The organism is Streptomyces sp. NPDC017225, from assembly GCF_044331465.1.
Lineage (GTDB): Bacteria > Actinomycetota > Actinomycetes > Streptomycetales > Streptomycetaceae > Streptomyces.
In genome coordinates this window covers 170046-227716 of record NZ_JBIRNE010000007.1, presented here as the reverse complement: position 1 = coordinate 227716, position 57671 = coordinate 170046, and the positions used below count along the sequence as shown (strand labels likewise).

Sequence of the window (57671 nt, the reverse complement as noted above, 5' to 3'; positions counted from 1 at the left end):
CCAGCCGTACCGCCCGTCCTCGGTCCTCTCCCTGGCCCACACCCAGTACGAGACGCCGTCGCCGACGACCAGCCGCATGTCCGGTACGAAGGCGTCCCCCCGGCGCAGCACCCCGCGGCCGCTGGTGCGGCCGCCACCGGGCAGGGGCAGGGACACGGGAGAGAAGCCCCCGTTGACGCCGTGCTCCCCGTTCACGTCGCAGGGGTGGGAGGAGTAGGTGGAGCCCTCGACCGTCACGCGGGGCGAGGCAGTGGTGCCGTCGTGCCAGTATCCGTCCCAGTCGCCCCCGCCGGTCGGGCGCCAGTAGACGAACAACGCGCCGTCGACGTACTGGTAGCAGACCGTCCAGGGCCGGTCCTGGCCGTCCGGGAGGCGCGGCTCACACGCGAGCACCGTGCCTTCCGCCCCGATCACCCGGACCTCCGGCCCCGACAGCACGATGAGGTACGGCCAGCTGTCGGTGACCCTGATGCGCGGCTTCTCGTCGTGAGACGCGGCGGACCGCAGGGCCTGCTCCCAGGCGGGCCAGCCCAGTTCGTCGAGGACGCCGGTGCGCAGGGTGCGGGCCAGTGCGGGCGCGACGCCGGTGGCCAGGGCTTCCCGCACCTCGTCGGCGGCGACGGCCAGCACCTCTCCCGGCAGCCAGGACAGTGTGTGCAGAGCCCCGGAGAAGCCGGAGAGCTCGGCCAGTTCGCTGGTGAGGTACTTCCGGCTGATCTCCTCGACCCAGGTGGCGAGCATGGGTCGCCCGCCGGGGGACCTGGCCAGGTTGACGACGGCCTGCTCGCTGTTGCCGAAGACCGAGTCGGGGCAGCTGTACCGGAACGCCGGATGGAAGCGGGCGTCGGCCGCCAGCGCGAGGAGGTCCCGCCGGTGCTCGCGGACCGCCCAGGTGTGCAGGTTGAGCCACCGCTCGTCACCGGGGTCCGCCACCGGTATGTCCAGGGCCAGAAGCTGATCGAGCAGGTCCACGTCGCCGCCGGGGGGCTGCAGGGCGTCCCCGTGGGCCCGGAGTTCGGCACGCAGCACGTCGGCCATGCGGTCGACCAGCGGATACAGTTCCGGCGGCGCGGTGTGCTGCCTGTCGGTGTCGCACAGGGCCAGGAATCTGCGGGTCCATCCGACCGTGCCGTCGGGGGAACGCTCCTCGGCGGGCAGTGCGGCGTCGCACAACCCGGCGACGGCCCCGGACTTCTCCAGCAGGTCCAGCCACTGGGGCAGTTCGTCCCGCTCCCACTCCGTGGGCAGCTGCCCCAGCAGTGTGCCGCGGACGGCGGGCTCCCGCCGGGACAGTTCGAGCAGGGCGGCCCGGTGGGCCTTCCACCAGCCGGTGGGTGCCTTGGCCGTGCCGGGCAGCGGCAGTATCTCGCGGAGGTAGGCCATCTCCTCGGCGAGCGCGTCCCTGCCCGCGACCGACTTCGCCAGCCGGCGCAGGTCGGCCGCGCCCGGACTCGACGGCGGCACACCGTGCGCGGCGAGCCGGACGAAGAGCCCGCGCAGGTGCCGGAAGGCCGCCCTGGCCGGTACGCGGGACGCCAGGCCCTTGGCGTAGCTGGAGAGGATCTTCGTCGGTACGGCACCGGCCAGGGCGAACTCGAGGAACACCGCGTCCATGCGCGCCTCGTCGAAGGGCAGCCCGTGTGCCGTCTCGGCCTTGCGCGCGTTGACGAACATCTGGGACGCGTACGCCGTCTGGTCGGCGCCCAGGAACACCCGGCCGGCCTGCTCGTAGAAGGTCGGCAGGAAGTGCGGTACGGATCCGGCGAGCCGTTCGCCGATCGACTCGTAGGTGGCGCGTGCCTTCTTCGCCCGGGATCTCACCATCCGCGCGACCTTGTCCATCTCCTCGACGAGGGACATCGCCAGGTGGCCGTCCGAGGGGTGCCGGACCAGCACCCACTCGGGGAAGCCCATGGCCTTGTGCTGCCCGACACCGACCTGCACCGGCTCGCCCTCGGGTACGAGTCCGAGGAAGCCCGTGCCGGGGCCCTCGGTCCGGTCCTCGGCGATCAGGCGCACCACGGTCCGGCCCTCCAACGCCGGATGCCGGTAGGCCCGGGTGAACACGGGCACGGCCCGGTCGCCGCCCCCCGTGGTGCCCGGCGGCAGCACCGCACCGGCACGCAGCAGTTCCTCCGTCTGCGCCGCCGTCCTGTCCCGTGCCGTCCCGTCGCTCATGCTCATGTGCCTTTCGTGGGTGGGCGTACCGCTGCCGTTCACCGGGCGCCGTCCGTGGTCACGGTGCGGCCGGCGTGCAGGGCCGCGGCCATGCGCATGCCTTCGGACCAGGCCACGGGGCCGACCTCGGTCAACGGGAGGTTCCGGTCGGTTCCGTCCTCGTCGCTCCAGGTCAGGTTGCCGGTCCAGGCCTGTTCCTCGGCGTAGGGGTCGCTCATGCCGACCGTGGCGGTGAAGACGCGCCCGGCGTCCCGGATCCGGTCGACCACGCCGCTGCCGGAGATCCGGTAGCCGAGGGACGTGGCACGGGAGGAGAGGTGGAACCACGAGCGGTACTCGGCGTCGGCGAACTCGGTGACCGCGTGGGCCCCGAGGTCGATCCCCTCCGGTTTGCGCCAGGTGGCGCGGTGGATCTGCTCGACGCCCTGCACTACTTCCAACTCGGCCGCGAACACACGGAGTTCGTCAAGGTCGGGGAGGAGGACCGGGTGGGGCATGGTCACCGTCCGGGCCGCCAGGCGGACGGTCTCGCCGTCCAGGTTCACCACCCGCAGTCCGCCCGGTTCGTCGGCGTCGCGCAGAAAGCCGACGTCGTCGGGGCCGTCACCGACGATAACGATGTCGCGGAGCGCCACCTGCCATGCCTCGTCGGGCCAGACCCGCGCCAGCAGAGCGGCCGGCACCGGCAGTGAGGACACCATCCAGTTGGCCACCTGCGCCGCGCACTCGGCCGCGTGCCAGTCCAGCCACTCGGCGAAGCGCTGGAGCTCGACGACCTCGGGACGGTCCCGGATCTCCGCCGGCAGGGCCCTCTCCCGCTTGCCCTCCTGCCCGGCCGGGGACGCCCCCGACGCGGCCCGGGCCACCACCCGGCCCTCCACCAGCGCGACTTCGTAGGTGCCGCCCGCTGCCAGCCAACCCATAGGTTCTTCGCCTCTCCCACCACTCGGAACACGGCACGGCGCGGGAGACGGCCCTGGTCGGCGCGTTCCGCTGTGACGTTGGCGAAAGACTAGGGGCACCCACCGACAGTCGGGATCATCCTGATGGTGATCAGCGAGACGTTCGCCCCGGCATGTGGACCGGCATCCTGCTGCTCGGTCTGCTCGGCTTCGTGCCCTCGGTCCTCTTCCAGCTGGTCGAGCTGCGGGCGACCCGGCCTTCACCGTGGCGGCCGGCGAACTCGTCTGCCTGGCGGGTCCGTCCGGCTGCGGCACGACGACGCTGCCGAAGTGCGTGGGCGCAGGCTCGGCCCGGCGGCCGGCGAGGCGTTCCCGGCCGGGCGGAAGGTGACCGGTCCGCCGCCCGGCATGGCGTTCGTCTTCCACGAGTACGGACGCGGACTGTTCCCGTGGCCGCGGGTCGGCGAGAACGTCGGACTTCCCCTGAAGCAGAAGGACCTGAGCAAGGCGCGGCGCCGGGACCTGGTCACGGACGTCCTCGCCTCGGTCGGCCTCGCGGACGCCGCCGGGGCGTATCCGTGGCAGCTGTCCACAGGCACGCAGCAGCGGGGGGCCATCGCGCGTGCGCCGGCGTACGAGGCCGTCTGTCCGGGCTGACGCGTGCCGGTGCCGTCCGCCTCCCCCACCGTCGTCCGGGGACGGCTCACCGTCGGCCTGCCCGCCTAGCGGGACCAGGTGCGCACGCGGGTGGCTCCGCGCCGCGCCGAACCGCGGACCCGTGTGCACGAGCAGATCCAGGCGGCGAAAGGCGGGGCGGCCCAGCCGGTCAAGACGGACGGCGCCGCCACCTCACTGACCTGGCCGGCCCCGCGCGGCGGCTCACTCGGGGGCGGGCACCACTCTCAGGTGGGCGGCGGTACGGCGGGGCCGCGCGGGACGGTGCGGCTCGCGCAGCACCAGCGTCAGCCGGGTGTAGCCCAGCTCCTCCAGCGCCCGGGGACTTTCGACCACGACCCGGCACTCGGTGGTGCCCCAGCGCGGATCGGGGTGGTGCAGCGGCCGTACGGCACCGTCGTGTTCGACGGCCTCCGCGCCGACGGCCCGGATCCAGTGCGGCAGACCCTGGCGGTAGGCGGCCTCCATGATCGGGTCCTGGGCGATCTCGCGCCGGACGGCCTGCAGACCGGCGTCGTGGCCGTGCCGCTCCAGGGCGGCGGCGAAGTGCGCCAGCATGGGCAGGCACCAACTGGACTCGTGCTCCCCGAGCACCGCGGCCGCGTCCGGGTGGAAGAGGACGAACCTGAGGAAGTTGTCGCCCGGCATGGCCGTCGGGTGCGGTCCGGTCCCCCGGAAGAGTGCCCGGAAGGCACCGTTGGCCAGCACGACGTCCCAGCGGTGGTCGACGACGAGGGAGGGAAAGGGGACCGCGTCCAGGAGCGTGGTGTAGTCCTGGAGGTACGCCTGGGCCTCGGGGGTCGCGGGGGCGGGCCGCGGCGCCGGCCGCTGCCCTCCTGCCTGAAATGCCATCGGGAGGTCACCCCTCTTGCCTATGCGGCCTTCTCGCGGCGTCCCGATCCTGGTGCCCCGACAGAGGCGTGTCAACTATCGTGGCATTTCGTGCCTGTTGACGGCCGGAATTGGCCACAGTTGTGGCGAGACCTGGATGTGAGTTCGAACCGCAGGCTACTCTCCGGGAAGTTCACGGCAACCGCTTGTGAGAAGCCTGTGAGGCCTGTGAGAGACGTAGGAGAGCTGTCGGTGACGGATGGCTTCGAGGGTCCGGATGCCATGCCGACGACCGCGCTGCCGGCCGTCGTCGCCCGCGTCACCGCCCTCGCGAACCGGCTCGGCGTGCCGCACACCGAGGTCTTCGACGTCGGCCGTCTGTCCGCCGCCTCCGGCGTCCCCGAGCCCGTGCTGGGAGCCCTGCTGGGCGGCCGGCAGGCGGGTGAACCCGACGTGCAGGCCCGGTTCGTGCAGCGCCTGGACCTGCTGCGCCGTACCCGGCTGAAGCCGAACGGCCGCAAGTACACCCAGCAGGAGATCGCCGACGGAGCCGGCATGTCCCGGCAGCAGGCGGGCGCCCTCATCAACGGCGACCGCCGGCCCACCATGGAGCACTGCGACGCCATCCAGCGCTTCTTCCGGGTGCACGCCGGATTCCTCACCGCCGAGGATCCCGAGGCGCTCGCGGGCGCCCTGCAGCGCACCGAGCAGGAGCTGCTGCAGCAGCTCGCCGACCGGGAGCGGGAGGCGGCGGCCGCCGACGGCGACCCGCTGGAGCGGCTGTTGCAGGACCACGGCGTACGCGGAATCGCCTGGCGGGCCGCACAACTGCCCACCGACCAGCACCGCGACAAGGTCGCCGAGTGGCTGGACATGCTCCTGGAGAGCGTCAAGCGGCCCGAGTCGTGAGCCTGGGGAGAAACGTGGGCATCGGTAAGGAGATGCGCCGCCTGTGCGGCGAGTTGGTCACGGAGCTGACGCTTCCCGCCCCGGCGCGGCCCGCCGAGCTGCACACGGCGCTGTGCGAGGCGATGAGCAGGCGGCGGGGCCGTCCGGTGCTGTTCCGCATGGCCGCCTTTCCGCCCGGGACCGCCAGCGGACTGTGGCTCGACATGGCCGACCAGGACCTGGTCGTCGTCGAGGAACGCACCGCACCCGATCACCAGTTGGTCATCCTGGGGCACGAGCTGTGGCACATGAAGGCGGGGCACCGCGGCCACCACGTCGAGGGCGCGGCGGTCGCGGCCCGGCTCCTCGCCGGGGACGGCCCGGACCGGGACGACGAGGCACTGCGCGCGACGGTACGCGCGGTCGCCGCGCGTTCCCGCTTCGACCTCGCCGACGAGAAGGAGGCGGAGACCTTCGGGCTGCTGCTGGCCAGCAAGTGCCGGACGTGGCTGGCCGGTTCCTCGCTGCGCGGGCCGGTGCGGCGGGACCACCTGGCGGGACGGATCGGCGCGTCGCTGGGCTACCTGGGCTGATGACTCGATCGGGCTGTCGCGGGCCGCGTACGGGGCGCGGCTCGGCGGGATTGTCAGTGGGGGGCGGCAAGCTGGGAGTGTGCCGCCGCCGCGCGGGGGCGCGTGACCGCTGACGTCGTTGTGGGGAGAGCCGACCGATGACCACCGCCGTACTGACCGACCACGAGCGCACCGCCGTACAGGCCTACCTGCGGCTCCTGCACACCGTGCGGGCCGGTTTCGACACCGCGGCGGGGCCGGAGGGCGCCGCTCGTCCGCCCGTCGTCCCACCCTCCGTACTGGCCGAGGCGGAGGAGGCGCTCAGGGCCGCGGGCCTCGCGGGCAACGAGGAGGAGTTCTTCCGGCTGCTGCGGAGCTGGTGTCCCCGGCCGTGACGCGGGGCCCCGCACTCCGTCCTCCGGCGTGCGGACGACGCCGCCAGGCAGGGCGGGCGGCGGACGGCGCGGGGCCGCGGGACCACCGGCGGTGCCGGAAGGCTCAGGTGTGCGGGACGGCGACCGCCGTGGCGATCAGGCCGTGCCGGGAGGTCCAGCGGCCGTCGAAGTGGGCCAGGCGCCGGCCCCGCACGATCGGTCCCGGCACCAGCAGGGTGGCGCGCAGAGTGCCGCGGCGCGGGTCGCCGGGGTCCACGGAGAACTCGATGGCGGCCTCCGTGAAGTCCAGCCACAGCCCGGTGAGGGGGAACCACGCCTTGTAGACCGACTCCTTGGCGCTGAAGAGCAGCCGGTCCCAGTTAATGCCGGGACGCTCGTCGGCCAGCCGGCGCAGCCGCTCCGCCTCGACGGGCAGGGCCACACCGGGCAGGATCCCGTCCGGGAGCGGTGCGTCGGGTTCCGCGTCGATACCGAGGGAGGCGAGGTCGGTGACGCGCACCAGGGCGGCGGCGCAGTAGCCGTCGCAGTGGGTCATGCTGCCGGTGAGCCCGTCCGGCCAGCGCGGCGCACCGCGCTCTCCGGTCAGCACGGGCTGGGCGGGCACTCCGAACTTCTCCATGGCCCGGCGGGCGCAGGACCGGACGGCGGCGAACTCCCGGCGGCGCTTGGCGACCGCCCGCGCGACCAGCGCCTCCTCCTCGGGGTAGAGGGGCAGGTGCCCGGCGTCGTCCTGACCGTGGGCCTCCACGGTGACGACCGTGTCGGGCAGCAACTCCTCGATCACCGGTCCACCTCCTGTCTCGTCGGAGAAGGCAGGATACGGCGCGGCCGTCCCGGCGGCCCGGGCCGCTTGCGCCATTCGCGGGGGTAGCCCACCGACACCTCCTCGAAGCGGACACCCTCGTGCCAGGTGGTCCGCGGGATGTGGAGATGCCCGTAGACCATGGTGTCGACCCGGAACCTCCGGTGCCAGTCGGCGGTCAGGCGGGTCCCGCACCACATGGCGAACTCGGGGTACCACAGGACGTCGGTGGGGTGCCGGTCCAGCGGGTAGTGGTTGACCAGGACCGTCGGCAGCCCGGCGGGGAGAGCGGCGAGCCTGCCCTCGGTCTCGGCGACCCGCGCCCGGCACCACGCCTCACGGCTGGGGTACGGGTCGGGATGGAGCAGGAACTCGTCGCTGCACACGACGCCGGTACCGTCGGCGTACGCCAGTCCCTGGTCCTTGGTCGCGCATCCGGCGGGCAGGAACGAGTAGTCGTAGAGCAGGAACAGCGGTGCGACGACCGCCGGGCCGCCGGCGCCGTGCCACACGGGGTAGGGGTCCTCGGGTGTCGTCACGCCCAGCTCGCGGCACATCTCGACGAGGTGCTCGTAGCGGGCGGCCCCGCGGAGGGTGACGGGGTCCTTGGGGTGGGTCCACAGTTCGTGGTTGCCGGGGGCCCAGACGACCCGGCGGAAGCGGTCCGCGAGCGTGCCGAGGGCCCAGCGGATGTCGGCGACGGTCTCCGCCACGTCGCCGGCCACCAGGAGCCAGTCGTCGTCACCGGCGGGGCGCAGCTCCTCGACCAGGGCGCGGTTCTCCGGGTAGCCGATGTGCAGGTCGCTGATGGCCCACAGCTGCCCCGGGCCACCGACCGTCGATGTCATCCCCACCCCTTCCGGACGCGCGTTCGACGTCACGAGATCACATCCCGGGCTCCGGTCACAAGGACGACTCGCCCCCGGTCCAAGGCTTTCCGGGCCGGGGTCCCCCGAACCAGGGCTGCCCCGCCCCCGTGGCAGCGCTGGTGCGTCCGGGCGACACGCTTTGCGTTCGGAGGCAGGGGACCCCCTATGATCGGCCCAACACCACCGCCACGATTCCCTCCGCGCAGGGCGGCTTGGTGTCCCTCAAATCCCCCCGGCCGGGCACGGCCCCGCTTCGCCCTGCCCGCGAACCGTGAAAGGCGGCCCGCATGGTTTCTCCCGTACGCGTATGGCTCAATCGCACGTACGCGGAGAACGTCTTCTTCATGGATCAGCTGCGGAGGAATCCCGCCGACCGGGCCGTCGAGATCCACGCCACGCACGGCGACCCGGACTCCCCCGTACTGGCCGCCGCGGACACCGCCGACCTGGAGCCGGAGGGCCTGTCCCCGGGCGGTTACGTCGAGTACGCCCTGGACCAGTGCGCGCGACGCGGCATCGACGTGTTCGTTCCCCGGCTGCACCAGGCCGCGGTCGTGGCCCACCGCGCCGAGTTCGAGGCGGCGGGTACGGCGCTGCTCGCGCCGCCGCCGGAGGCGGTGGCCGTCTTCCAGGACAAGGTGATCGCCTACGAGGCGGTACGGGCCATCGGCGTCCCGGTGCCTCCGTGGTGGCGGGTCCGCACGGCCCAGGAACTCGTCTCGGCCGTCGAGGAGCTGGAAGCTCAGGGCCACCAGGCGTGCTTCAAACCGGCGTCCGGCGCGGGCGGCGTGGGCTTCCGGACGATCACCCGGGACCCCTTCTCCCTCACGCATCTGAGCGGCTTCCCGAGCCCGTCCGTGCCGCTGCGCATGGTCGTCGAGGCGCTGCGGGTGGCCCAGGAGCCGGTCGACTGGCTGGTGATGCCACTGCTGGAGCAGCCGGAGGTCTCGGTGGACTGCCTGACGGGGCCCGACAACCGGCTACGGCTGGCCGTGGGCCGCACCAAGAACGGCCGCCGCCGTGGGTTCACCCTCCATGAGCGCTGGCTGGCGCCCGCACGGCGGATCGCCGAGGCGTTCGGGCTGCACCACCTGTCCAACGTGCAGTTCCGGATGTACGGCGACCGGCCCGTCCTGATGGACGTCAACACCCGCCCGGCCGGGGGTCTGCACCAGCTGGCGCTGTGCGGGATCAACGTGCCGTGGGCGGCGGTCCGGCTGGCCCTCGGTGACGACCCGGGCGAGCTGACGCCGCCGTTCCTGGGGCAGGACTACACGGTGCTGTCCGGACCGCGCCCGCTGCGGCCCGTGTCCCTGCCACACCAGCGCGCGGACCTCCCCGCCACCCCGGCTCCGGCTCCGGCATCTGCTTCCGCATCCGCTCCTGTGAGGTATCCGGCGACCACCGCGCCGGCCGCCGGCCCGATCGCCGCCGTCGCACCGGACCCGGCCGCCGGGGCTCCCGCGTAGGACGACGCGCCGAGGGACGGCCGCCCGGCGGCTCCCCCGGCCTCCGCCTACCTCAGGTACCCCAGGCCCTGGTGGACCGCCGTGTATCCGTCCACCAGGCGGTGGGCCACGTTGACCGAGTCGACCAGGGGGTGCAGGGCGAAGGCCCGTACCGCTGCCGCGCGGGAGCCGGAACCGGCCGCCGTCAGGATCTCGCGCTCCACCGCCTTGACCGAGCAGACCAGGCCGGTGGCGTGCCCCGGCAACGGGTCCACGGCCACCGGGTGGGCGCCGTTCGCGTCGACCAGGCACGGCACCTCGATCACGGCGTCGGCGTCGAGGACCGACAGCGTGCCGCGGTTGCGGACGTTGAGGATCAGGGTGGTGCGCTCGTCCCGGGCGACGGCCCGCATCAGCGCCAGCGCCACCTTCTCGTAGCCGCCGGACAGGTCGTCGGCCTCGCGCTCGCCCGCGCCCGCGGTCTCCCGGTTCTGGGCCATGTAGGTGGCCTCGCGTTCGGCACGGGTGCGGTCCCAGGTCGCCAGGGCCGGGGCGTCGGGGCGGCGCATCTCCTCGTAGAAGCCGGCCTGCTGGTCGCGCAGGAACGCGCCGCGGGTCCGGTCCGCCGCCTGGTAGGCGCGGACCGTCTCCCGGTTGAAGTAGTAGTAGTGCAGGTACTCGTTGGGGATCGCGCCCAGGGAGCGCAGCCACTCGGGGCCGAAGAGCCGGCCCTCCTCGAAGGAGCCGAGCAGCCCCGGGTCGGCGAGCAGCCGCGGGAGTTCGTCGCGGCCGGCGACGCGCAGGCCGCGGACCCAGCCGAGGTGGTTGAGGCCGACGTAGTCGATCCAGGCCCGGTCCGGGTCCGCGCCCAGCACGCGGGCGACGCGCCAGCCCAGGCCGACCGGTGAGTCGCAGATGCCGATGACGCGGTCGCCGAGGTGCCGGGACATGGCCTCGGTGACCAGACCGGCCGGGTTGGTGAAGTTGATGACCCAGGCGTCCGGCGCCAGCCGGGCCACCCGGCGTGCGATGTCCACGGCGACCGGGACGGTGCGCAGCCCGTAGGCGATGCCGCCCGCGCCGACCGTCTCCTGCCCGAGGACGCCCTCGGCGAGCGCCACCCGCTCGTCGTCGGCCCGGCCCTCCAGGCCGCCGACGCGGATCGCGGAGAAGACGAAGTCGGCACCGCGCAGTGCCTCGTCCAGGTCGGTCGTGGCGGTCACCCCAGGGGCGTCGGGCACCCCGGCGGCCTGCTCGGCCAGTACCCGGGTCACCGCCGACAGCCGGGCCGCGTCGAGGTCGTGCAGGACGACGTCGGTCACCCGTCCCTCGGCCCGGTCCCCGAGGAGGGCCCCGTACACGAGCGGCACCCGGAATCCACCGCCGCCCAGAATCGTCAGCCTCACGCCCGCACCCTTCCGTCACCCGGCCCGACTTCCGCCTGGCGCCGATCATGGCACGCCCGGCCGGCCGGGCGCAGGACCGTGCCCGCGCCGCGATGACCGGCAACAGCCCACGCCCGGACCGCTGTGCCGGGTCCGGCGGGCACTTGTCCACGGCGGAGGGACGGGACGGGAGGTGACGCGGAAGAAGTCCCGCGGGGACAGCCCGAGCAGGTCGAGCAACCACCGCCGTACGGCGGGCCGTTCACTCCCGGACACCCCGCCCACGCCGTCGATGAGCGCTGAGCCGCGGCCGCTGCGCACCACCCGGTCGGCCCCGTGCTCGGGCTGGAGCCCGCCCGGTGACAGCCGCGTCCGGATCATACGGAGTCGGGGTGCCCCGGGGCAGGTGTCCGGTGTTCTCGGCGCAACTCCGTCCGGAACGCCGCCGGGGTCTGGTCCGTGTGCTGCTGGAAGAACTTGGAGAAGTTCGCCGCGTCCGGGAAGCCGACCGCCGCTCCGATCCGGCCGATCGGCATGTCGGTGTGGGCGAGGAGCCGTCTGGCCTCCAGGACGACCCGCTTGTCGATGAATCCCTTGGGCGTCTCACCGGTGGCGGCGCGTACCGCGCGGACCAGGGTGCGGCGGGAGTAGCCGAGCGCCTCGGCGTAGGCGCTGACGCTGTGGTTGGTGGCGAAGCCGCGTTCGACGGCGTCCCGGAAGAGGGTGAAGGCGGTGTCGCCCGGCGAGTCCGCCCGCCCCTGGCGCGCCGCCTCGGCGGAGCCGGCCGCGAGGTGGGCGAGGCGCAGCAAAAACGCCGACAGCGTGTGGCGCAGTACGGCGGTGTGCAGGCTGAGCGGCAGGGTGGTGGCGTCCTCGTACTCGCGCCGCAGTTGGTCGAGGGCGGCCGTGAGCCCCGCGAGCCGTGCCTCGTCGGGGCGGAGCAGGGGCGGCAGGTCGTAGCGGTAGAGGCCGGTGGCCTCCACGGTGGCGCGGGGCAGGAAGCCCGGCTGCATGGTCAGCACCGTTCCGCGGTACTCGCTCCGCGGTGAGAAGCGGTGGACCTGTCCGGGCCGGATCCACAGCAGATCGCCGGCCGTCGCCTCGTACTCGGCGAAGTCGATCATGTGGCGGACGGGGCCGCCGGTGAAGAGCATGACGACGTGGAAGTCGATGCGGTGCACGCGGTGCAGCGGGGCCTGCGCGTGCCAGGTGCGGCCGGCGCCCATGGGACCGACCTGCATGCCGACGCCGAGGAGGCTGAGATCGACCGGGAAGGGAAAGGTTCTGATCCCGTCACCGTCACCGTCGCCGTCAGCTTGGATGCTTTCGTCCGCCACGTCCGCCATGTCCTTCTCGTGCCGCCCCACCCGTGCGCCCCGGCGCCGGGGCAGTGTCCCAGTTTCACCACAGGCTGGCACACCACGACCTTCACTCTCAAAAGTCAGACTTTTAAGTTTGAACACGTCAGACCAGCTACTACGCTCCGATCGAGGACTTCTTGAAGATGAGCACGCACACAGTGGACAGCGCGGACCGCTTCGAATGGACCGAACTCGACCGGCGTGCCGTCGACACCGCCCGGGTTCTGGCGGCCGACGCCGTGCAGAAGGTCGGCAACGGCCACCCCGGCACGGCGATGGCCCTCGCCCCGGCGGCGTACACGATCTTTCAGAAGGTGATGCGACACGACCCCGCGGACCCGGAGTGGACCGGCCGCGACCGCTTCGTCCTCTCCCCCGGTCACACCTCGCTGACCCTCTACACCCAGCTGTACCTCGCCGGGTACGAGCTGGAGCTGGACGACCTGAAGGCCTTCCGCACGCACGGTTCGAAGACGCCCGGCCACCCCGAGTACGGGCACACCGCCGGCGTGGAGACCACCACCGGCCCGCTCGGCCAGGGCGTCGCCAACGCGGTCGGCATGGCGATGGCGGCCCGCTACGAGCGCGGCCTGTTCGATCCTGAGGCGCCGGCGGGCGAGTCCCCCTTCGACCACACCGTCTGGGCGATCGTCTCCGACGGCGACCTCCAGGAGGGCGTCTCCGCCGAGGCCTCGTCGATGGCCGGCCACCAGAGGCTCGGCAACCTCGTCCTCCTCTACGACGACAACCACATCTCCATCGAGGGCGACACCGCGACCGCGTTCTCCGAGGACGTGCTGAAGCGCTACGAGGCCTACGGCTGGCACGTGCGGCGCGTCGAGCCCGCCGAGAGCGGCGACGTCGACGTGCACGCGCTGTACGCGGCCCTGACGGCGGCGAAGGCCGAGACCGGGCGCCCCTCCATCATCGCCATGCGCACGATCATCGCCTGGCCCGCCCCCGACGCGCAAAACACCGAGGCCTCCCACGGCTCCGCCCTCGGCGAGGACGAGGTCGCCGCCACCAAGCGCGTCCTCGGCTTCGATCCGGAGCGGTCCTTCGAGGTCGGCGACGAGGTCCTGGCCCACACCCGCACGGCACTGGACCGGGGCGCCGAGGCGCACGCCGCCTGGGACAAGCGGATCGCCACGTGGCGCGACGCCCAGCCGGAACGCGCCGGCCTGTACGACCGCGTGGTCGCCGGCCGGCTGCCCGAGGGGTGGGAGGACACCCTGCCGGTGTTCGAGACCGGCAAGGCCGTCGCCACCCGCGCCGCCTCCGGCAAGGTGCTCCAGGCACTCGGTCCGGTACTGCCCGAGCTGTGGGGCGGCTCGGCCGACCTGGCCGGCTCCAACAACACCACCATCGACAAGACCAGCTCCTTCCTCCCCGAGGGCAACCCGCTGCCCCAGGCCGACCCGTACGGCCGCACCATCCACTTCGGCATCCGCGAGTTCTCGATGGCCGCGGAGATGAACGGCATCGCCCTGCACGGCAACACCCGCGTCTACGGCGGCACCTTCCTGGTGTTCTCCGACTACATGCGCAACGCCGTCCGTATGTCGGCCCTGATGCAGCTGCCGGTGACGTACGTGTGGACCCACGACTCCGTCGGCCTCGGTGAGGACGGCCCGACCCACCAGCCCGTCGAGCACCTCGCCGCGCTGCGCGCCATCCCCGGGCTGAACGTCGTCCGCCCGGCCGACGCCAACGAGACCGCCACCGCCTGGGCCGAGATCCTCAGGCGCCACTCCACCCACCCGGCCCCGCACGGCCTCGCCCTCACCCGTCAGGGCGTACCGACGTACGCGCCGAACCCGGACGCGGCGCGCGGCGGCTATGTCCTCGCCGAGGCCTCCACCGGGGCGCCGGAGGTCGTCCTGATCGCCACCGGCTCCGAGGTGCGGCTCGCCGTGGCCGCGCGGGAGGCGCTGGAAGCGGAGGGCACACCCACCCGGGTGGTGTCGATGCCGTCGGTGGAGTGGTTCGACGAGCAGCCGCGCGAGTACCGCGAGAGCGTGCTGCCGCCGTCCGTGCGGGCCCGGGTGGCCGTGGAGGCCGGTATCGGCCTGACCTGGCACCGGTTCACCGGGGACGCGGGCCGCATCGTCTCCCTGGAGCACTTCGGCGCCTCCGCCGACGCCGAGACCCTGTTCGCCGAGTTCGGCTTCACCGCCGAGCACGTCGCCGCCGCCGCCAGGGAGTCCCTGGCAGCCGTCCGCGGCTGATCCGACCGGATCGGCCCCGACGGAACCGACCGCAGAAAGAGAAGATGATCACTGTGACCGAAGCAGTCGCACCCGCGGCAGCACTCCGACGCCTGTCCGACGAGGGCGTCTCCATCTGGCTGGACGACCTGTCGCGGCGGCGGATCGAGTCCGGCGACCTCGCCGAGCTGATCCGGACGAAGAACATCGTCGGCGTCACCACCAACCCCTCGATCTTCCAGGCCGCCATCGGCTCGGGCGAGGGATACGAGGAGCAGCTCGCCGACCTCGCCACCCGGGGCGTCACCGTCGACGAGGCGGTCCGCATGATGACCACCGCCGACGTCCGCGCCGCCGCCGACGTGCTGCGTCCGGTGCACGAGGCCACCGGCGGCCGGGACGGGCGGGTCTCCATCGAGGTCGACCCGCGGCTCGCCCACGACACCCGGGCCACGATCGCCGAGGCCCGTCAGCTGGCCTGGCTGGTCGACCGCCCCAACGTGATGATCAAGATCCCGGCGACGAAGGCCGGTCTCCCGGCGATCACCGAGGTCGTCGGCGCGGGCATCAGCGTCAACGTCACGCTGATCTTCTCCCTGGAGCGCTACCGCGAGGTCATGGACGCCTATCTCGCCGGCCTGGAGAAGGCGCGGGCGGCCGGGCTCGGCCTGGCGGACATCCACTCCGTCGCCTCCTTCTTCGTCTCCCGCGTCGACAGTGAGATCGACAAGCGCCTGACGCTGCTGGGCACCGACGAGGCCCTCGCCCTGAAGGGGAAGGCCGCGCTGGCCAACGCGCGACTGGCCTACGAGGCGTACGAGAACGTCTTCGCCGGTGACCGCTTCACCGCCCTCGCCGGGGCGCGCGCCAACCCCCAGCGCCCCCTGTGGGCGTCCACCGGGGTGAAGGACCCGGCATTCCGGGACACCCTGTACGTGGAGGAGCTGGTCGCTCCCGGCACCGTGAACACGATGCCGGAGGCCACCCTGCGCGCCGCCGCCGACCACGGCGACGTGCGGGGCGACACGGTCACCGGTGGTTACGCCCAGGCCCGGGCCGACCTCGCGGCCGTGGAGCGGCTCGGCATCTCGTACGACGAGGTGGTGCAGCAGCTGGAGCAGGAGGGCGTGGCCAAGTTCGAGGTGGCCTGGCAGGACCTGCTCGACGCCGTGACGAAGTCCCTCGACAGCAAGGGAGTTGACGGGGAATGAGCGAGGACCTTCCCGCTACGACGGTCCACGAGACCAAGGCGACGAAGGAGGCCAAGGAGGCACGGACGGCACAGGAGGCCGCGGGGCCGTCGCACGCCCAGGAGGCCGATGAGTCCGGGGCCGCCGAGGCCTCGAAACCGGCCAGGACGCCCAGGTCCGCCCGGACCGCGAAGAAGTCCGCGACGGCCGGCGCCGCCAAGGGCGCGAAGGCGGCCGCGGTGGACGCGAAGGCCGTGGCACCCGTCGCGCCGCTCGACTGGAGCAACCCCCTGCGCGATCCCCAGGACCGCCGCCTCCCCCGCATCGCGGGCCCGTCCGGACTGGTCATCTTCGGCGTCACCGGAGACCTGTCCCGCCGCAAGCTGATGCCGGCCGTCTACGACCTGGCCAACCGCGGTCTGCTGCCGCCGGGCTTCTCCCTGGTCGGCTTCGCCCGCCGGGACTGGGAGAACCAGGACTTCGCACAGGTCGTGCACGACGCGGTCAAGGAGCACGCGCGCACACCGTTCCGCGAGGAGGTCTGGCAGCAGCTCGCCGAGGGCATGCGCTTCATCCCCGGCGACTTCGACGACGACAACGCGTTCGACGAGCTGCGCAAGGCAGTCGAGGAGCTGGACACCTCCCGCGGCACCAGCGGCAACTACGCCTTCTACCTCTCGGTGCCGCCGAAGTTCTTCCCGAAGGTCGTCCAGCAGCTCAAGAAGCACGGGCTGACCGACGCCCCGGACGGCTCCTGGCGCCGGGCGGTGATCGAGAAGCCGTTCGGGCACGACCTCGGCAGCGCCCGCGACCTGAACGCGCTGGTGCACGAGGTCTTCGACCCGGAGCAGGTCTTCCGCATCGACCACTACCTGGGCAAGGAGACCGTCCAGAACATCCTGGCGCTGCGCTTCGCCAACCAGATGTACGAGCCGATCTGGAACCGGTCCTACGTCGACCACGTCCAGATCACCATGGCCGAGGACATCGGCATCGGCGGCCGGGCCGGCTACTACGACGGCATCGGCGCCGCCCGCGACGTCATCCAGAACCACCTGCTCCAGCTGATGGCCCTCACCGCCATGGAGGAACCCGCCTCCTTCGACGCGGCGTCGCTGCTCACCGAGAAGCTGAAGGTGCTGCGGGCGGTGCGGCTGCCGGACGAACTCGGCGAGCACACCGTACGCGCCCAGTACGCGGGCGGCTGGCAGGGCGGCGCGCAGGTCCCCGGCTACCTGGAGGAGGAGGGCATCGACCCGGCCTCCACGACGGACACCTACGCGGCGGTCAAGCTGGGGATCGACAACCGCCGCTGGGCGGGCGTCCCCTTCTACCTGCGCACCGGCAAGCGCCTGGGCCGCCGGGTGACGGAGATCGCGGTCGTCTTCCAGCGGGCCCCGCACTCCCCCTTCGACTCCACCGCGACGGAGGAGCTGGGCGAGAACGCGATCGTCATCCGCGTCCAGCCCGACGAGGGCATGACGGTGCGGTTCGGCTCCAAGGTGCCGGGCACGTCGATGGAGATCCGGGACGTGTCCATGGACTTCGCGTACGGCGAGTCCTTCACGGAGTCCAGCCCGGAGGCGTACGAACGGCTGATCCTGGACGTGCTGCTGGGCGACGCCAACCTCTTCCCCCGCCACCAGGAGGTGGAGGAGTCCTGGCGGATCCTCGACCCGATCGAGGAGTACTGGGCCACGCACGAGCGGCCCGCGCGGTACGCCTCGGGCAGCTGGGGACCGCGGGAAGCCGACGAGATGCTCGCACGAGACGGACGGAGCTGGCGCAGGCCATGAGGATCGACCTGACCGACACCACGGCAAGCAAGATCAACAAGGCGCTGGTGCAGGGCCGCCGGGCCATCGGCACACCGGCCGTGGGCATGGTGCTCACGCTGGTGATCGTCACGGACGAGGAGAACGCCTACGACGCGCTCAAGGCCGGTGAGGAGGCCTCGCACGAGCACCCCTCGCGCACCCTGGTCGTCATCAAGCGGCACCCCCGCAACCTGCGCGACCGCACCCGCTCGCACCTCGACGCCGACGTCCGGGTCGGCTCCGAGGCGGGCACCGGCGAGACGGTCGTGCTGCGCATGTACGGCGAGGTGTCCGAGCACGCCGACTCGGTCGTGCTGCCCCTGCTGCTGCCGGACGCCCCGGTCGTCGTGTGGTGGCCGGTGGACGCGCCCGACAACCCCGCCAAGGACCCGCTGGGCGCGCTGGCCAAGCGCCGCATCACCGACCTGTACGCGGCCGAGCGGCCGATGGAAGTCCTGGAGCGCCGGGTCCGCTCCTACGCGCCCGGCGACACCGACCTCGCCTGGACCCGGCTGACGCTGTGGCGGTCCATGCTGGCCGCCGCCCTGGACCAGGCCCGGGTACCGGTGACCTCGGCGACCGTGGAGGCCGAGCCCGACAACCCGGCCGCGGAGCTGCTGGCCCGCTGGCTGGAGGCCCGGCTGCACGTGCGGGTCGACCGGGTGATCACCGACGGACCGGTCGTCACGGCCGTCCGCCTGGGCACCGCGAACGGCGAGATCGTCATCGACCGGCCCGAGGGCCCGCTCGCCACGATGACCCTGCCCGACCAGCCCCCGCGCTCCCTCGCCCTGAAGGTGCGCCCCACCTCCGAACTCATCGCCGAGGAGCTCAGGCGCCTCGACGCGGACGAGATGTACGCCGTCGCCCTGCGCGGCGAGGCCGGCAAGGAGACCCCTGTCCATGTCTGACCCCAAGTCCGACTCCACGTCCGACTCCCCCAAGCTCACCCGGCGGCCGGAGTGGGCCGCGCTGGCGGACCACCGCGCGGAGGCGCTGCAACGGCCGGACCTGCGCGAGCTGTTCGCCACCGACCCCGGTCGGGCGGAGCGCCATGTCGTACGCGTCGGCGACCTGCGCATCGACTACTCCAAGCACCTGCTCACCGACGAGACGCTGGCCCTGCTGCGGGAACTGGCCGCCGCCACCGGCGTGTTCGAGCTGCGCGACGCCATGTTCCGCGGCGAGCGGATCAACATCACCGAGGACCGGGCGGTGCTGCACACCGCGCTGCGCGCCCCGCGCGACGCGGTCATCGAGGTCGACGGCGAGAACGTCGTGCCCAAGGTGCACGCCGTGCTGGACCGGATGACCGACTTCGCGGACCGGGTCCGTTCCGGCGCGTGGACCGGGTACACCGGCAAGCGCATCCGCAACATCGTCAACATCGGCATCGGCGGCTCCGACCTCGGCCCGGCGATGGCGTACGACGCCCTGCGCCCCTTCACCGACCGCTCGCTCACCTTCCGGTACGTGTCCAACGTGGACGGCGCCGACCTGCACGAGGCGGTCCGGGACCTGGACCCGGCGGAGACGCTGTTCATCGTGGCGTCCAAGACGTTCACCACGATCGAGACGATCACGAACGCGACCTCGGCGCGCTCATGGCTGCTGGCGGGGCTGGACGGCGCCGGAAAGGGCGACGAGAAGGCGGTCGCCCGGCACTTCGTGGCCCTGTCGACGAATGCGGAGAAGGTCGCCGGCTTCGGCATCGACACGGCCAACATGTTCGAGTTCTGGGACTGGGTCGGCGGTCGCTACTCGTACGACTCGGCCATCGGCCTCTCCCTGATGATCGCCATCGGCCCGGACCGCTTCCGGGAGATGCTCGACGGCTTCCGCATCGTCGACGAGCACTTCCACAACGCCGAGGCCCCGGTCAACGCGCCGCTGATCCTGGGCCTGCTGGGCGTCTGGTACGGCAACTTCTTCGACGCGCAGTCGCACGCGGTCCTGCCGTACAGCCACTACCTGTCGAAGTTCACCGCCTACCTCCAGCAGCTCGACATGGAGTCCAACGGCAAGTCGGTCGACCGTGACGGGCGCCCCGTGGAGTGGGAGACCGGTCCGGTGGTCTGGGGCACGCCTGGCACCAACGGACAGCACGCGTACTACCAGTTGATCCACCAGGGCACCAAGCTCATCCCGGCCGACCTGATCGGCTTCGCCCGGCCCGTCGCCGAGCTGAGCGACGAGCTGAAGGCGCAGCACGACCTGCTGATGGCCAACCTGTTCGCCCAGGGACAGGCACTGGCCTTCGGCAAGAGCGCCGAGGAGGTCCGGGCGGAGGGCGTGCCCGAGGAGCAGGTGCCGCACCGCACCTTCCAGGGCAACCACCCCACCACCACCGTCCTGGCCACCGAGCTGACCCCGTCCGTCCTCGGCCAGCTGATCGCGCTGTACGAGCACAAGGTGTTCGTCCAGGGCGCGATCTGGAACATCGACTCGTTCGACCAGTGGGGCGTCGAGCTCGGCAAGGTGCTGGCCAAGCGCGTCGAGCCGGCTCTCACCGAAGGCGCCGATGTGCCCGGTCTCGATCCGTCCACGGCCGCGCTGGTGGCCGCCTACCGTGAACTGAAGGAAGTGCACTGACATGCAGATCGGTCTCGTTGGTCTCGGCAAGATGGGCGGCAACATGCGCGAGCGCCTGCGCAACGCCGGCCACACCGTCGTCGGATACGACACCAATCCGGAGAAGGCCGACGTCAACAGCCTGGTCGACCTCGTCGACCAGCTGGAGCGGCCGCGCGCGGTGTGGGTGATGGTCCCGGCCGGCGCCGCGACCCAGCACGTCATCGACCAGCTGGGGACGCTGCTCAAGCCCGGCGACACCGTCATCGACGGCGGCAACTCCCGCTGGACGGACGACGAGAAGCACGCCGAGGAGCTGGGCAGGCGCGGCATCAACTTCGTCGACGCGGGCGTCTCGGGCGGTGTGTGGGGCCTGAAGAACGGCTACGCCCTGATGGTCGGCGGCGAGAAGGAGACCGTCGACGACCTCCAGCCGGTCTTCGACGCGCTCAAGCCCGAGGGCCCCTACGGCTACGTCCACGCCGGAAAGGTCGGCGCCGGGCACTTCTCCAAGATGGTCCACAACGGCATCGAGTACGCCATGATGCAGGCGTACGCGGAGGGCTGGGAACTGCTGGAGAAGGTCGACTCCGTGGACAACGTCCGCGAGGTCTTCCGCTCCTGGCAGGAGGGCACGGTCATCCGTTCCTGGCTCCTCGACCTGGCCGTCAACGCCCTCGACGAGGACCACCACCTGGAGCAGCTGCGCGGCTACGCGGAGGACTCCGGCGAGGGCCGCTGGACCGTCGAGGCGGCCATCGACAACGCGGTACCGCTGCCCGCGATCACGGCCTCCCTCTTCGCGCGGTTCGCGTCCCGGCAGGACGACTCACCGCAGATGAAGATGATCGCCGCGCTGCGCAACCAGTTCGGCGGGCACGCCGTGGAGTCGGCCAAGAAGCAGTAGCGACGTGGCGGTGACACGTTGACGTGACCGGCCGGTTCGGGTCAGAGTCCCCGCGATGGAGATCAACGACCTGACACCGGCCGAGGCACGCGTATGGCGGGCGTTCGCCACGGGCACCGCCGTGGACTTCCGCGCCGCGGACGACGAGGATCCGGCCGACGGCGGCACCTGGGGACCCGAACGGACCGTGCGCGCGGTCGTGTTGCGGACGCTGCTCCTGGACGGCCCCCGGCAGGGCGGCGAGGTGGCCGCGCTGAACCTGGCGGGAGCGCGCGTCACCGGACCGCTGGAACTCCAGTACGCGACGGTCGACCACCCCGTGCGGCTGCGGCACTGCCACTTCGACGACGTACCGAGGCTGTACGCGGCGCGGCTGCGCGACGTGAACCTGAGCGAGTCGGTGCTGCCCGGGCTGATCGCGCACGCGCTCCGGGTGGAGGGCGTGCTGCGGCTGACCCGCGCCCGGTTCGGCGGGATGGTGCGGCTCGGCGGTGCGGAGATCACCAGCAGCCTGTACCTGGAGAGCACGGAGATCCACGCGCCGGACACCGAGGGGCCGGTGCTCCAGCTGAACCAGGCGGTCCTGGGCGCCGACCTGTGGGCGCCGGGGCTCCGGGCGCGGGGCACGGTGCGGCTCGACGGCGCCCGGGTGGCCGGGACGGTCAACCTCACCGACGCGGTACTCGACCGCCCGGACGGCACCGCCCTGCAGGCCGAGACGCTCGCGGCCGAGGCCGACGTGCTCCTGCGCCACGCGCGGGTGCGGGGCCGGCTGGAGTTCCGCGGCGCGCGCATACCCGGCAGGCTGGACCTGTCCGAGGCACGCCTGGCCAACCCGGCGGGGACCGCGCTGCGCGCGAGCAGCTGCGTGATCGGTGAACTGTGGCTGCGCCAGTGCCCGAGAGTGGAGGGCACCCTCAACCTGCGCCGCTCCCAGGTGGACGTGCTGTTCGTGGAACCGGAGGCGGTACCGCGCCGGGTCCAGCTGAACGACCTCACCTACACGTCCCTCATCCCGCACGAGCCCGCCGAGAGGCGGCTGCCGATGCTGGAGATGGGCGACAGCTACCTCCCCTTCGTCTACGAGCAGTTGACCGCCGCCTACCGCAGGATCGGTGACGACGACGCGGCCCGTCTGGTCCAGCTCGCCAAACAGCGGCGGCACCGGCGCACCCTGCCCTGGTACGGCCGGCTGTGGGGGCATCTCCAGGACGTCACGGTCGGGTACGGCTTCCGGCCGCTGCGCGCGGGCGGCTGGCTGCTGTCGCTGCTCGCGGTCGGCTCGGTCGCGTACGGGCTGGACCACCCGCCGCCGCTCAAGCCCGCCGAGTCCCCCGACTTCAACCCGGTCTTCTACACGCTGGACCTGCTGCTGCCGGTGATCTCCTTCGGCCAGGAGAGCGCCTTCGCCCCCGAGGGCGGCCACCAGACGCTGTCCTACGTCCTGATCATCACGGGCTGGATCCTGGCCACCACGGTGATCACCGGTCTGACCCGCACCGTCAGCCGCCAGTGAATCCCCGCACCGTGTGCTGCGCGGCCAGCCGGACGGGCGCGTTGGCCGCGCCGTAGCCGCGGTAGCCGCCGTCGCGCTGGACGAGTTCGAAGAAGACCCGGCCGACGGTGTGCGTGTAGCAGTGCCGGAAGGTGCCGTGCGCGTCGCGGTCGTAGAGGATGCCCAGCTCCCGGTAGGTCTCCAGCTCGCCGTCGGCGAACTCGAAACGGGCCGCGAGGTCGTCGTGGTAGTTGGCGGGAATCGGCAGCAGCGTACCGCCGGCCGCACGGAAGCGGCGGGCGGCGGCGACCACGTCGTCGGTGGCCAGGGCGATGTGCTGGGCGTGCGCGGTGTCGTCGGTGGGTGCCGCGCCGACGGTCAGGACGATACGGACCCCGCCGTCGTCCGTGGTGACGGCGCGGCTGCGCAGCAGACCGTAGGGGTCGGCGACGTCCACGCTCTCCTGCGGGCGCAGCCCGAGGACGCTGCGGTGGAAGAGCGCCGCCTCGTCGAACTGGTGCCAGGGCTGGGTCAGGGACAGGTGGTCGACGCGCCAGGACTCGCCTTCACGGGAGCCTTCGCCCGAGGGATGCGCGAGGTCCTCGAAGTCCGCCCGCCAGTCGGGCGGTCCGGGACGCCCGGTGGCGCAGAAGAACAGCTCCGTGCCGTCGGGCGCGGCGACCGCCTCCAGTGCCGCGTCCCCGGGCGCGCGGCGGCGCGGCAGCACCGGGGCCAGCAGGGCCTCGGCTCGGCGTGCCGCCCCGGCGGGGTCGGGCGACTCCAGGCCGACGGCGGCCAGCCGGGTGCCGTCGCGGCGTTCGGCCGCCCCGGTGTTGACCAGGACGCGGGCGTCGCCCCGCTGCCACAGATCGACGGGTTTGCCGCGGTGGCGTGCGGTCCGGGCGAAGCCCAGCGCGCCGAGCACGGCACAGACGGGCGCGGCGTCCGGCGTGACCAGTTCGGCGAAGGCGACCCCGGTGGGCGGGGCGGGTGCGGGCGGCGCGGCGAGCCCGACCGTCTCCTGGAGCAGCAGCAGGGAGCGCTGGGCGTCCACGGCAGTGGGGCCGGCCTCGGACTGCCGCAAGACGTCGTTGAAGACCTCCAGGGACAGTGGACCGTCGTACCCGGTGCTCAGGACCCGCCGCAGCAGCCCGGCGACGTCGAAGCCGCCCTGGCCGGGGAAGCAGCGGTAGTGGCGGCTCCACTGGAGGACGTCCATCGCGAGCAGCGGGGCGTCGGCGAGCTGGAGGAAGAAGATCTTGTCGCCGGGAATGGCCGCGATCCCTTCGAGGTCCTCGGGTTCGCCGCCGCGGGAGAGGATGTGGAAGCTGTCCAGGCAGGTGCCGAGCGCGGGGTGGCCGGCGCTCTCGACGACGCGCCAGGCGTGGTCGTACGTGCTGATGTGCCGGCCCCAGGCGAGCGCCTCGTAGGCGACGCGGACGCCGTGTTCCCGCGCCAGGCCGGCGAGCCGGCTCAGCTGCTCGGCGGCCAGCGCGTCGTCGTCCACGGCGTGCGGGGAGACACTGGAGCACACCAGGACGGTGTCCGCGCCGAGCCTGCGCGTCAGCTCGAACTTGTGCCGGGCGCGGCGCAGCGCGCGGCCGAACTCCTCCTCGGGCAGTGCCTCCACGTCCCGCATGGGCTGGTAGAGGTCGACGGTGAGTCCGAGGTCGGCGCAGCGGGCGCGGATCTCCTCGGGGGACAGCGGGCTGGCCAGCAGGTCGTTCTCGAAGATCTCGACGCCGTCGAAACCGGCCAGGGAGGCGGCCGTGAGCTTCTCGGTGAGGGATCCGCTGAGGGAGACGGTGGCGATGGACGTCCGCACGTGGCTGCCTCTTTCCTACTGCGGGGCCCCGAGGGCGCCCGCCAGGTCGGTGATGTCGGCGAGCATCCGCACGGTGTCGGGTTCCCGCCCGGTGAACAGCCGGAACGCGTCCACGGCCTGGAACACGGCCATGCCGCCGCCGTCGAGCGTGGCGCAGCCCAGTGCGCGGGCGGTACGCAGCAGCTCGGTCTCGAGGGGGCGGTAGACGACCTCGGCGACCCACAGCCCGGGGTGGAGCCGGTCGGCGGGCAGGGGCAGCCCGGGGTGGGCGGCCATGCCGGTGGGGGTGGCGTGCACGATGCCGTCGGCCGTGGTCAGCAGCCCGGGCAGCCGGTCCGGCGTGGCGTGGTCGGCGCGGCCGTCACCGAAGTGCCGGTTCAGCTGGGCGGCGAGTGCGGCGGCCCGTTCGGGCAGGGCGTCGACGAGGGTGATCCGCCCGGCGCCCAGGGTGAGTGTGGCGTGGGCGACGGCCGCGCCCGCGCCACCGGCACCGAGCTGCACGACCTGGTCCAGCGGCGCGTCGGGCAGCCCTCGGGCGAAGGAGGCGGCGAAGCCGGTGACGTCGGTGTTGTGTCCGGTGGCCCGGCCGTCCTCGTCGAGGACGACGGTGTTGACCGCGCCGAGCGCCTCGGCCTGCGGAGCGAGGGCGTCCAGGTGCTCGATGACGAGCTGCTTGCACGGGTGGGTGATGTTCAGCCCGTCGAAGCCCAGGTCCCGGGCCGCGCGCAGCAGGTCGCCCACCGCCTCGGGCCGGACACCGAGGGCGTCGATGTCGATCAGCCGGTACAGGTAGCGCAGCCCCTGCCGGGCGGCCTCCCTTTCGTGCAGTGCCGGGCTGAGCGACGGGCCGATGCCGGAGCCGATCAGCCCGACGAGATACGAGTCCTTGGCCACCGGGGACCTCCTGAGCGGCTCGGGCTGCTGCCCGAGCGACCAATGTACGAACCAGTACGTTAGTCATAGCAGGAGGTCGGGGTGGGTGGGAAGGCGGAGGCTTCTACAATCACCGGCACGCCCCCAGCCGGCGGGCCTCGCCCCGCACCCGCCCCGCAGTCGAAGGAACCCGATGACCAGCGTCGACGAACCGGCACGATCCGCCACGCGCACCCGCGACGCCGCCCGCACCCGGGCCGAGATCCTCGACGTGGCGACGCGGGAGTTCGCACGGGCCGGCTACGACGGGGCCCGCGTCGACGAGATCGCCGCCCGCACCCGCACCACGAAGCGGATGATCTACTACTACTTCGGCGGCAAGGAGCAGCTGTTCACGGCCGTGCTGGAGCGGGCGTACGGCGTGATCCGGGAGGCCGAGCAGCAGCTCGACGTCGAGCACCTGGACCCGGTGGCGGCCATCCGGCGCCTCGCCGAGGTGACCTTCGACCACCATGAGCGCCACCCCGACTTCATCCGCCTGGTCAGCATCGAGAACATCCACGACGCCGAGCACATCGCGTCGTCGGAGATGCTGGCCAGCATCGGTTCCCCGGCGCTCGACGTGATCCGCCGGATCCTGGAGGACGGGCAGCGGTCCGGCCTGTTCACGGCCGGCGTCGACGCCGTCGACCTGCACGCGATGATCAGCTCCTTCTGCTTCTTCCGGGTCGCCAACCGGCACACCTTCGGTGCCCTGTTCGGCCGCGACCTGGTCGCGCCGGACCAGCGCGAGCACTACCGGACCATGCTCGGCGACATGGTGATCGCCTATCTGACGGCGGAGCGCGCGGAGGGCTGAGCGCGGCGGGCCCGGCGGGCGCTCGGCGGAGCGCTCCGCCGACGGCCCGGTTGAGGCGGTCACTGGGGCGCCCGGCCGGCGGCCCGGTGAGGCGGTCACTGGGCCGCTCGGCGGAACGGGACCCCTTGACACACGGGAAACGTGCGCGCAACATCCCTTCCCAACCGCGACTAACTACCCAGTGGGTTAATTAGCCGATCGGCACTTCTCCCCTCCGCTCACTCCGCCTGCCGTGGAGTCCCCCGAAGGAGCAACGCCGTGTCCGTCCCCGCCCCCGCCTCCCCGGGCGCCGCCCCGCCCGGCCAGCCGAAGAAGGCCGCGACCGCCGCCTGGATCGGCAGCGCCCTCGAGTACTACGACTTCTTCATCTACGGCAGCGCCGCCGCGCTGATCTTCCCGGAAGTCTTCTTCGACGAGTCCGACCCGGCCACCGCGACCCTGCTGTCGCTGGCCACGTTCGGCGTCGCGTACGCCGCCCGCCCGGTCGGCGCCTTCTTCCTCGGTCACGTCGGCGACCGCATGGGCCGCAAGAAGATCATGGTGTTCACGCTGATCCTGATGGGCGTGTCGACGTTCCTCATCGGCTGTCTGCCCACGCGCGACCAGGTCGGCACCCTCGCCCCGGTCCTGCTGGTGCTGTGCCGCGTCCTGCAGGGCATATCGGCGGCCGGTGAGCAGGCCAGCGCCAACTCCATGACCCTGGAGCACGCGCCACCGCACAAACGCGGCTTCTTCACCAGCTTCACCCTCAGCGGCACCCAGGGCGGGCAACTGCTCGCCACCCTGGTCTTCCTCCCCATCGCCGCGCTCCCCGAGGACCAGCTGCTGTCCTGGGGCTGGCGCGTGCCGTTCTGGCTGAGCGTCGTGGTCGCCGTCGTCGGCTACGTCATCCGACGCAAGCTGGACGAGACGCCGGCCTTCACGCAGCAGACCGCCACGGAGGGCGTCGTGAAGATGCCGCTGGCCGTGCTGGCGCGCGACCACTGGGCGGACGTACTGCGGGTCGTCGCGGGCGCGCTGATCGCCTCGGTCAGCACCATCTTCACGGTCTGGGCGCTGGCGTACGCCACCAGTGACTCGGTCGGCATGTCCCGTACCGCCATGCTGTGGGTGGGCGCCCTCGCCAACGTCGTCGCGCTCGCCGCGATCCCCCTGTGGGCGATGCTGTCCGACCGCGTCGGCCGGCGCCCGGTGTTCCTGATCGGCGCGGTGGGCAGCGCGGTGACGATGTTCCTGTACCTGTGGGCGATCTCGACCGGCTCGTACGCGCTGACGTTCCTGACCGGCATCGTCGCCTTCGGTGTCGTCTACAGCGCCGCGAACGGCGTGTGGCCCGCCTTCTACGGCGAGATGTTCTCCACCCGGGTCCGCTTGTCCGGCGTGGCGATCGGCACGCAGATCGGCTTCGCCGTGGCCGGGTTCGCGGTGACCTTCGCCGCGCAGATCGCCGGTCCGGACGGCGACGACTGGATCGCGGTCGCCCTGTTCACGGCCGCGCTGTGCGTCCCGCCGGTGATCGCCGCGCTCTCGGCCCGGGAGACCCACAAGGTCCCGACGGAGGGACTCGGCGAGCGGGCCCGACAGGAGGCGGCGCGGTCCGAGACGGAGACGGTGACGGCCTGACGGCCTGACGGCCTCCCGCTCCCCCTTCTCTCCCCTCCCCTCCCGCTCATGCCGCCGCCCCGGATCAGGATCCGGTGGTGGTGGCGAAGGGGTGACCAGGTCTGAAGTCGCGTGCGCGGGGTAGGCCGGACGCACCTCGACGAACGACCAAGGAGGGCGATGGGGATGGCACCGCTGCGGCAGGAGGTCGACGCGGGTGCGGCCGGGCTGGACCCGCGGGCACTGGACCGGCTCGACCTGCACTTCGCCCGGCAGGTCGACGAGGGGCGGCTGCCCGGGTTCCTGGTGGCCGTCGCCCGTGGCGGGCGGGTCGCCCATCTGACCGTGCACGGCCGGCGGGACGTCGCGGCCGGGCTGCCCGTGGCGGCCGACACGCTGTGGCGGATCTACTCCATGACCAAGCCGGTGACGGCCGTGGCCGTGCTGACGCTGGTGGAGGAGGGACGGCTGTCGCTCGACGACCCGGTGGACCGGTACCTTCCGGCGTTCGCCGAGCCGCGGGTGTACGTGGAAGGGGCCGGGGACGAGGTGGTCACCCGGCCGGCCGCCGGACCGGTCCTCGTGCGGCACCTGATGACCCACACCGCCGGGCTGACCTTCGGCTTCTACCAGGCCCACCCCGTCGACGAGCTGTACCGCGCGGCCGGGCTGCGGTCGTCGGTGCGGGCGGGCGCGGGTCTGGCCGAGACGGTCGACCTGTACGCGAGCCTGCCGTTGCAGTTCGATCCGGGCACGCAGTGGAACTACTCGGTGGCCAGCAACGTGCTCGGACGACTGGTGGAGGTGGTGTCCGGGCAGCCGCTCGACGTGTTCTGCGCCGAGCGGATCCTCGGGCCGCTCGGCATGACGGACACCGGGTTCCACGTCACCGACGAGCAGGCCGGCCGGCTGGCCGAGCTGTACGGCGAGACGGACGGCGGAGGCATCGAGCCGGTCCCCGGGCTGCCGCTGCGGGGCGGCCGGCCGCGGTTCCTGTCGGGCAGCGGCGGTCTGGTCTCCTCGGCGTACGACGTGCACCGTTTCGCGGAACTGCTGCGACGCCGGGGCGAACTGGACGGCGTACGCCTGCTCGCACCCGCGACGGTGGACCTCATGACCCGCAACCACCTGCCCGGCGACGCCGACCTGCGCGCCCACGGCAGCCGACCCGCGCACGACGAGCCCGGCAACGACGGTGTCGGCTTCGGTCTCGGCGTCTCCGTGGTGACCGACCCCGCCCGTACCCAGGCGCCCTCCGGGCTCGGCACGTACGGCTGGAGCGGGGTGGCCACGACGACCTTCTGGGTCGACCCGGGCCGTGACCTGACGGTGCAGTTCATGACCCAGGTCCGGCCGAAGTCCTCGCACACGGTGTACCCGGACCTCAAGCGGCTCGTGCACGAGGCCGTCGCGGACTGACCGGTGCCGGCACCGCCGCGCGCGGTTCAGGACAGGTGCGCGACGGCGTCCAAGGCGTCCAGGTGCGGCAGGTGGTGGTCCAGGCGCTCCCGTTTGGTCCGCAGGTAGGTGATGTTGCTCTCGCACGGCGGTATCAGCAGCGGCACCTGCTCGACGACCTGGATGCCGTGGCGCACCAACGCCTTCCGTTTACGGGGGTTGTTGGACATCAGCCGCACGGACCGCACCCCGAGGTCCTCCAGGACGCGGGCCGCGGCACCGTAGTCCCGGGCGTCGACCGGCAGGCCCAGGGCGAGGTTGGCCTCCACCGTGTCCAGGCCCTCCGCCTGCAGCGCCATCGCGCGCAGCTTGGCGAGCAGTCCGATGCCGCGCCCCTCGTGGCCGCGCAGGTACACGACGACTCCACTGCCCGCGACGGCCACCGCACGCAGCGCGGAGGCGAGCTGGTCGCTGCACTCGCAGTGCCTTGAGCCGAAGGCGTCGCCCGTCAGGCACTCCGAGTGCAGCCGGGTGAGGACCCCTTCGGCGCCCGGGTCGCCGTGGACGAGCGCCACTTGCTCGTCACCGCGCTCGTGGTCGAAATAGCCGAACGCCCGGAATTCCCCGTACACGGTGGGCAGGGGCGTGACCACGACGCGTTCCACGTCCGTGCGCTGCGACCGCTGCGACACTTTCTTGTCGATCACACCAATTTTTTCTGTCATGATTCTCGCGTTCCTCAACAGATTGCTCAACAGGTTGCTCAGCAGATTGCTGGGCGGAGACGAAAGGCTGTGCGGGAATGGATTCTTCACTGGTGCCGGCGGACACGACTCAGGACGTGCGCAAGCGCGGCCTGGGAGTTCCGCGGCAGGTCGCCGTGCTGCCGGTCGGGAGTTACGAGCAGCACGGCCCGTATCTGCCGCTGGCGACGGACACGCTCGTCGCCTGCGCCGTCGCCCGGGAGATCGCCGCCGCGTTCCCGGTACACCCGCTCCCCCCGGTGACGATCGGCTGCTCGCACGAGCACGCGGACTGGCCGGGGACCGTCAGCATCTCCTCCGTGACCCTCCACGCGGTGGTACGGGACATAGCGGACTCGCTGCGCCGCTCGGGCGTCGACGCCCTGGTGGTGGTCAACGCGCACGGCGGAAACCACGTACTGGGCAACGTCGTCCAGGAGTCCTCCGCGCGCGGCGAGCGGATGGCGCTGTTCCCGGCCGCGGAGGACTGGGAGGCGGCGCGGGAGCGGGCGGGAGTGACCACGTCGCTGCTCACCGACATGCACGCGGGGGAAATCGAGACCTCCATTCTTCTGCACACTCATCCCGAATACGTCCGGCCCGGATACGAGGCCGCCGATTTCGTCGCGGACGACCGGCGTCATCTGCCCTCCCTCGGTATGTCCGGCTATACCGATTCCGGTGTCATCGGGCGTCCTTCACTGGGTTCGGCGGAAAAAGGGAGGAAACTTCTGGCGAGTCTCGCGGATTCCTTCGGCGCGTGTTTCTCGCTGCTGACGTCGGTGCCGGTCGTCGTGCCGGACGGTGAGCACGGGTAGTGCCCGTCGGGCGCGCGGTGCGGCTCGGAGCCGGCCCCCGGCCCCGCGTGCCGGCGGACGACGAGCACGACGACGCCGGGCAGGCTCGCCGCGAGGCTGAGCACCCCGTAGACCACGGCAACGCCCAGCCCGGTGTCCGCCCCCAGCCCGGCCGCGCCGAACGCCCAGGCGGTGACGCCCTCCCGGGGCCCCCAGCCGCCGACGTTCAACGGCAACCCCATCGCGAGCAGCGCCAGCACGGCCAGCGGCGTCAGTACGGCGACGGAGGCGCCGCTGCCGGCCACCCGGGCCGCGAGGACGAACATCGCGAGGTGCCCGGCCAGTACGACGACGGACGACACGGCGATCCCCGGCAGACCGCGCCGGGACAGCAGCCCTTCGCGAGCCTCGCCGAGCGCCGCCCGCAGGGCCCCGGCCGCCCGGCGCCTGCCTCGACGCGCGGGCGCCCGCGTCGTTCGTGAGGGCGCCCGGTTCACGCGCAGGGTGAGGACCACGGCGAGCGCGCCGAGTACGGCCGGCACCACGAAGGGTGCGACGTGCCTGGACTCGGCCAGTACGGGAGACGGCATCGTGAGCAGCACCGCGGCTGCGACGCCGATCAACGCGATCTGTCCGGCGGCGCGTTCGAGGACCACGGCGCGCACGCCGCGCCGCAAATCGCCGGCGCTCCGTCCGTGCCGTACGGCACGGTGCACGTCGCCGAGGACGCCGCCGGGGAGGGCGGCGTTGAGGAACAGGGCGCGGTAGTAGTCGGCGACGGCCGGTCCGAGCGGCAGCCGGATGCGCAGTGCCCGAGCCACCAGGGCCCAGCGCCAGGCGCTGAACACCGTGGTGACCAGCCCGATCCCGAGCGCCGCCAGCAGCGTGGGCACGTCGATCCGGCGCACGCCGTCCAGGAGGGCACCGGTCCCCGTCCGCCACAGGAGCACGGCGAGGACGGCGGCGCCGGCGAGACTGCCCAGCTGGGCACGCAGGGCGCGGCGGCGGGGCGGATCGCCGAGAGGACTACCGGAAGGGCTACCGGCAGGGACGCTGGGGGAATCGCCGCCGGTTGGCGTGGTGTCCCGGCGTACGGCCGCCGTCGGCAAGGCCCTCGCCGGTGCCGTCGGCGCGCTCACCGGGCCCCGCCCGTCGGCCGGCACAACGCCAGCAGGTCGGTGTGGTGGACGACGACACACAACTCGCCCGCCGCACAGGCCGCGAGGCGCTCGTCCAGGTACCGGCCGGCCCGTTCGCGCAGCTCCGGACGCTGTTCGACGGCCGCGCCGACCCAGCCCCGCAGCCACTGCTCGGTGAGCGCGGCCTCGCCGGGACCCAGCCGCCAGGGACTGGGGTGCGTCCGTACGGTGGCGCCGTGCCCGGCGAAGGCCTCGGCCGCCGTGGTGACCGCGTCCGGTCCGAGCATGCCGGTGCGCCGCTGGTGGTCGTTGAACGCCTCGGCGATCTCGGCGTCCAGGGGGTGGGCGGGGGTGAGGTCGACGCGCCCGGCGACGGAGAGGGTCAGCAGGGCGGGGCAGCCGGCCGTGGCGCAGGTGGCGGCGAGCGTCCCGACCTCCCCGGCGGTGAGGACGTCGAGCAGCGCGGACGCCGTCACCAGTGCGGCGCCGGTCAGCGCGTCCGGGGTGAGACGGGCCAGGTCGCCGCGCCGTGTCTCGACCGTGACGCGGCCGCCGTCGGCGGCCGACCGCGGGGCGGCGACGGCGGCGAAGTGCAGGAGGTACGGGTCGAGGTCGTGCAGTACCCAGTGCTGGGCGCCGTCGAGCAGCGGGGCGAGCCAGCGTCCCATCGAGCCGGTGCCGCAGCCCACGTCGTGCACGGTCAGCCCGTCCGCCCGCGTCGGCAGGTCGGCGAGGCGGTCCCGCAGCGGGTCGAGCAGGTCGTGCGCCCGCGCGGCGGCGTCGGCGCTCTCGCGGAGCCGCAGCCACTCGGGCGCGTAGCGCGGGGGTTCGCCGGGATATCCGGGAGCCTCGCGGAGGCGGAGGGGGGCACGCTCCGCGGAGGGCTGCCCGGGGCGGTCGGTGGGCTGTCCGGCGGGCGGGCCGTCCGACCGCTCGATGGGCAGGTCGTCGGCCGGGCCGGCGCCGGGGATCACGGCGCGCGCGGTCTCGGGGGCGTCCTGCGGGCCGGGCCGGGCCGGGATGGCTCCCGCGGTCGGTGCGGTCGTCTTCCTCATGCCGCCCTCCGGGGTTCGCTCGGCAGCCGGTGCAGTACTCCGGCCAGGCGCTGTGCCGTGGTCGCCCAGCCGTTCAGGGCGGTGCGACGGCCGCGTGCCGCGGCCTTCAGCCGGCGTCGTACGTCCGCTTCCCCGAACCAGCCGCGCAGTTCGGCGGCGAGCGCGGCGGGGTCCTCCGGCGGGACGAGGATGCCGGGCAGCCCGCCGTCGGGAGCGCGCCCGACCGCCTCCGGGAGGCCGCCGACATCGGTGGCCAGCACGGGGATGCCGCGCGCGAGGGCCTCGGTCACCGCCATGCCGTACGTCTCGGCGTACGAGGTGAGGACCATCAGGTCGGCGGTGGAGTAGGTGGCGTCCAGTTCCGCGCCGGCCCGCACTCCCGCGAGGACCAGCCGGTTCTCCAGACCGTGCCGCGCGATCAGCGCCCGCAGCCGGTCGACGTAGGCCGGGTCATGACCGAGCCCGCCGACGCACACGCAGCTCCACGGCAGGTCGGTGACGGTCGCAAGGGCCTCCACCAGCCGGTGCTGGCCCTTGCGGGGGGTGACGGCGGCGACGCACAGCAGCCGGGAGACGCCGTCGGTGCCGGGCGCGAGGGGCGCGATGTCGGCGCCGGGGGCGGCGACGTGGACGCGGGCCGGGTCGAGTCCGTGGTGGGAGACGAGGCGGCGGACCGCCCAGTCGCCGGTGGCGACGACGGCCGGTACGGCCCGCAGCACCGCGCGTTCACGGGCGTCCAGTTCGGCGGCCACGGCGGGGTCGAGGCCGGTCTCATCGCCGAGCGGAAGATGGACGAGGACGGCCATGCGCAGCCGTTCGGCCTCCGGGACGACGACCTCCGGCACCCCGCAGGCGACCAGCCCGTCGAGGAGGACGACGGCCCCGTCCGGCAACCGGCGCAGCACGCGGGCGAGTTCGGCCCGGGCGGCGCCGTCCGGCCGGGGCCAGTCACCGGCCACGGGCAGCCCCCGCACCCGCCAGCCGAAGCCGGGGAGGTCGAGCCGCACACGCCGGTCGTAGGCGTTGCCGCCGCTCGGCGCGGCCGGGTCGTCGACTCCGCCCGGCATGACGAAGTGCACGGAGCGCAGGGACATGGGGGCGATCCCCTCGTTCCTCGGGGGCGGCGCCTGAACCGACGTCCGTGCCGACACCTGTGCCGACACCTGTGCCGGCGTCGGCCCGGACGCCTGCCCGGACGCCTGCCCGGACGCCTGCCCGGACGTCTGCCCGGGCGTCTGTGCGGACGTCTGTGCGGGAATGTAGGTGAACCGGGCGCGTCCGGCGGCGGACGCACCGGTCGCCGCTTCGACGGACGTGTCGGTCACAGCGCACGCTCGTAACTCGCCCAGGCGACGTGCGACTCGTGCAGGGTGACGGTGAGACCGGCCAGGCCCTTGGCTCCTTCCCCGAGCGCGCCCTTGTGCACGCGCTCGGCGAGCCGGTCGGCGATGACCCTGGCCAGGAACTCGGTGGAGGTGTTGACGCCGGCGAAGTCGGGTTCGTTGTCGAGGTTGCGGTAGTTCAGGTCGCTGACGACGGCGCCCAGTTCCCGGGTGGCCAGTCCGATGTCGACGACGATGTTGTCCTCGTCCAGCTGCTCGCGCCGGAAGGTGGCGTCCACCAGGAACGTCGCTCCGTGCAGGCGCTGCGCGGGCCCGAAGACGTCGCCGCGGAAGCTGTGGGCGATCATGATGTGATCGCGGACGGTGATGCTGAACAACGGACGACCCTCCAGGTGTGGCACGTCTGGTCCCCCGCCGATCGCTGCGCGGGGTGCCGTCTATTACGGCTCGGTGCCTTCCCCTGTTCAGCGGACCGTACGTCTCCTCTCAAGGTCAGGCGCCGATGTGTCCGTGATCGGGCGAGGGGTCAGTCGCCGTGGGGTCCGGGACCGGGCGAAGGATCAGTCGCCGTGGTCCTGGCCGGCGTACCGGATGCGGTGGCACAGGGCGGGGATCGCGCCGGAGGCCAGCCCCGGCAGCACGTCCGGCAGTTCGGTGAAGGCGGACTCGCCCGTGACGAGCACGTCGAGCGCCGGGTCGGCGAGCAGGTCGAGGGCGAGGGCGAGCCGGTCGGCGTAGGTGCGGGTGGCACCGCGCGCCGGGGAGACGGTACCGACCTGGCTGCCGCGCAGGGTCAGGCGCCGGGAGTGGAAGGCCTCACCGAGCGGGAGGGCGGGGCGCCGGTCGCCGTACCAGCTCAGTTCGAGGACGGTGCCCTCGGGCCGCAGCAGCTCCAGTGACCGGGCGAGGCCCGCCTGTGTCGCACTGGCGTGGACGACGAGGTCGAGGTCACCGAGGGCGTCGGCGGGCAGGGCGAAGCCGACACCGAGTGCGTCGGCGACCTCGGCGCGGGCCGGGTCGGCGTCGACCAACTGGACGCGGACGCCCGGGAAACGGGCCAGCAGGGCGACCACCGAGCAGCCCACCATGCCGCCGCCGACCACGGCGATCCGGTCGCCGACCAGGGGCGCCGCGTCCCACAGGGCGTTGACGGCGGTCTCGACGGTGCCGGCGAGCACGGCCCGCTCGGCGGGGACCTCGGGCGGCACGGGGGTGACGGCGGCGGCCGGGACGACGTACCGGGTCTGGTGCGGGTAGAGACAGAAGACGGTGCGGCCGACGAGATCGCTCGGCCCCTGCTCCACCAGGCCCACGTTGAGGTAGCCGTACTTCACCGGCCCGGGGAAGTCGCCCTCCTGGAACGGCGCGCGCATGGCCGCGTACTGGTTCTCGGGCACCCGGCCACCGAAGACGAGCGTCTCCGTGCCCCGGCTGATCCCGCTGAAGAGCGTACGCACGAGCACCTCGTCCGCCCCGGGCCCGGACAGTTCCACATCGCGGATCGCGCCCTCGCCCGGCGACTCGATCCAGAACGCACGTGCCATGCCTGTCACCGGATGTCCTCCTGAACGATCGGGAAGCCGCCCACGTACCGAGGGATGCACAAGCCGCGCACACGGCAGCGGCGCTGACCGACTCTGTCACACGGCCGGAGGATGTTCGGTGGCCCTGAACAACACGTACGACGCGAGGCCCGTTCAGCAGGAGAACGCGGTGGGAGCGGGCGCGCAGATCCTGCTTCTCTCGCTGCTCGGCACGACGGTCGGCATGGGCACGGCGGGCTGGCTGACCGGCCTGGCGTTCGCGTTCGCGACCTGGGCGGTGCTCTCCCGGGCCCTGCGCCGCTCCCGACTGCCGTCGTTCGGCCCGGCCAACCGGGTCACCCTGGGCCGGGCGGCCCTGGTCGGCGGGGTCACGGCCCTGGTCGCGGACTCCTTTCGCGGCGCACCGCCCGTCTCCCTCCTCGTCGGCCTGACGGCCGTGGCCCTGATCCTGGACGGTGTGGACGGCAGGGTCGCCCGCCGCACGGACACGTCGTCGCCGCTGGGTGCCCGCTTCGACATGGAGGTCGACGCGTTCCTGATCCTGGTGCTCAGCGTGTACGTCGCGATGGACCTGGGCCCGTGGGTGCTGCTGATCGGCGGCATGCGCTACGTGTTCGCCGCCGCCGCCCGCGTGTGGCCGTGGCTGACCGCCCCGCTGCCGCCGAGCACGGCCCGCAAGACGGTGGCCGCGCTGCAGGGCGTGTTGCTGCTGCTGGCGGGCGCGGGCCTGCTGCCGCGCATGGCGAACGCCGGGGTGGTGCTGGCCGCGCTCGGTCTGCTGGTGTGGTCCTTCGGCCGGGATGTGCTGTGGCTGTGGCGGCGGACGTCACGGGTGCGGGGCGACGCCCCGGCCGGGGTGGTGCGGGAACTCGCCGCTCAGCGGTGACAGCACGCAGTCAGCGGTGGAGGCGGCACGCAGGCCGGCGAGCGTCCCGCGCCTCGCTCACCACCCCCTGGGCCGGGACGGTCGCCGCTCCGGAGGACCGGACCGTGATCCACCCGCTGAGCAGGACGGTACGCCGACGGGTGAAGAGGCGCGGCAGGCCCACCATGAGCGCGTGCAGACGGCCCGACTGCACGCTCGGCCGTCGGCCCCGGCCGAGGGCGCGCATCGCGGTCGCGACCCCCTGCTCGGGGGTCTCGTAACCACCCTGACGGGAACCGCCGTTCAGGCCGTCGAAGAACGCCGTGCGCGTGAGGCCGGGGGCGAGCGAGAGCACCCGCCGGCCGGTGCCGCGCGACTCGTACCGGAGCGCCTCGGTGAAGCTGAGGACAGCCTTCCTGACCGTCCGTCCGGCCGGGGCCGGCCAGGAGGAGTTGCTCCTCCTCGCCCGCCTCCCTCACGAAGCGCCGTCGCTGCGCGCCCGGCACCTGGAGAAGCACCTGCGCTGGCAGACCCTGCTCGCCCCCGACATACAGCGCCGTCTCGGCCTGCCTCGACGCGGCCGTCGACGCCTGGTACCGCTCGGGCGGGACCGACGGCCCCGAGCGCCTCCTCGACGACGCGGTCGCCACGCTCCACCACTGAGGGGTGCCGGTCCGATCCTGCCGGAGCCGCGGGGTGGGGCGGGGCGTTGCGTCAGACGCGCCTGAGCTGAACGGTGTTGCCGAATCGCTTGCCGAGCCAGATCTTCTGGTCGTTGCCGGTCCCGACGAGCCGCGGGTTGTCGTAGGTGCGCGTTCCGGAGCCGCCCGGGTTGACGGTGACGGTCACCCCTTCCAGGCACCAGTCGTCGTCGTTGTCCTTGCCCGAGAAGCGGACGTAGACGGGGTACCGGTCGGCGTCGTCGGTGTCGAGGCGGGGCAGGCGCGGGTCGTTGCGGGCGCCGTCCAGGACGTTGGCGCCGTCGCCGAAGATGTAGGTGAACTGGTCACCGGCTTCGAAGTCGTTGCGGGAGGCGTCCACGTGGAACTCCCGGCCGGCGATCCCGATGTACACGAACCCGTCGGTGCCGGCTCCCGCGTCGGTCGCCGTGTACAGCTGGACACTGAGCTTGGTGATGTCCGTCATCTTCTCCTCCGTAGGGAGAGCAGGACCTCCTCACACACATGACGGGCCGGACGCAAGACGGCCCGAGAGGCACTGTGCGTGGCGTGAGGTCTGTGCGGCGGTACAGCCGTACGACTGCACTCACTTTGAGTATTCGGCCGACTACGAAAAGACTTCAATGCCCGGCTCGCCGGCAGGCCCGGCGCACCGAGGCGTAAACGTCGAGCGGCGGCACGCGGCTTCCAGGGCAGGAGCCTTGGGTACGGGCGCGAGCTGGGCGTATGCCGGGCATCTCATCACATCGAGCCCGTCGAAACGGCACCACCACAGGCCGGCCGAACACCGAAGGACTCAACGACGCCGAGGCAGCAGCCCCGCCGCCGCCAGCGGTACGACGGCCAGCACCAGCCACGGCACGGCGGGCGGCAGCCCACCGTCCAGCAGCAGGCCGGTCGCGGAACTGCCGGCGAGCACGATGAACCCGGAGACCGAGGACAGCGCGCCCGTGTACAGCCCGAGCCGCCCCTCCTCCGCGAGGTCCGGCACCCAGGCGCGGGCGACGGGCGCGACGAGCATCTGCCCGAGGGTGAGCAGGACGACGAACCCGGCGGCGGGCGCCAGCCCGCTCGTCCCCGTCCATCCGGCGGGCCGGGCGAGCGCGACGACGGCGAAGCCGGCCGCGATCAGCGTCAGCCCCGCCACCATCGACCGGCGCGGCGCCAGCCGCTCCCCCGCCCACCGGGTCACCGGCAACTGCGCGGTCACCACCAGCAGCGAGGACAGTGCGAACAGCCAGGCCAGCGGCGCCTGCGAACCGGCGGCCCGCTCCACCTCGGCGGGCAGTGCCAGGTAGAGCTGGTTGTAGGCGAGCAGATAGGCGCCGTACGCACAGCACAGCGCGAGGAAGCGCCGGTTGCGCAGCAGCAGCCGCGCCCCGCCCTTGGCCCGGACCCGCGCCCGTCCGGGGATGTGCTGCGGCAGCAGCCACGCGTGCCCGGCGAGTACGAGCACGAAGACACCGGCCCCGGCCAGACACGCGGTACGGAAGTCGACGGCGAGCAGCAGGGCACCCAGCAGCGGCCCGACGAACGCCCCCGCCTGCCCGGCGACGGTGAACAGCGCGAGCACCCGGGTCCGGTCCCCGCCGCCCTCCGCCTCCCAGGTCACGGCCTGCCGGGCGACCTCGGACTCGACGGCCGGCGAGAAGAGCGCGGCGGCGAACCCGATCAGCAGCACCGCCCCGACGACCGCCCAGGTCCGCTCGGCGAAGCCGAGCCACGCGAACCCGGCGATCCGCAGCACGCATCCGGCGAGCACGACGGGCCGGATGCCGTACCGGTCGGCCAGCGCCCCGCCGACCACGAACAGCCCCTGCTGGCTGAAGGTACGGAGCCCGAGCACGAACCCGACCAGCCACCCCGCCATGCCGATGGCCCCGCCGAGATGCTCGGAGAGGAAGGGCAGTACGGCGAAGAAGCCGATGTTGAAGGCGAGTTGGGTGAGGATGAGCAGCCGTAGCAACGGGGAGAGCGGAGCACCGCGGCCGCCGGAAGCCTTCGCGGGCCGCCCGGTGGATGTGTAGGTCATCGGATTCCGGCCGGTTCCTTCTGCGCGGTGGGCTGTTCGTCCGCGACCGAGGCCGTACGACGAGACCGTCGGTCCGGCCGTCGATCCGCCCGTCGTCGCGGCCTGCGCAGTCCGCCCGCCGCGGTGACGGCCAGCGCGCCGAGCAGGGCGAGCACGGCGGCGGGAGCGAGGACGGCCCAGGGGGCACGCTCGGCATAGGGCTGGTTCTCGGCGAGGAGCAGGCCCCACTCGGGGGACGGCGGCTGGGCGCCCAGGCCGAGGAAGCCGAGCGAGGCGAGCGCGAGGGCGACACCGGGCAGCCGCAGCAGGGCGTGGCGCAGGACGGGCGGCAGCACGGCGGGAAGGAGTTCGCGCCGCAGCAGGTACCACCGTCCCGCGCCCAGCCCCCGGGTGGCGGTGATGTGCAGGGTGGCGCGCTCCTGACGGAGCAGCGCCGAGGTGTGCGCGGCGAGCGGCGCCCACGCCACGGCGCCCACGGCGAGCGCGGGCGTGGCCGCCCCGCTCCCGGCGACAGCGGTGACGAGGAGCGCGGCGAGCACGGGCGGGACGGCGTTGACCGTGTCGACGAGCGGCGCGGACACACGGGGCACGAGCCCGAGGAGTACGCCCGCCAGCAGCGCGGCGGCGCTGATGGCGGACGCCAGGAGCAGCGTGTCCAGGGCCCCGTGGCCGACGCGGGCGAGCAGGTCGCGACCGAGGGCGTCGGTACCGAAGGGATGGTCGAGGGACGGCGCCCGCAGCCGCTCCCCCGTACTGAGGGCGAGCGGGTCGCGCGGCAGGCCGAGGCCGATGACGGCGAGCAGGACGGCGCCGTAGAGAAGGGGCAGCAGTCCGCCGGCGGGCGGGGCGGGCCGGTGCAGGGAGGAGAGGGCGCCGTCGCGCAGGGCGGGTCCGGTGAGCAGACGGGCGGCGACGCGGGTGGCACCGGTCGCGAGCGCGGCGAGGAGCACGAGGGCGAGGGTGCCGGCCTGGAGGACGGGCAGGTCCTGGGCGAGGGCGGCCTGGAGGGTGGTGCGTCCGAGCCCGGGGATGTCGAAGACCTGCTCGACGGCGACGGCGCCACCGGTCAGCCCGACGACGAACAGCCCGAGGTTGGGCAGCAGCGCGGGCACGCACCGCCGCAACGCCTGCCGTGCGATGCGCCGCCCCGTCAGTCCCCGGGCGGCGGCGGCCAGCGCCCACGGTTCGCCGAACGCGCCGGGCAGCAGATCGTCGAGCAGCCGCCCCAGTACGGCCCCGGCGGGCAGCCCGAGGGCGAGCGCGGGCAGCACGGTCCACTGGGGCCCGTACCACCCCAGCGCGGGCAGCCACCCCAGCTGCACCCCGACGACGGTGGCGAGCACGGAGGCGACGAGGAACTCGGGCAGTGAGGCGATCACGGCGGAGGCGCTGCCGCCGCGCCGCTTCCCACCGAGCCGCCGCCGGGCGCCCAGCCGCAGCGTGCGCACGCAGACGAGCCCGGCGGTGAGGGCCGCGACGAGAAGCGCCACGGCCATGAGCAGCAGGGAGGCCCCGAGTGCCTGGAGCACGTCGGGCAGGACGTCGTTCCCGGAGATCCACGACCGCCCGGCGTCACCGCGCAGGAGCCCGCCGAGCCACTGCCCGAGCAGGTGCGGCGCCCCGTCGCCGAGCCCGAGCTGCGCGCGGATGTCGGCGAGCACCTCGGGCGTGGGGTCACGCTCGGCCGACCGCGCCTTGAGGACGGTGTAGGCCGGATCGGTCCGCGTCAGCCACGGCAGCAGCCCGATCCCGCACACGAGCCCGGCCGCGAGGACGACCCGCCACACCACGGTGGCCACCCGCTGCCGCACGGGTCAGCGCCGCGTGCCGGTGCCGACGAGGGTGCGCTCGTACGGGTCGAGGATCACGCCCTGTACGGAGCCGCCGACACCGGTGATGATCCGCTGGTGCACGAGCGGCACGACGGCGTCGCTGCCGAGGATGCGGGCCTCGGCGGCCATGGCGGCGTCCTGCCGCTTCGCGGTGTCGGCGCTCTGCTCGGCCTTGGCGACGGCCGCGTCGACGTCCTTGTCGCACAGCTGGGCGATGTTGAAACCGCCGTCGCAGGTGTAGTCGCTGGCGAGGACGGCGACGGAGTCACCGGTGTCGAGGAGGGTGTTCCGGGCCAGCACGAAGGCGTCGAACTTCCCCTCCAGCGCGTCGCTCTCCAGCCGCGAGTACTCGCGGACGGTGAGCTTCACCTTGAACCCGGCCTTCTCCAGCTGCTGCTTGACCACCTGGGCGACCTCCGGCAGCTCGGGCCGGTTGTCGTAGGTGGCGAGGTTGATGGTGGCCCCGTCGGCCTTGCCGGCCGCCGCACGTCCGACGGGCTCGGTCCGCTTACCGTCGGCCCAGGTCACGGCGGGCCCGTAGATACCGGCACCGGGGTCGGCGTACCCCTCGTACACGTCCTTGGCGAACACGGAGGTGTCGACGGCTCCGCGGGCGGCGGCCCGCAGCCCCGCGTCCTCGAAGGGGCCGGAGGAGGCGTTGAACAGCAGGCTGGTGGTCCGGGTGGTGGCGGTGTCGCGCCGGGTGTCCTCGTCGAGGGTCGCCGCCTGGGAGACGGGGACCGCCTCGGCGATGTCGAGTTCGCCGGTCCGCAGGGCGTTGGCGCGGGCGGTGCCGTCGGCGATGAAGCGGGCGTCGATTCCGGAGGCCTGGGCGCGTCCGCCCCAGTAGTCGTCGAACCGGTCCAGGGATGCGGAGGTGGCGCCGTTGACCTTGGTCAGCTCGAAGGGGCCGGTGGCGGTGCCGACGGGGTCGACGCGGTTCTTGCCGGAGTAGGCATCGGCGGAGAGGACGGCGAGGCTGGGACTGGACAGCCGCAGCGGCAGCACGGGGTCGGGCTCGGCGGTGGTGATACGGACGACCCGGTCACCCTGGGCCTCGGTGGTGAGGGTGACACCGGCGAGGGCGGCGGGCGCGGGCTCGGCGTCGGTGGCGTGGGTGAGGGAGTCGGCGACGACGGCCGGGGTGACGCCGGTGCCGTCCTGGAAGGTGGCGTCGCGCAGCGTGAACTCCCAGGCCTTCTCGCCGTCCCGCCGCCAGGACTCGGCGAGCGCGGGCGCGGCGTTGCCGTTGGCGTCGAGCGCGGTGAGTCCCTCGGTGACCCCGAGGCGGCTGAGGAGGGTGGCGTCGGCGCCGTACGGGGAGAGGTTCTCGGCGGGCGGGAAGGCGAGGGCGACGCGCAGACGGGAGCCGTCACCGTCCTCACCACCGGTGCCGGAGTCGTCGCTGCCGCCGCCCGACGCGAAGCAGCTGGATATCAACGGGATGAGCAGGAGCGGGGCGAGCAGCCGGGAGCGGCGGTGGGAGCGCATGGTCCTCGGATCGATCGGGTGTGCGGGAGCGGTTCGGGCGATGGCGGCAACGAGCAGGAGCCTACATGGCAACCGTTTCCATTACCTGGCTGCCCCTCGCTCCATCGGCACCTCGAAGTGCACGATCCCCTGCCCGCCCCCGGCGTCCTCCCGCTCGTCGTGCACGACCTTGGCGAGCGACCGCCAGAACGGCTCCGCACCCGTGACGGCCGGGTCGGTGTGCAGGTACACGGCCCGGTACCCGCCGTCCGCGGCGGCGAACGCCAGCAACTCGTCGACGAGTCGCCGCGCCAGCCCGCGCCGACGGTGCTCGGGCCGGACGTAGATCCGGCGCAGCTGCGCGGTCACGCCCGAGGGATAGCGCTCGGCGAGCTCCTGCGGGTTCGGCGGATGCGCGGGCCCCCGGGAGTCGAGGGCACCCGTGGCCACGACCTGCCCGTCCCCGTCGACCGCGACGAGCAGGGTGTGCCGCTCCGACGCGAGATACGCCCCGGCCGGGTCGACGATGTCACCGTGCCAGCGCGGGACGTATCCCGTACCGAAGTCGCGGTAGACGGTGTCGAGCATGACGGCTCGGGCGCCGTCGAGGTCGGCGGGGGTCGCTGTCCTGATGCTGTAGTCACTGCTGCGCACTTGCACATCGTACGCATTAGCCGAATCCCGCTGATCGACATCCCCCTCGGGACGTGCTCCCGCCACGCCCATCTCCTCGGACCGTGCCGCCACCCCGGCCGCTCCCTCAGCCGCGCATCAACTCGCCCTTGCCCACCTGGGCCAGTAGCGGGGGCTCCGACTCCCCCTCGTATCCGAGGTGGAGCTCGCGCCGGGCCCTGGTCGCCAGGACGTAGTACGTCATGCGCAGGGCGGCGGCGGAGGGGTCGCCGGCCGCGTCCGTGTGAGTGTCGGGAATCACGACCGTGTCGAAGCCGAGCCCCTTGGCGCTGGCCCGGTGGACGATCACGATGCCCGGGCGGCCGAGATCGAGGTTGCGGTACTGGCCGCCTTTCGCCTCGGACGTGTACAGCTGCGGCTTCAGCCGTGGCGCTCGGCGGGCCAGGCTGCCGAGCAGCGAGAACTGCGCGTGTCTGGAGCCCACGATCACGCCGATGGTGTCCCTCGGATGCCGCTCCGACAGCAGGGCCAGCAGATCCGCGGCGCCGCGCTCGTGGAAGCGGTGCAGCCGCGGTGGCGGCCCCTGCCGGCCGGGCAGGGCCGGCGTTCCGGCGCCCGTGTGGAAGTGGGCGGCGAAGGACGCGATCTGCTCGGTGTTGCGATGGTTGCCGTCGAGTTCGTGCCGGACGCAGCGGCCGAGGTTCCGGGCGATCTCGGCGAGCGTGGAGTGGGTGTCGGTGAGGCGCTGGCACTCGTCGGCGTAGACCGTCGTACGGGCTCCGAGCATCCGGCAGAGCAGGTAGAACTCGGGCGGCAGGTCCTGGCCCTCGTCGACGACGAGGGTGAGGCCGGGAATCGGGCCGGTGTCGGCGGCCCGCTCGAACAGCGCGTGCCACTCGTACCAGCCGTCGGCACCGCGCGGTGCCTTGCCGCCGTACCACTCGGCGAGCCAGGCGTGCGCGGTCGTGACGCGCACGCTGCGGTCGGCGGGGCCCAGGGCGTGGACCGTCGCGGCCAGCGACTGGCGCAGCAGGTTGGAGCGGGTGAGCACGGCTGCCGGAGTCCCGGTGAGGGCGAGCATGACCGCCCGCTGCGCTGCCAGCAGGCTCTTGCCGCTGCCCGGCGGGCCGCTGACCAGGTGGTTTCCGTCGAAGGGCAGGGCGTCGAGGCCGGCCCGTTGTTCCGGGGTGAGGTCGAGATAGGTGAGGGTCATGCCTGCTCCAGTGCGTCGGCGGCCGCGGCGCGTGCGGCGGTGACGACGGGTTCCAGGTAGCCGGGCACATGCTCGCCGCCGACGACGAGGGCGCGGTCCAGGAGGGTGTTGCCGGTTTCACAGCTGGTCTCGGGCAGCAGGGCACAGGCGTGGCAGGCCGCGCGGTTGAGGTTGCCGAAGCCCTGGCCGGTGTGCTCGGCGCAGAGCGGGTCGGCCGAGCACCAGGCGGCGGCCTCCGTCATACGCAGGAGTGTCTCCGCCAGTCGCGGGGGTTCGCCCTGGCGGACCAGCCCGCCGAGGGTGCCTTCGGCGTCGCCTGCCGCGGTGTAGACGAGGATGCCGTACTGGTTCTGCTCGGGGCGGGCGTACACGCGCTCGCGCAGGCTCGCGGTGGTGTATCCGGACTCGAAGGAGAGCTGGCGGATCAGCAGGTGGGCGAGCGTGTGGAGGAGGACGAAGCGGGGGGCGAGTTCCGCACCGGTCAGGGTCTCCAGCCGGTCCCGCTGGAAGGAGCGGTCCAGGTCGGCCCGCATTCCGGCGACGCGCTGCCGTACGTTCCCGTGCGCTTCCCAGTCCGCCAGTTCGGCCGGGTCGAGCGTCAGGAAGATCCCCTCGCCGAACACCTCCACCGCCGGCAGCCACTTGAGGCGGCGGGCGGTGTCGGCCGGTACGGGGGGAGCGTCCGGGGAGACCCGGCTGAAACCGGAGAGGGCGCGTACCTCGCGGAGCCGGTCGGCGAGAATGATCCTGCCGAAGCGGCGGCCGAGGGCGGCCCACGGGTCGGTGGTCTCCCCGGCCGGGCCGAGGGTGGTCTCGCGCAGTGCGAAGTCCCGGGTGGCGGGCGGGACGGGTGCGGTGAAGGCGGCCCACTCCTCGCGGCTGAGATCGAGGCGGGCCGGCCCGCCCTGCTCAGCGGAGGACGGCGCGTCCGGAGAGGGGACGGGCTGCCCCGTCTCCTCGGCGATGAGCGCGTCCAGTAGGGCGTCGTCGGCGCCGGTGTCCTCCTGGATCATCGTCCGGAACACCCCCGCGCGCGGTGTGGCGGCCACCCGGCACAGTGACACCCACAGGTCGTGTTCCCGCACCTTGGCCGCGAGGTTCTCGTCGCCGTGGTCGGCCGGTACGTCGGACTCGGGGATGTCGAGTGCCGAGTGGACGATCGGGTAGTACAGGTTGCCGGCCGTGCGCTGCACGATCTGCACGGGCCGGGGGCACTGAGTCCGCTCGTTCGCCCGCTGCCACGGATTGCGCCCCGAGCAGCGCAGACCGTGCGTGCCGAGGATGTCGAGCAGGTCCCGGGACGCGCCACAGCCCTTGGCGGTGCAGGCGACGGAGAGCGCCTCGAGGCCGGAGGCCCGCTCGGAGACGAGGAAGCGCAGCCTGTCGCGCTCCTCGCACCGCCGTCGCTCCCCGGCGTCGCGCCGTGAGTGGGCCCAGAACCACCAGTCGACGTCGCTGAGATGCCCGGCCTGGCAGATCTGCACGAACCGCATCGGCGCCAGGGTCCGCGCCGGCGAGCAGGACGGGCAGCGCGGCGGCTGCCCGGGCTTCTCGTCGGCGATCCGCCAGCGCTTCATCCGGCGGCAGGAGCCGCAGAACAGCCAGGACGGGAAACGGATGTACGGTGCGCCGGGGGCGTCGGGAACGTCGAAGCGGTCGTTGGCGGTTGCCGGGGCGGCGTAGAAACCGGTGACGCCCAGCCGGGAGGCGAGACGCGGGGACTCCAGCTTCTGCCTCCCCCTGGCCGGCCAGTCTCCGATGCCGGTGGCGACGAAGGACTCACCCTGGATGTCGAAGACGGCTCCGACGCCGAACGGCACCACCGTCTGCGACTGACGTACCCGCAGTGTGCGGCTCACAGGTCGGCCCCCTTCACCGTCACCTGGCATTCCCGGTCCACGTTGCGCATGGAGTTCGGTGTCTCCCACAGGCCGTAGTTCTGCTCGAAGCTCTTGATCAGGTGGGACTGGCCCTTGCCCTGGCTGCGGTAGTACAGCTCGCGGCCGTTCTCGCGGGCCTCGCGCGCCGCGGCCTCCCAGTCGGCGACCAGCCCCGCGACCTCCTTGCGGACGGCGTCGCCGATGCCCGGTTCGGCGGCCTCGGCCCGTGCGGCCAGCTCCTCGGCGAGGGCCTCCACCTCGGGGAGGCGTTCCAGGATCTGCCCGGCCTGGTTCTCGGCGGCGAGCCCGAGCCGGTGCCGTACGAGGACGACCAGCGCGGCGTGCAGGGCGCGCCGCCGGGAGGGCACGGACCAGGGCGTGACGCTGGTCGGTTCGACGTGCCGGTACAGGGACCGGTGGTACACGTCGAAGGTCTCGTAGTGCGAACGGTCCCTGGGACGGGTGGCGTTGAAGAAGGTCACGACGAGTCCGGGCACGGTGTGCCGGCCGACCCGGCTGGTGGCCTGGATGTACTCGGCGGTCGTCTTGGGCTGCCCCTGCATCAGCATCAGCGCCAGTCGCTTGACGTCGACACCCACGGACAGCATGTTCGTGCAGGGCAGGAAGGACACCGACTGCGGGTCGTCCCAGTTCTTCTCCAGCCGGTCCAGCAGGACGGGCTGTTCGGCGCGCGGCAGGTTGCTGGTCAGTTCCTGCACCTGGTCGTCCGCCAGTGCCCGTACTCCGCTTCCCGTGTCGAGTCCGGCGAGCTGGGCGGGGATGTCGTCGGCCGCGGCCGTGACCGTGCGGCCGAGCTCGCGCAGGCTGTGGTGGTAGGCGACCAGGGTCCAGTAGGCGTCCCGGTGCTCCTCGGGCAGTTCCCACGCGCCCTGGAGCAGGGCGGCGGCGGTGGCCACGGCCGCGCGGCCGGCGGTGTGACCCTGCGCCATGACGCCGAGGTACCGGCGGCCGGGCCTGGACGTGTCGGGTTCCGCGAAGTAGGAGTGGCGGGCGTCGAGTCCGGCCGGCGGGAAGAGCTGGACGCCTCCGCCGTACAGGGCGCGGACCTGCTCCCCGGAGCGGCGGATGGTGGCCGTGGACGCCACCACCTTCGGGCCGGTGCCGTCGGGGCCGGCGCACAGTCCGAGGACGGCGGACTCGTACAGGCCGACGGTGGTGCCGAGCGGGCCGGTGAGCAGGTGCAGCTCGTCCTGGATGACGAGCGACGGCGGCAGGTTCCCGGAGCCGCCCGCACCCGCCTTCCCGGGGCCACCCGTACTCGCCCCGCCCGCGCGGCCCACGCTCGCCCCGCCCGCGCCGAACAGCCGTCCCGCGCGCGGCTCCCAGGCGAGCCTGGCGAACTTGTCCACGGTCCCGAGGACGAACGTCGGCGGCCGGTCGTAGAGGTGCTCGTCCACGACGGCGACAGGCAGTTCGTCGTGGAAGACGCACTCCCGCCGCGGGCAGAAGAAGGCGAAGGAGACGGCCGTGGCACGCACTCCGTAGTCGTTGATGTCGGGCGACTTGTGGGCCGGCAGGACACGGGTGCCGCACCACGGGCATCGGTCGAGGATGAAGACGTCGTCGGGCTGGGCGGCCTGGCGGGCGTTCTCGAAAGCCGTGCGGGCCTTGTCGTACGTGTTCGGAGTGGTGGTCTCACCCACCCACAGACCGATGGAGAACGGCTCCTGGCCGTACGCCGCCGGATCCGCGCGACGCAGCGTCTCCAGGGCGCAGACGGTGGTGGCGGCACGCTGGAACTGCTGGGTGGTGAGCAGGCTGAGGGTGTACCGGCTGAGCACGGCCGTACCCCCGCCGTCCGGCCGGCCCCGGCGCAGCACCATCGCGAAGGCGGCCAGCAGCAGATACGCCTCGGTCTTACCACCGCCGGTCGGGAACCAGATCAGGTCCGTCACGGCCCGGTCCGCGTGCCGGGAGTCGGCCGTACCCTCCACGGCGAGCAGGAAGAACGCCAGCTGGAAGGGGCGCCAAGTGGCTCCCGGCTTCGGCTCGGGATCGTGCGGTACGGCTTCCCGGGGCGAGCGCCGGCTACCCGCCAGGTCGGGCGCGGAGTGGCGCATCTGCAGGGCCATGGCACGGTTCGCGGCACGGAAGGCGTGCAGGAGTTCGGGGCGGCGCGGGTCACAGAGGGTGCGGACGCCCGACTCGATGCGGGTGACGGCGGTGCCGATGCGGTCGAGGACACGGGCAGCGGCCTCGCGCCCCCACCCGGGCACGTCTGCGTTCAGCTGCCCGACATACCACGCCCGGTAGTCCGCCGCGAACTCGGCCAACTCCTCGCGGAGTTGATCGACCGGCACGGCGGGATCGGCGAGGTGCAGCAGGTCGAGCACCGGCGATCCACCGAGCCCCGCGGCCCGTACGCCGGTGACCTCGGCCTCCGGCATGACGGCCGCGCTCAGCTCGGTCACCTTTTCACCGGCGTCGTCGTACCGTTCGGCGACCGCGCATCCGTGGCCGACGGCGTGCGTGCGGACGTGCCGGTACTGGAGGCGGAGCTCCTGCTCTTCCGGGTCGCGGCTGGCCAGACGGACGCTCGGGTACTGGAGCACCCTGCCGTCCACGGGCCGGGCGCGCAGCTTCACCTGGAACAGCATCCGGTCCCACTGGGCGGCCTTGCCGAGGTCGGGCTCGTGCGCGGCGGCGTTGACCAGTGCGGCCGTGACGAGCCGGCCGGTCCCGAAGTCCCGACGACGGACACGGAGTTCGGCGCGCCCGTCCAGTACCGTGACGTGATCCTTCCCCGGGGCGAGCCGGTGCGTCTCGGCGGTCAGCGGAATCCGCTGCCAGTTCCGGCCGCGCCCACCGGTGCGGGCACGGGTCTCGTAGCGGGCGGCGGAGCAGTCGATCTCCACGGTGTCCGCGTCGGTGTAGAAGCTGAATCCGAGGGAGGACGGCAGCCAGGAGTTGGACTCGGGGACCGGGTCGGTGGCGGGTGCGGTGTCCTCGGCCCGCCCTTCGGTGCCGGCCCCCTCCAGCTCCTCCGCGGCGACGTCCAACTGGCCTTGGAGGTCCGCCTCCTGCGGATACAGGGTGCCCATGAGGTACTGCCGGTCGGGCGGGGCGTCGAGCGTCTCCCGGTCACCGCCGACCGGGCCGACGAGCTGCCGGTGCAGGTAGGTGATGAGTTCCTGTCGGGGATCCATGATGTTCCTGGTGGTCGGGCCTGTGAGGTGCTCGGACGGGCCGGCGGGCGTGGTGGGCCGGCCGACGGGTGCGGGGGGCGGGCTGCTCATGACCGGCGCCAGCGGTCCCGCAGCGAGGTGCGGCTCTGGGCGGCCGCCGCTTCCCGCGCGGCGGCCAGTTCCGTCTGGACGGCGCTGAGTTGCGCCTGCAGGTCCGAGACGCGGAGCCAGGCGTCGTGCTCGCTCTGCGCGATGCGCTGTGCCGCCTGCTGCTCGGCCTCCTCGGCGCTTTGGCGGGCCGCCGCCACGAAAAGGTCCCGCTGCGCGACGGCCGCCTCGGCCTCCCGCAGCCGCGCCTCCATCTCGGCGACCCGCGCCCGCATGCCCTGACGGTATTCCTCCCGGGCCGACGCGACGGCTCCCTCCCGTTCGGCGGCGGCCGCCTGCTCCTGCCTCAGTCGTGACTCGAGGTCCCGGACGCGGGCCTCGGCACTCTGCCGGTAGTCACGCAGTCTCTGCTCCAGCTCGTCCGCCCGCTGTTCCCCGCCGACCGCCTGCCGGGCGGCTTCCTCGGCGGCTTCCGCCCTGCGCAGCAACCCCTCGTACGACTCACGGTGCTGCTCCTTGACGTGCGCGAGGTGTGCCTCGGCCTGCCGCCGCACATGCGCCTCGCGCCGCTCCAGGGCTCGGTCCGCACGGTGCAGCAGCTCCTCTTCGAGCGCCCCCAGCCGTCGCTCGGCATCGGCCCGAACAGCCGCGACGCGCTGGTCGGCGGCGCCACGCACCTCGCTCAGCCGGCGCTCGTGTTCCCTCGCCAGCAGGGCGAGTTCGGTCTCGTGCCGAGCCCGCGCGGCGGCGAGCTGCCCCTCGACGTCGACCACCGGCTGCTCGACCGACGGCTGCTCGACCGACGGCTGCTCGACCGGAGCGGCCTTCGCGACGATCGACGCCGCGTGCTCATGCCCTGCGTCGGCCGCCTCGGCCTTGGACGCGCTGACGCGGGCACCGCTGTCAGGGGGCGCGGACTCGGCACGCACCCAGGGCGCCGCGACGAACTCCCGCAGAGCATCACGGACGGCGAGGCGAGACGCGGCGCGCACCAGGGGCTTCGTCGCGAGGTATGCCCGAGGGGTCACCCCGAGCAGCGCGTCGGCGGGCTTCTCGAAGAAGTGCTCGGGCCGGATCTCCGACCGCTTGACCGTGTCGAGGACTTCCCTGAGCACCTCGAGAGCCTCGACCACGGGGCGGTCCAGCATCCCGCGCTGCCGTGCGGCCCGTACCACGGAGTCCGTGACGGACGACCCGAGCAGCACCGACAGTTGCAGGTACCCCAGAGCCAGCAACGCGTATTCGGCGAGCCAGGCCACTCCCCCGCCCAGGGGCGGCCTCGCCAGCGTCCGCGCCTTGTCCCAGTCGGCCGTGGCCCGAGGTGTCGTCCCGGCCGGTGGCGTCGGCTCGTGCGGTTCCGTCTCCTGTGGTTCCTCCCGCGGCCCCGCCTCTCGCCCCTCCGCCTCTCGCACCTCCGCCACGGGCTCCGGCTCCGACTCCGGCTCCGCCACGGGCTCCGGCTCCGGCTCCGCCACGGGCCTCGGCTCCGGCTCCGGCTCAGCAGGAGAAACCGCCGCGGCAAGGAACTCACGCAGGGCGTCACGCACTGCCAGCCGCGACTCGCCGTTCACCAGAGGACTGCCTTCGAGGTAGGCGCGAGGCGTCACCCCGCGCAGCGCGTCGGCGGGGCGGTCGAGGAAGTGCTCCGGCCGCTGCCCGGCCGCCGCTACGGCGTCGAAGACCCGCCGCAGCACTTCCAGTGCCGTCAGCACCGGACGCGACAGGGGTGTGCCGTCTCCGAGACCCCGCACCACCGCGTCGGCAGCCGACTGCCCCAGCAGTCCGACCAGACGCTCGTCCCCGACGGCCGTCCGTACGTAGTCCGCGAGCCACGACACCTGGTCAACGGGTGCTTGCGCCAGTCGGCGGGCATGCTCCCAGTCGGCGACTACCGCCGCCGACACCGATGTGTCGCCGCCCTCCCCTCTTGCCTCCACCGCCGGTGTCCGCACCGAAACAGTGGTTTCCTGCGCCTGCTCCGCGACGGCCCGGGCGAGGCGCTCCGCCCTGACTCTGCGCAGGACGAGCCGGGCACGTGCGGTCCGGGCCGCGCGGATGGCGCGCGCGAACCGCTCCACGCGTTCGGCCTCGGCCGCCTCCTCCGCCGAACGCTCGGCTGCCTCGCACACGGCGTCCCCACCCACGAGGCCCGCCTCGCGCAGCCGTACCAGCAACGCCGGACGTGCCTTCCCCGCGACCTGCCGGATACGCTCACGCGTGACGCCGAACTCACGTCCGAGCTCGTCCAGGGTCGAGGGCTCGTCCCCGTCGAGCCCGAGACGTCGCACGAGGACGCGGGCCTCCCGTTCGGTGAACGTATCCACCACGTTCAGCACATCCCGCAGGTACTGGGCTCCCACCACCTGCTGCTCCACGGACGGCAGCGCGTGCGCCCGCCCCACGAAGTCCGCCAGCGTCGCGCCGTCTCCGACGACCCGGTCGAGGGAGTCGGTCCGGCGGGTGAGGCGCCGGATCTCCTCCACCTTCCGGAGAGTCATGTCGCACGCCACCGCCACGTCGGCAGCCGTCGCCGGACGGCCCTGACTCATCAGGGTCCGCTCCGCTCTGGCCACCTTGCGCATCTGCTCGTGCATGTGGACCGGGATCCGGATCAGGGCGCCCTCGTCGGCGATGGCCCTGGTGATGGACTGCCGGATCCACCAGGTGGCATAGGTCGAGAACTTGAAGCCCTTACTGGCGTCGAATTTGCGCGCGGCCCTGAGCAGGCCCAGAAAGCCGTGCTGGAGCAGGTCCTCGTAGTCGAGGCCCTGTTCGAGGCAGGGCCGGGCGAGAGAGTGCACGAGGCGCTGGTTGTGTACGACCAGACAGTCCCGGGCACGGATTCTGAGGTCCTCCGGCGCCAGCGCCTTGAGGTCGTCCTCGGTCGGCTCCTCGCCGATCCGGTCCGGCCCGCCCCGCAGCAGCACGGACAGACCGACTTCCGCCTGCGCGTCCAGCAGTCGGGCACCGGGGCGCCGTTCGCGCCGGTCGCGCTCCAGCACCGCGTGCGCGGCGGCCACGGCTTCGGCGAGGTCTCCGCGGGGCAGGTCCGCCGGGAGTTCCCCGTCCGGCTCCTCTTCCGGCTCCTCGTCGGATTCCGTGACCGGTCCCCCGCCCTGCGACCCGGTCGCCGTCGCTCCGACGCGATCACCTCCGGCGGATTCCGCTTCCTGGCAGGACGACGTTCCCTCCGCGGCGGCTACCGGCTCGTCGACGGCTTCCGCCCCGTCGACGTCCATGTCGTGGCCCCGGACGCGCGCCTGTGCGCGCAGGAGGGCGGCCTCCCGCGCGGAGAGCCCTGCCAGTCGGGCCACGCCGTCCACGACCGGCGGGGTGACGTACCCGTCGGCGTCCGCGTATCGCGTTACCAGGCTCAGCACGGTCCGGATACGGGGGAACACATTTTCCTCACCGTCCGGTGCAACCTTTTCACCATTCCGCTTGTCGCCCTCTGTGTGCAGAGGCGTGTCCCGCACGGGCAGTCCCAGCCGGGCCAGCTCGTCCCGCAGCCGCTCTCGCTCGCCGTCGCCGAGCGAGAGCTCTCGCACGCCCTCCAGAAAGGCGCTCTCCGGGACGACGCCCTTCACAGCTGCCCGCCGCAGCCGCACCAGCAGCTCGCCCATCGCAGCCCTCATGTCGGGCGAGCCCGCCTCATCCGCCGCTCGCAGCGCCATCCCGTCCACCCCCAAGGTGTTTCACGCATGACGCTAGATCGGCACGTTGATGATGTCAACAGACGCAACCTGACGGCCCATTCTCTGCTTCGTGTACCGTGACGCTCGCCGCACCGTTCCTCTGCCACGATGACCACGACGAACGACGGGAGTCCGGGGGACGGGCGTGCGGCAGCGGGTCGGTGGGCCTCCCGCGGGCGCGGCCGTCCGCCGACGCGAGACCAGGAGGGCCTCCTGCCGCACTGGGGCGCGCCCTCGCCCCGCCGCCCCGCCGCCCCAGGGCCACGGCTCTCGACACCCCGCCTCACCGAGCTTGCACCCCGTAAGACTGTCGCATTCCGACGGAGACACCCGCGAGGCCCGGACAGCGGTCACTGGCGGGCGGTCGCCGCGCGCACCACGACTACTTCCAACTGCGAGAATCCACTTCAGGAGCGGGCCATGGACAACGAGATCCAGCTGATCAGTGACGGTGACGGACTGGCAGTCATAGGGAATGCGGCGGACGTCGACCGCTTCCTCGTCTCCGAGGGACTGCCGTCGAAGGACCTCGGACTGCAACGGCTCAAGTCCGTCTTCGGTACCGGCTCAGCGGCCGCGCAGGCGGGTTCGGACATTGCCGCCAACACCGGTCGCTGGGTGAAGCTGACCAAGGAGTCCGCGGAGCGTGTCAAGAAGTTCGGACTGATGGAAGGCAAGACGCCAGGCGTCACCCATGCGATGGTGGGGAAGCCCGGCTCAATCAAGTCATGGCTCCAGGTCGAGAAAGGGGCCGGCGCGTTCTTGACCAGCCCTGCACGTCTGTCGGGTGCGGCGGGGATCATGGCACAGCTGTCGATGCAGCAGACGATGGACGAGATCACCGACTACCTCGCCACCATCGACGAAAAGGTCGACGACATCCTGCGCGCACAGAAGGACGCAGTGTACGCCCGCATGATCGGAGTGGGCTTCGTCATCGAGGAGTCCATGACGATCCGAGAAATGAGGGGCAGGGTCGACGAGGTGACGTGGTCGAAGGTGCAGACCGCACCGACGGCGGTCGGAGAAACCCAGGCCTACGCACTGCGTCAACTCGAGGCCCTCGCGGAGAAGATGGAACGCAAGTCCAAGATCGGCGATTTGGCCACGGTGGTCAAGGAGATTGAGCCCAAGGTACGGGAGTGGCTAGCTGTTCTGGCTCGCTGCTTCCAACTGCAGGACGCGATCGCCGTACTCGAACTCGACCGGGTACTGGACTCCTCTCCGGAGGAGCTGGACGGTCACCGCCTCGGACTGAAGGCCGCCCGGCAGGGCCGGCTGGAACACATCTCCCGGTGCACCGAACGTCTGCTGGCCCGGATGAACGCGGCCGCCGATACCGCCAACGCGAAGGTGCTACTGCACCCGTCCAAGTCACCGGATCTGGTCCAGTCGAGCAATCACGTCACCACCGGCGTCCACGTCTTCCACACCCGGCTCGGAATTGAGCCCGGTGGTCAGTCGTCGGAGGCGAGACGATGGATGGAGGCGGCCGCCGAGGCGAGGGACAAGGCACTCGAGACCGGAGCAAAAGGCGTCAACACAGCCAGAAGCCTCCGCAACGAGACCCTCGACCGGGCCAGCTCGGTAAAGGGCAAGCTCTCCAGCGGGATCGCCGAGCGAGTACGCCGTCGCCGCGGGGAAGAGGAGGCGGGCGCAACCGGGAAGCCCGAGTGAGCGGCGACCGTCAACCACGGGCGTAGCCCCACCCCGGGGGTGGGCCATCCACCACCCGCTCCACGGCCGACCTCCGTCAGCCCCGTGCCGACGCGAAGCCCACGTCGCGTGCCCAGCCCTCGCGCCCCACGGTGAACGGCAGGCGCGACACGTCCTTGGAGCCCCGGACGTGGACGGTCTGCTCCGTGACGGCGAGTCCACGCAGTCGTCGCCCTGTGCGCTGCTGTAGCTGGACTTGAACCAACCCAGTTCGGGCGTGTGGGGCCTCCGGGTCCTGGCATCGAATCCACTTCCTGAGTCATGGTCACGACGGTGCAGCCGTATGACACTGTCCCCGGGCTCCGGTTCTACGAGGTCCAGGAGCTCCGACTATGAACTCAGTCGGATTCGGGGGATCAGATGCGGCCGCAAGACGTTCTGGAACAGCGCTACGTCCTGGCCGAGTTACTGGGTCAGGGCGGTTTCGGTCAGGTGTGGCGGGCTTTCGACAGCAGAGTCAGACGGGAGGTGGCGGTCAAGGTCGGGCGTCCGCAGTCGGCCGAAGAAGCTCGGCGCTTCGCCCTGGAGGCCGAGCTGGTCGGCAACCTCAACCACCCCAAGATCGCAGCTCTGTACGACTACGGTGAGAGCTGGCACGAGGGCGAGAGGCTCATCTACCTGGTGATGGAGCTGGTCCCGGGCGAAACCCTCGACCATGTCATCGGCCGCGGCGTACCACCGCTCGCGTCCTCCCTCGCGTGGGCGCAGGACATCTGCGAAGCGCTGGGCGCCGCCCACGACAAGGGAGTGGTGCACCGTGACGTCAAACCGGCCAACGTGATCATCACAGAGTCGGCAGCGGGCTCGGCGAAGGTTCTCGACTTCGGGATCGCCAAGCACCAGGCGCACACCGGCATCACCGCCGAGGGGTATGTCATCGGCTCCTGGCAGTACATGGCACCGGAGCGCTGGGCGAGCCGCGAGCCGGTCGACGGACGCGCCGACCTGTATGCCGTGGGCTGTGTACTGATGCAGTTGCTGACGGGGCGCCTTCCTTTCGACGGACGAGGAGTCCACGAGCAGCACGCCCAGCATGTCGGCGGCACACCACCGCGTCCCAGTTCCCTTCGCCCGGGGCTGCCCGAAGCCGCGGACCGGCTCGTCCTGGATCTGCTGGCCAAGGACCCTGCGCAGCGGCCCGCAAGCGCGCAGCGGGTGGTGGAGCGGTTGGCCGACATCATCCGGCATGCCCGGCACGCCCCTCCCGGCCGCACGACACCCGCCCCCGACAAGCCGAGCCCGCCGACCGGGTACACCCCCACGGTTCGCCAGACCGAGGCCGATCCCGCGAGCCAGCCGGGCGACCCCGCACGCGCGGCCCTGGAGCGTCGGCTCGACCGGGTCCTGGCCCACTATGCCGCCGGTGACGAGGAGGGGTTCGTCCGACTTCTCCACCTGCTGATCCACGATCTCACCGACGAACTGGGAGCCGACGACCCGCTGACTGTCGAGGCGGCCTATCAGCGCGCCATGTACGCCTGGCAGACGGCCCACGACCAGGAAGGCCTGGAAAGCGTACTGCCACGGCTGATCCGGGTCCTGGGCCCTGAGCATCGTCGCACCATCGACGTCCGGGCGGTCCTGACCGGGAACACCGCCGCCCGCGGGCAGATCGATGGCAGAGGCCACATCCCGGAACTCAGAGAGATCATTGCTCAGGCCACCCGGGTACTGGGCGCACATGACCCCATCACTCTGGCCGCCCGGCTCGACCTCGCTGACGCGCTGGACCGCGACTACGACGCCTGTGGCCGGCCCGTGCCAAGCACCGGACCACGCAGCTCAGAGCAGGCGGCGCGCCGCCGGGCGCTGCTGGGTCCTCTCCTCCCCGACCTCGCGCGGGGGTTGGGCGATGACGACTCCCGAGTCGTTCGGACGCGGCTGCGTCTCGCCCTCGACACCTACCAGGTCGGGGACTACGGTGCGGCTCTCCCCTTGTACGAACGGCTGTTGCCGACCACCCCCGCGGCTCTGGCCAGGACCGACACCCGCCTGCGGATTCAGCACGCACACTGCGTCGCCGAGGCCGGCGAACCAGAACGCGCGTTGTCGCTACTGGAAACGCTGCTCAGCACGCTCAGGAACAGGCCTGGTCAGGACTTCCAGCGACAGGCGGCGACGGCTCTCGCCCTGCGCGCATCGCTCAAGAAGCAGGTCCGGCAGAGCAGACGGGGCACCGGCCGTGCCTGGTTCCGTCCGTGATCTCAAGGAGCGGCGCGGGACGTGGAGACGACGATGGGTACCGCTGTGGGAACGGGCAGGGCTGCGAGCGAGCCAGTACCCGACATCATGGGGCGAGGTCGTCGCACCAGTCTGGCAGTCGGGCCTGGGGTCCGGTAGGTCTGGATGGACGGAATATACGGCGTCACCGACTCGCCCAACGAGGAGGTCGTCGACGACTACTTGTCAGGGGCGTCGGGAATAGACCTGGGCCGGATCTGTCACCGGCCACCTCCAGCGGTGGGCTGCTGAGGTGATCGAACGACGTCGACCACGGCCGCACCCCACCCGTCGACGACCGTGGTGAGGTACGTCGGCGGGGCGAGCGCGGCGTTCTTGTCAGCGGATGACGTCGAAGACGTTCTTCTGCAGGCCGTTGGCGTAGGCCTCGTGCTCGACGAGCTTCAGTTTCTGCGTGTCCTTGTCCGTCACGCTGAAGAGCCGCTTGCCCGCGCCGAGCAGCAGCGGGAAGACGATCAGGTGGTAGCGGTCGATCAGGCCGGCGTCCGA

General features: G+C 72.6%; 43 protein-coding genes and 2 pseudogenes (2 of these 45 cut by a window edge). 19 read left to right on the top strand and 26 right to left on the bottom strand.

Features of this window, described 5'->3' with window-relative positions:
• Nucleotides 1-2184: the 5' end (the start) of a DNA-binding protein gene (locus ACH4NX_RS18445; RefSeq protein WP_398128051.1), read on the bottom strand. 2832 nt of this gene lie to the left of the window's left edge; only the first 2184 of its 5016 coding nucleotides appear in the window; its start codon is at nt 2182-2184; the stop codon falls past the left edge of the window.
• A 32-nt stretch (nt 2185-2216) separates the two neighbouring features.
• Nucleotides 2217-3101, bottom strand: a complete 885-nt coding sequence (locus ACH4NX_RS18440) for a DUF4132 domain-containing protein (RefSeq protein ID WP_398128050.1) — start codon at nt 3099-3101, stop codon at nt 2217-2219.
• Nucleotides 3102-3345: 244 nt separating this feature from the next.
• Between ACH4NX_RS18440 and ACH4NX_RS18435 the strand changes: the two are divergent.
• Nucleotides 3346-3905, top strand: a pseudogene (locus tag ACH4NX_RS18435) (ATP-binding cassette domain-containing protein); the annotation flags it as partial.
• Between the two features lie 54 nt (nt 3906-3959).
• On the opposite strand, the gene ACH4NX_RS18430 reads toward ACH4NX_RS18435, so the two are convergent.
• The gene (locus ACH4NX_RS18430) at nt 3960-4607 is read right to left on the bottom strand and encodes a hypothetical protein (RefSeq protein ID WP_351395744.1); all 648 of its coding nucleotides are present in this window, start codon (nt 4605-4607) and stop codon (nt 3960-3962) included.
• A 231-nt stretch (nt 4608-4838) separates the two neighbouring features.
• On the opposite strand from ACH4NX_RS18430, the gene ACH4NX_RS18425 reads away from it, so the two are divergent.
• The 3 genes from ACH4NX_RS18425 to ACH4NX_RS18415 all read left to right on the top strand — a co-directional run bounded on the left by ACH4NX_RS18425 (nt 4839) and on the right by ACH4NX_RS18415 (nt 6441).
• The gene (locus ACH4NX_RS18425; RefSeq protein WP_398128102.1) at nt 4839-5495 is read left to right on the top strand and encodes a helix-turn-helix domain-containing protein; all 657 of its coding nucleotides are present in this window, start codon (nt 4839-4841) and stop codon (nt 5493-5495) included.
• Nucleotides 5496-5527: 32 nt separating this feature from the next.
• Nucleotides 5528-6067, top strand: coding sequence for a toxin-antitoxin system, toxin component (locus ACH4NX_RS18420; protein WP_398128101.1), 540 nt, complete (start codon nt 5528-5530; stop codon nt 6065-6067).
• A 137-nt stretch (nt 6068-6204) separates the two neighbouring features.
• On the top strand, nt 6205-6441 hold the full coding sequence (locus tag ACH4NX_RS18415; protein WP_351395628.1) for a hypothetical protein: 237 nt from the start codon (nt 6205-6207) through the stop codon (nt 6439-6441).
• A 103-nt stretch (nt 6442-6544) separates the two neighbouring features.
• Here ACH4NX_RS18415 and ACH4NX_RS18410 read toward each other — a convergent pair whose 3' ends face one another.
• Nucleotides 6545-7225 carry a 4'-phosphopantetheinyl transferase superfamily protein gene (locus ACH4NX_RS18410; RefSeq protein ID WP_351395630.1) on the bottom strand — a complete coding sequence of 227 codons (681 nt, stop codon included), beginning with the start codon at nt 7223-7225 and terminating at the stop codon, nt 6545-6547.
• Entirely contained in the window at nt 7222-8091 is an 870-nt protein-coding gene (locus ACH4NX_RS18405) for a metallophosphoesterase (protein ID WP_351395633.1), read from the bottom strand. Before ACH4NX_RS18405 ends, ACH4NX_RS18410 begins: the two co-directional genes overlap by 4 nt.
• 308 nt (nt 8092-8399) lie before the next feature.
• On the opposite strand from ACH4NX_RS18405, the gene ACH4NX_RS18400 reads away from it, so the two are divergent.
• The gene (locus tag ACH4NX_RS18400; protein WP_398128049.1) at nt 8400-9581 is read left to right on the top strand and encodes an ATP-grasp domain-containing protein; all 1182 of its coding nucleotides are present in this window, start codon (nt 8400-8402) and stop codon (nt 9579-9581) included.
• A gap of 47 nt (nt 9582-9628) precedes the next feature.
• On the opposite strand, the gene ACH4NX_RS18395 is transcribed toward ACH4NX_RS18400, so the two are convergent.
• Nucleotides 9629-10966 (bottom strand): 6-phospho-beta-glucosidase, encoded by a 1338-nt coding sequence (locus ACH4NX_RS18395; RefSeq protein WP_398128048.1) that lies wholly within the window; start codon nt 10964-10966, stop codon nt 9629-9631.
• Nucleotides 10967-11322: 356 nt separating this feature from the next.
• On the bottom strand, nt 11323-12291 hold the full coding sequence (locus ACH4NX_RS18390) for an AraC family transcriptional regulator (protein WP_398128047.1): 969 nt from the start codon (nt 12289-12291) through the stop codon (nt 11323-11325).
• A 158-nt stretch (nt 12292-12449) separates the two neighbouring features.
• On the opposite strand from ACH4NX_RS18390, the gene tkt reads away from it, so the two are divergent.
• Genes tkt through ACH4NX_RS18355 form a run of 7 tightly spaced genes read left to right on the top strand, consistent with a single transcriptional unit; the run spans nt 12450 to nt 22514 of the window.
• A complete protein-coding gene (gene tkt, locus ACH4NX_RS18385; RefSeq protein WP_351395648.1) occupies nt 12450-14534 on the top strand; it encodes a transketolase in 2085 nt (694 codons plus the stop codon).
• A 44-nt stretch (nt 14535-14578) separates the two neighbouring features.
• Nucleotides 14579-15724, top strand: coding sequence for a transaldolase (gene tal / locus ACH4NX_RS18380; RefSeq protein ID WP_351395650.1), 1146 nt, complete (start codon nt 14579-14581; stop codon nt 15722-15724).
• A complete protein-coding gene (gene zwf, locus ACH4NX_RS18375; RefSeq protein ID WP_351395653.1) occupies nt 15721-17499 on the top strand; it encodes a glucose-6-phosphate dehydrogenase in 1779 nt (592 codons plus the stop codon). The genes tal and zwf overlap by 4 nt, the downstream gene beginning before the upstream one ends.
• Entirely contained in the window at nt 17496-18431 is a 936-nt protein-coding gene (gene opcA, locus ACH4NX_RS18370) for a glucose-6-phosphate dehydrogenase assembly protein OpcA (RefSeq protein ID WP_351395656.1), read from the top strand. Before zwf ends, opcA begins: the two co-directional genes overlap by 4 nt.
• Nucleotides 18424-20112, top strand: a complete 1689-nt coding sequence (gene pgi, locus ACH4NX_RS18365) for a glucose-6-phosphate isomerase (protein WP_351395659.1) — start codon at nt 18424-18426, stop codon at nt 20110-20112. The genes opcA and pgi overlap by 8 nt, the downstream gene beginning before the upstream one ends.
• A 1-nt stretch (nt 20113) precedes the next feature.
• Nucleotides 20114-20998 (top strand): phosphogluconate dehydrogenase (NAD(+)-dependent, decarboxylating), encoded by an 885-nt coding sequence (gnd, locus tag ACH4NX_RS18360; RefSeq protein ID WP_351395662.1) that lies wholly within the window; start codon nt 20114-20116, stop codon nt 20996-20998.
• A gap of 55 nt (nt 20999-21053) precedes the next feature.
• Complete coding sequence (locus ACH4NX_RS18355; protein ID WP_398128046.1) at nt 21054-22514, top strand: membrane-associated oxidoreductase; 1461 nt, start codon at nt 21054-21056, stop codon at nt 22512-22514.
• Here the strand turns inward: ACH4NX_RS18355 and ACH4NX_RS18350 are convergent.
• Together ACH4NX_RS18350 and ACH4NX_RS18345 are read right to left on the bottom strand one after the other, a co-directional pair.
• Nucleotides 22501-24318 carry a bifunctional sugar phosphate isomerase/epimerase/4-hydroxyphenylpyruvate dioxygenase family protein gene (locus ACH4NX_RS18350; RefSeq protein ID WP_398128045.1) on the bottom strand — a complete coding sequence of 606 codons (1818 nt, stop codon included), beginning with the start codon at nt 24316-24318 and terminating at the stop codon, nt 22501-22503. The genes ACH4NX_RS18355 and ACH4NX_RS18350 overlap by 14 nt on opposite strands.
• A 15-nt stretch (nt 24319-24333) precedes the next feature.
• Nucleotides 24334-25212, bottom strand: coding sequence for a shikimate dehydrogenase (locus tag ACH4NX_RS18345; protein ID WP_351395668.1), 879 nt, complete (start codon nt 25210-25212; stop codon nt 24334-24336).
• 172 nt (nt 25213-25384) lie between these two features.
• Here ACH4NX_RS18345 and ACH4NX_RS18340 point away from each other — a divergent pair, with 172 nt between their 5' ends.
• The 3 genes from ACH4NX_RS18340 (at nt 25385) to ACH4NX_RS18330 (ending at nt 29071) form a co-directional block, all read left to right on the top strand.
• Complete coding sequence (locus tag ACH4NX_RS18340; protein WP_351395671.1) at nt 25385-26050, top strand: TetR/AcrR family transcriptional regulator; 666 nt, start codon at nt 25385-25387, stop codon at nt 26048-26050.
• A 258-nt stretch (nt 26051-26308) separates the two neighbouring features.
• The gene (locus tag ACH4NX_RS18335) at nt 26309-27673 is read left to right on the top strand and encodes an MFS transporter (protein ID WP_398128044.1); all 1365 of its coding nucleotides are present in this window, start codon (nt 26309-26311) and stop codon (nt 27671-27673) included.
• Nucleotides 27674-27838: 165 nt separating this feature from the next.
• A complete protein-coding gene (locus ACH4NX_RS18330) occupies nt 27839-29071 on the top strand; it encodes a serine hydrolase domain-containing protein (RefSeq protein ID WP_398128043.1) in 1233 nt (410 codons plus the stop codon).
• A gap of 26 nt (nt 29072-29097) precedes the next feature.
• Here ACH4NX_RS18330 and ribA read toward each other — a convergent pair whose 3' ends face one another.
• Complete coding sequence (gene ribA, locus ACH4NX_RS18325) at nt 29098-29775, bottom strand: GTP cyclohydrolase II (protein WP_398128042.1); 678 nt, start codon at nt 29773-29775, stop codon at nt 29098-29100.
• Between the two features lie 77 nt (nt 29776-29852).
• Here ribA and ACH4NX_RS18320 point away from each other — a divergent pair, with 77 nt between their 5' ends.
• Entirely contained in the window at nt 29853-30611 is a 759-nt protein-coding gene (locus tag ACH4NX_RS18320) for a creatininase family protein (RefSeq protein WP_398128041.1), read from the top strand.
• A gap of 140 nt (nt 30612-30751) precedes the next feature.
• Here the strand turns inward: ACH4NX_RS18320 and ACH4NX_RS18315 are convergent.
• From ACH4NX_RS18315 to ACH4NX_RS18295, 5 genes and pseudogenes are all read right to left on the bottom strand, one after another.
• Nucleotides 30752-31540 (bottom strand): annotated as a pseudogene (locus tag ACH4NX_RS18315) (YbhN family protein); the annotation flags it as partial.
• A gap of 185 nt (nt 31541-31725) precedes the next feature.
• A complete protein-coding gene (locus ACH4NX_RS18310) occupies nt 31726-32784 on the bottom strand; it encodes a trans-aconitate methyltransferase (protein WP_351395683.1) in 1059 nt (352 codons plus the stop codon).
• The gene (locus ACH4NX_RS18305; protein ID WP_398128040.1) at nt 32781-34109 is read right to left on the bottom strand and encodes a glycosyltransferase family 4 protein; all 1329 of its coding nucleotides are present in this window, start codon (nt 34107-34109) and stop codon (nt 32781-32783) included. The genes ACH4NX_RS18310 and ACH4NX_RS18305 overlap by 4 nt, the downstream gene beginning before the upstream one ends.
• Nucleotides 34106-34504: a 6-carboxytetrahydropterin synthase gene (locus tag ACH4NX_RS18300; protein WP_351395686.1), complete on the bottom strand. Its 399-nt coding sequence runs from the start codon at nt 34502-34504 to the stop codon at nt 34106-34108. Before ACH4NX_RS18300 ends, ACH4NX_RS18305 begins: the two co-directional genes overlap by 4 nt.
• A gap of 183 nt (nt 34505-34687) precedes the next feature.
• Nucleotides 34688-35680: a zinc-binding alcohol dehydrogenase gene (locus ACH4NX_RS18295; RefSeq protein WP_398128039.1), complete on the bottom strand. Its 993-nt coding sequence runs from the start codon at nt 35678-35680 to the stop codon at nt 34688-34690.
• 109 nt (nt 35681-35789) lie between these two features.
• On the opposite strand from ACH4NX_RS18295, the gene ACH4NX_RS18290 reads away from it, so the two are divergent.
• Nucleotides 35790-36557 carry a CDP-alcohol phosphatidyltransferase family protein gene (locus ACH4NX_RS18290; protein WP_398128038.1) on the top strand — a complete coding sequence of 256 codons (768 nt, stop codon included), beginning with the start codon at nt 35790-35792 and terminating at the stop codon, nt 36555-36557.
• Nucleotides 36558-36567: 10 nt separating this feature from the next.
• Here ACH4NX_RS18290 and ACH4NX_RS18285 read toward each other — a convergent pair whose 3' ends face one another.
• The 10 genes from ACH4NX_RS18285 to ACH4NX_RS18240 all read right to left on the bottom strand — a co-directional run bounded on the left by ACH4NX_RS18285 (nt 36568) and on the right by ACH4NX_RS18240 (nt 53204).
• Nucleotides 36568-36891, bottom strand: a complete 324-nt coding sequence (locus ACH4NX_RS18285) for a hypothetical protein (protein ID WP_398128037.1) — start codon at nt 36889-36891, stop codon at nt 36568-36570.
• 359 nt (nt 36892-37250) lie between these two features.
• Nucleotides 37251-37682, bottom strand: coding sequence for a hypothetical protein (locus ACH4NX_RS18280; protein WP_351395694.1), 432 nt, complete (start codon nt 37680-37682; stop codon nt 37251-37253).
• Between the two features lie 330 nt (nt 37683-38012).
• Entirely contained in the window at nt 38013-39248 is a 1236-nt protein-coding gene (locus ACH4NX_RS18275) for an MFS transporter (RefSeq protein ID WP_351395697.1), read from the bottom strand.
• Entirely contained in the window at nt 39245-41059 is a 1815-nt protein-coding gene (locus tag ACH4NX_RS18270; protein WP_398128036.1) for an ABC transporter permease subunit, read from the bottom strand. Before ACH4NX_RS18270 ends, ACH4NX_RS18275 begins: the two co-directional genes overlap by 4 nt.
• A gap of 3 nt (nt 41060-41062) precedes the next feature.
• A complete protein-coding gene (locus ACH4NX_RS18265) occupies nt 41063-42571 on the bottom strand; it encodes an ABC transporter substrate-binding protein (RefSeq protein WP_398128035.1) in 1509 nt (502 codons plus the stop codon).
• 81 nt (nt 42572-42652) lie between these two features.
• Nucleotides 42653-43204, bottom strand: coding sequence for a GNAT family N-acetyltransferase (locus tag ACH4NX_RS18260; protein ID WP_398128034.1), 552 nt, complete (start codon nt 43202-43204; stop codon nt 42653-42655).
• 106 nt (nt 43205-43310) lie between these two features.
• Nucleotides 43311-44396, bottom strand: coding sequence for a DNA helicase (locus ACH4NX_RS18255; RefSeq protein ID WP_398128033.1), 1086 nt, complete (start codon nt 44394-44396; stop codon nt 43311-43313).
• Entirely contained in the window at nt 44393-46255 is a 1863-nt protein-coding gene (drmB, locus tag ACH4NX_RS18250; RefSeq protein ID WP_398128032.1) for a DrmB family protein, read from the bottom strand. Before drmB ends, ACH4NX_RS18255 begins: the two co-directional genes overlap by 4 nt.
• On the bottom strand, nt 46252-49443 hold the full coding sequence (locus ACH4NX_RS18245; protein WP_398128031.1) for a helicase-related protein: 3192 nt from the start codon (nt 49441-49443) through the stop codon (nt 46252-46254). The genes drmB and ACH4NX_RS18245 overlap by 4 nt, the downstream gene beginning before the upstream one ends.
• Before the next feature lie 86 nt (nt 49444-49529).
• A complete protein-coding gene (locus ACH4NX_RS18240) occupies nt 49530-53204 on the bottom strand; it encodes a sigma-70 family RNA polymerase sigma factor (RefSeq protein ID WP_398128030.1) in 3675 nt (1224 codons plus the stop codon).
• A 441-nt stretch (nt 53205-53645) separates the two neighbouring features.
• Between ACH4NX_RS18240 and ACH4NX_RS18235 the strand changes: the two genes are divergently transcribed.
• Together ACH4NX_RS18235 and ACH4NX_RS18230 are read left to right on the top strand one after the other, a co-directional pair.
• Nucleotides 53646-54902: a hypothetical protein gene (locus tag ACH4NX_RS18235; RefSeq protein WP_398128029.1), complete on the top strand. Its 1257-nt coding sequence runs from the start codon at nt 53646-53648 to the stop codon at nt 54900-54902.
• Between the two features lie 399 nt (nt 54903-55301).
• Nucleotides 55302-57143, top strand: a complete 1842-nt coding sequence (locus tag ACH4NX_RS18230) for a serine/threonine-protein kinase (RefSeq protein ID WP_351395722.1) — start codon at nt 55302-55304, stop codon at nt 57141-57143.
• 357 nt (nt 57144-57500) lie between these two features.
• Here ACH4NX_RS18230 and ACH4NX_RS18225 read toward each other — a convergent pair whose 3' ends face one another.
• Nucleotides 57501-57671, bottom strand: the 3' end of a protein-coding gene (locus ACH4NX_RS18225) for a dihydrofolate reductase family protein (RefSeq protein WP_351395725.1). It continues 402 nt past the right edge of the window; the window shows 171 of its 573 coding nt (coding positions 403-573); its start codon lies off the right edge, out of view; it ends in the stop codon at nt 57501-57503.

What these genes read in the sequence shown, in the direction of transcription:
- ACH4NX_RS18440 (WP_398128050.1), bottom strand. Translation starts at nt 3,101, where the DNA reads ATGGGTTGGCTGGCAGCGGGCGGCACCTACGAAGTCGCGCTGGTGGAG.
- ACH4NX_RS18430 (WP_351395744.1), bottom strand. Translation starts at nt 4,607, where the DNA reads ATGGCATTTCAGGCAGGAGGGCAGCGGCCGGCGCCGCGGCCCGCCCCC.
- ACH4NX_RS18420 (WP_398128101.1), top strand. Translation starts at nt 5,528, where the DNA reads ATGCGCCGCCTGTGCGGCGAGTTGGTCACGGAGCTGACGCTTCCCGCC.
- ACH4NX_RS18415 (WP_351395628.1), top strand. Translation starts at nt 6,205, where the DNA reads ATGACCACCGCCGTACTGACCGACCACGAGCGCACCGCCGTACAGGCC.
- ACH4NX_RS18405 (WP_351395633.1), bottom strand. Translation starts at nt 8,091, where the DNA reads ATGACATCGACGGTCGGTGGCCCGGGGCAGCTGTGGGCCATCAGCGAC.
- ACH4NX_RS18400 (WP_398128049.1), top strand. Translation starts at nt 8,400, where the DNA reads ATGGTTTCTCCCGTACGCGTATGGCTCAATCGCACGTACGCGGAGAAC.
- ACH4NX_RS18390 (WP_398128047.1), bottom strand. Translation starts at nt 12,291, where the DNA reads ATGGCGGACGTGGCGGACGAAAGCATCCAAGCTGACGGCGACGGTGAC.
- tkt (WP_351395648.1), top strand. Translation starts at nt 12,450, where the DNA reads ATGAGCACGCACACAGTGGACAGCGCGGACCGCTTCGAATGGACCGAA.
- tal (WP_351395650.1), top strand. Translation starts at nt 14,579, where the DNA reads ATGATCACTGTGACCGAAGCAGTCGCACCCGCGGCAGCACTCCGACGC.
- zwf (WP_351395653.1), top strand. Translation starts at nt 15,721, where the DNA reads ATGAGCGAGGACCTTCCCGCTACGACGGTCCACGAGACCAAGGCGACG.
- opcA (WP_351395656.1), top strand. Translation starts at nt 17,496, where the DNA reads ATGAGGATCGACCTGACCGACACCACGGCAAGCAAGATCAACAAGGCG.
- pgi (WP_351395659.1), top strand. Translation starts at nt 18,424, where the DNA reads ATGTCTGACCCCAAGTCCGACTCCACGTCCGACTCCCCCAAGCTCACC.
- gnd (WP_351395662.1), top strand. Translation starts at nt 20,114, where the DNA reads ATGCAGATCGGTCTCGTTGGTCTCGGCAAGATGGGCGGCAACATGCGC.
- ACH4NX_RS18355 (WP_398128046.1), top strand. Translation starts at nt 21,054, where the DNA reads ATGGAGATCAACGACCTGACACCGGCCGAGGCACGCGTATGGCGGGCG.
- ACH4NX_RS18340 (WP_351395671.1), top strand. Translation starts at nt 25,385, where the DNA reads ATGACCAGCGTCGACGAACCGGCACGATCCGCCACGCGCACCCGCGAC.
- ACH4NX_RS18330 (WP_398128043.1), top strand. Translation starts at nt 27,839, where the DNA reads ATGGCACCGCTGCGGCAGGAGGTCGACGCGGGTGCGGCCGGGCTGGAC.
- ribA (WP_398128042.1), bottom strand. Translation starts at nt 29,775, where the DNA reads ATGACAGAAAAAATTGGTGTGATCGACAAGAAAGTGTCGCAGCGGTCG.
- ACH4NX_RS18320 (WP_398128041.1), top strand. Translation starts at nt 29,853, where the DNA reads ATGGATTCTTCACTGGTGCCGGCGGACACGACTCAGGACGTGCGCAAG.
- ACH4NX_RS18310 (WP_351395683.1), bottom strand. Translation starts at nt 32,784, where the DNA reads ATGAGGAAGACGACCGCACCGACCGCGGGAGCCATCCCGGCCCGGCCC.
- ACH4NX_RS18280 (WP_351395694.1), bottom strand. Translation starts at nt 37,682, where the DNA reads ATGACGGACATCACCAAGCTCAGTGTCCAGCTGTACACGGCGACCGAC.
- ACH4NX_RS18275 (WP_351395697.1), bottom strand. Translation starts at nt 39,248, where the DNA reads ATGACCTACACATCCACCGGGCGGCCCGCGAAGGCTTCCGGCGGCCGC.
- ACH4NX_RS18265 (WP_398128035.1), bottom strand. Translation starts at nt 42,571, where the DNA reads ATGCGCTCCCACCGCCGCTCCCGGCTGCTCGCCCCGCTCCTGCTCATC.
- ACH4NX_RS18255 (WP_398128033.1), bottom strand. Translation starts at nt 44,396, where the DNA reads ATGACCCTCACCTATCTCGACCTCACCCCGGAACAACGGGCCGGCCTC.
- ACH4NX_RS18245 (WP_398128031.1), bottom strand. Translation starts at nt 49,443, where the DNA reads ATGGATCCCCGACAGGAACTCATCACCTACCTGCACCGGCAGCTCGTC.
- ACH4NX_RS18240 (WP_398128030.1), bottom strand. Translation starts at nt 53,204, where the DNA reads ATGGCGCTGCGAGCGGCGGATGAGGCGGGCTCGCCCGACATGAGGGCT.
- ACH4NX_RS18235 (WP_398128029.1), top strand. Translation starts at nt 53,646, where the DNA reads ATGGACAACGAGATCCAGCTGATCAGTGACGGTGACGGACTGGCAGTC.
- ACH4NX_RS18230 (WP_351395722.1), top strand. Translation starts at nt 55,302, where the DNA reads ATGCGGCCGCAAGACGTTCTGGAACAGCGCTACGTCCTGGCCGAGTTA.